This is a genomic window from Nonomuraea sp. NPDC003707 (assembly GCF_053587055.1).
On record NZ_JBSFNK010000020.1, the window covers coordinates 110,908 to 167,470 of the forward strand.

Genomic DNA, 56,563 nt, shown 5'->3' on the forward strand with positions numbered 1-56,563 from the left:
CCCGGATCATGGGCGCCCACCTGGGGAAACGCCTCGTGATCCATCCCGCGTATATCCCGCGACCAGCGACAAACGGCCGCTCACGGCGGCATCTGGCTGCATGACCCCTGAAACGCAGAAGAGGCCCCGAAGGGCCTCTGAGCTGCGCTAACTGCGTGTGGCAGGTGCAAGGTTCGAACTTGCGTAGGCTGAGCCGACGGTTTTACAGACCGCTCCCTTTGGCCACTCGGGCAACCTGCCGTGCCATCCGCTCTCGCGGCGACAGATAGAAGGATAGCGGACTTCCGAGGTGTACGTGACAACGGTTGGGTGTGCGCCGGATCTCCGCTGGGCACCGCGCCGAAACGGGTGGAGGGGAGCCGGAATCTGGACGGTTCTCCGTACGGGGAGCGGTGTCCTGCGCGGTGGGCCGATGCTGGCTAGGCTCGTGCGCTGGGTCCGCGCGTTTTCGCGTACGCCGGGGAAGCAGGATCCGGGTAGTGCTTTCGCCGCTGAGAGGATGAGTGTTTTGGCCGATTCGTCTTTCGACATCGTGAGCAAGATCGACCGTCAGGAGGTCGACAACGCTCTGAACCAGACGGTCAAGGAGATCGGGCACCGCTTCGACTTCAAGGGTACGGGGGCCGCGATCAGCTGGTCAGGGCAGGACAACATCGAGATCAAGGCGAACAGCGAGGAGCGGGCGAATGCCGCTCTCGACGTGTTCAAGGAGAAGGTGGTCAAGCGGGGCCTCTCGCTGAAGATCCTCGACGCGGGTGAGCCCAAGCTGTCGGGCAAGGAGTACCGGATGCTGGTCAGCCTGAAGGAGGGCATCGACCAGGAGAACGCGAAGAAGATCTCCAAGCTGATTCGCGACGAGGGGCCGAAGGGGATCAAGGCGCAGATTCAGGGCGAGGAGCTTCGGGTCAGCTCGAAGAAGAAGGACGACCTTCAGGACGTCATCTCCCTTCTGAAGGGCAAGGATCTGGACATCGCCCTCCAGTTCGTGAACTACCGCTAGCGGAGGCCTACTTCAGGCCTTTGAACTGGCGTTCCAGCGTTCCGCAGGGCTCGGAGGGCACATCCGGGGCACACGGTCGAGCGCGCTGTCCACGAGGGCACGCGTCTTCTCCTGTGCCTCGGGCCGCTCCCCCACATGTACGCATCCTCGGTGGAGTGGCTGAGAGCGGGCTACACAGCCTTGGTCGAGGTGCCCTTGCGGATCGGCCAAATGGCTCCGTGGGTGACGTAGGCCAGTCGGAGGCGGGGGCAGCCAACGCGGACCGCCAACGCCCATATGCACGGCCTAGAGGCCACATTTCGAGTTCATAGCGACTCATTGATTGTGGCGATGTGGGATGGCGACCTTGTAGCGGATGGCGAACGTGCCGAAGCGAGGTGGTCACAGCCCGATGAGGTTTGAGCCGGTTGATGCCGCGTCCCACAGGTGGCGCTGCTTGCATGATCGACCGGCTTCTTCCGCACGCCACCGGGCCCGGCGCTCGGCCCGTAGATCGCCTGCCAGCACCCATACCGCTCCGGGAAGTTCCACTAAAACGCTCCCACCCGCATCCGCACCGGAGCCTTCAATCAGCTGCCGTTTCGTCCAGATCGGCGAGCGCTCCGGCGCGCGGCCGGCGGGCAGGGACGGCTCCGGTACCGCCACCAATAAGGTGCTGGCGAAGTCTCCGCGTTCGATGGTCTTCTTGGCTCGTTGAACCATCTATCCGAGATCTCGTGCTCGTGTCGATCGTCGACGCGGGCACCCGGTTTTTCCGATCCGTCGCCTTGACCCGTTTTCGCTGGCGGAGTTCTTCGCCGACGCGCACCATGGGAGTTCGATCCTCCCCCCGGGGAAAAGAAATCTAGGCACCGGTGCGAAAGAACCACTGCCTGACTACGGGCGCCCATCGGCAGGTTGGGGAACTGTCCGTCACTGAGTCCTCACTCAATGAGACCATGGATGAAGTCAACCACAAGGGAGTACTCCCTCTGCCGCAAAGGTGGAACAGTGGACATAGAAGGACGCCTTCTCGACCTGATGTCACGGATGCGGGCACTCGAAGCGGGCGTGCCCAGCAGTGGCGCCGGCAAGGCCACAACGGCCGAAGTCGACCAGATAAAGGCCGACATCGCCGAGTTCCGTATTGAGGTCAGACAAGATCTCGCAGCTCTCGGCGACGAGATGGCCGGGCTTCGGCGGCACTTGAACGAGTACCTCAGTTCCATCCAATGCAAGGTTCAGCTCCAGCCGGGGTCCCTCTAACCCGAGCTCATCGATCCCTAGACAGCAGAGGGCTCTGCCGAAGCCGCCGATATGCCTGCGGCGGCTCAGGCTGAGCCCAGCATCCGCTTGATCTCTGACCTGTGTGGCATGGACATGAATGATCGGCCTCACAGTGCTTAGGTTGATCTGGTCCAGTCCCCAGGGTCTGGCTGGTTGTCCAGCCTGATCGCGCCCTCAGTCAGATTGCCCTAGAGGATGGTGGGTGGCGGCGGGCGGTATGTCGGGGCTCGATCGTAAGCTCGGTAAACGTGACGAAGATCCCCCTGCGCCGCTTTACGGCGCGTGCCCTGCCCATTGATGATCAAGATCGGGTCCTCCTTCTCCACGGCTTTGACCCGGCCAGGCCCGATGAGCCGTTCTGGTTCACGATCGGCGGGGCGGCGGAGGATGGCGAGACGTTGCAGGAGGCGGCGGCGCGGGAGTTGTTCGAGGAGGTCGGGATCCGGGCGAATGCGGACGAGCTCAGCGGGCCGTACGGGAACAGCGTGATCGAGTTCAACTGGTCCGAGTACGCCGTCACGCAGGATCAGACGTTCTTCGCGATCTGGGTGGGGGCCGGTGCGGTCGTGTCGTTCGATCACATGGAGCAAACCGAGAAGGACACGACGACGGCTTACCGGTGGTGGAGCGCGGAGGAGCTCGAGAGCACGGAGGAGACCTTCTTCCCGACGGATCTCGCGTCCATCCTGCGCCAGGTCACTGAGGGCGGAGGATCCGCGTAGCGCCGGCGATCAGCGCCGTGGCCAGGATCCAGCCGGAGACGATCAGTCCGTACGCGAGCCACTGCGTCCACCCACCCGGGTCGAACAGCTCTCGTTGCCCGAATGCGGGGATCGGGAGCAGGAGGTCGAAGGTGTAGGCGAAGGCGTTGAAATCGGGGCTCTCGGAGGGTTTGAGCGCTCTTGGGGGGCTGATGGCGAAGACGACCGTCCCGATCGCCAGCAGCAGGGCGAACCATATGCCCGCCAGCCAGAGGCGGTAGCCGTACCCGACCGCGACGTCGAGCAGCCGCCCCCACGCCCGGCTACCGAGGCCCTGGGTCTGCCGGCGGGCGCGGAGTTTGGCGAGTTGGGTGCGCCGGGCGAGCGCGTCGTTGCCGTCGCTGAGGAACCACGCGGCGAGTTGCTCATACGGCTGCGGCCTGAACCCCTCCGGATCCCGGGTCACCCAGTCGATTCGGCGGGTTACGCCGGAGCCGCGCAGGCGGTCGTAGGTCAGGCCGTTCAGGCGTAATTTCTCGGGCCAGGTGTCTGGATTGTCGTGCAGCGTGCCGACGGTGGTGTGTGCGAGGGTGACGACGCCTTCGATGGGCTTTGCGGGCTTCAGGTAGAGCTCGCGGAGCTCCATGTGGCTTGCGTGGAGGGCGTAGCGGGTGTCCGGGCTTCGGATGATCCCGTTGAGCGAGAGTGTCCCGTTGATTCGCGCTCCGCGTAATCGTACGCAGCCCAGTGCCAGGAATCCGTCGGTGCAGCGCATGGTGTCCTCGACGACCATGTTGTCGGCGATGAGGGCCTGGTTGCCGGGATTGCGGAGGGTGGCGCCGTCCAAGAAGAGTCCGCCGTTGAGGCGGGCGCCGACCAGACCGATTGCTCCGGTGAAGTCGGCATTGCGCAGGTACGTGCCGGAGTCCACGACGACGGCGTTCGCATAGAGCGCCCATCCCTCGTCGTCGGACGTCATCTTGGTCCCACCCAGCCACAGCCCGCTCTCGAACTGGGCCCGGTTCAGGCGGACGGTGCCGGTGATGTTCGAGCCGGACAGGCTGAGGTGCCCGGCCACCCGCAGGCCGCCGCCGCTGAGGCCCGGGAGGCGGCAGTCGGTCAGGCGTACGGTGCGGGTGTTGGAGTCGGTGAAACGGATGGGTTCATCCAGATGGCAGCCGATCAGGCTGAGTTCGTACGGGATCGTGCCGCCGATGATCGTGAGCCGGCCGGTGATCCGCGCGCCGCGCAGACGTACCGCCGGGACCGAGCCGGTGCCGGTGTCGCGGGCGCCGAGGAGCAACTGGGCGATCACTTCGGCTCTGATCGAGCGTTCGGGCCCCCACGTGTGGCCGTCCGTGGGGGCGTTCGCGCCGGCCGTACGGAACGGACCGATCTTGAACGGGCCCAGCTCGACGGTCTGGCCGGTGGGGAACGCGTTCCAGAGCCTCCGCTCCGCCTTGGTTAATCGGCGCATGGGTCAGCGGCGGTAGCCGGCCATCCGCTCGAGGCGGGCGACCCGCTCGGACGTGGGCGGATGCGTGGAGAACAGCCGGCCGAAGCCCGAGCCGCTGAACGGGTTCGCGATCATCATGTGGGAGGCCGAGGTGAGGCGGCTGTTCTCGGGGAGCGGAAGCCTGCGAGCACCCATCTCGATCTTGCGGAGCGCCGAGGCCAGGGCGAGCGGGTCGCCCGTGAGCCTGGCACCCGATTCGTCGGCCTGGAATTCTCTAGTCCGGGATATCGCCATCTGCACCATCCCTGCCGCCACCGGTCCGAGCACCATCATCAGCAGCGCGCCCACGAAGCCCGGCCCCTCGTCATCGTCCGAGCCACCGAAGAACACGGCCACGTAACTGATCCAGGTGATCATCGTGGCCAGCGCGCCGGCTACGGAGGAGATAAGGATGTCCCGGTTGTACACGTGTGACAGCTCGTGCCCGATCACTCCGCGCAGCTCGGCCTCGTCGAGCAGCTTGGTCAGGCCGTACGTCACGCACACCGCGGCCTGGCGAGGGCTTCTGCCGGTCGCGAACGCGTTCGGCTGCACCGTCGGTGAGATGTACAGGCGCGGCATCGGCTGGCGAGCCTCGGTGGAGAGCTCTCGCACGATCCGGTAGAGCGTGGGCTGCTCCACCTCGCTGACCGGCCTGGCACGCATGGCCGACAGGGCGATGCGATCGGAGAAGAAATAGGCGACTCCGTTGCTCGCCAGGGCGAGCACGAGCGCGATCTGCACCCCGGCGCCGCCGCCCAACCACGCGCCCACCGCGACAATCAGCGACGACAGGCCGCCCAGCAGGATGGCCGTGCGCAGACCGTTGTGGTGCAAGGTTTCCCCCCTTCGTGGTCTGGGTTCACCTCCTCCAACGACCACGACCCGGTGCTTCGTTCCCCAGCCGCTCCCCGGCGTGCTCAGCTGCGGGCGGAGCGCGACTTTCTTCTTACCCACGGCCCGTCTCTCAACCGAAGGCGGACAGTGCGGTCATGTCCAGGACCAGTTGGGGGGCGATCGAGAACAGCACGGCCACTGCCAGGGCCAGGCCGATGGCCAGCCACGTCGTGGGCGTCGGGCGGTGCCGGACGAGGACCGGTGCCGTGGGAGGGGTGAAGAGGCGCGCGGTCCAGACGGCGTAGTAGTAGAGGCCGATCACGGTGTTGACGGCCATGACCAGGGCAAGCCAGCCCGAGCCGCCCTCCACGATCTCGCGGAAGACGAACACCTTGGCGAAGAGCCCGGCCAGGCCCGGTGGCAGGCCGGCCAGGCAGACCAGGCAGAACGCCAGCGCGAGCCCCGCCGCGGGTCGCCGGAACGCCAGGCCCCGGTAGTCGTCGAGCTCGTTGCGGGTGGCGGTCCTGGAGACGAGCAGGACCACCGCGAACGCGCCGAGGTTCATGGCGGCGTAGATGACCAGGTACGCCATGGAAGTGCTGACTGCGCCGACCCCGGTTCCGGCTGGGTATGTGCCGGGTCCCCTGGCGGGCCGAGGGGTTATGCCCTGGGCCGCCACCGCCAGCGGCGCCAGGATGTAGCCGGACTGCGCGACGGAGGACCAGGCCAGCAGGCGTACGGCGGAGCGTTGGCGCATGGCGAGCAGGTTGCCCGCGGTCATGGTCAGCGCGGCGATGATCCCGACAATGGGTGCCCAGGTGGCGGCCTGCCCGGACAGTCCGGCGACCAGTACGAGGATCAACCCGGCGAACCCGGCCGCCTTGGAGATCACCGAGAGCAGCGCGGCCACGGGGACCGGGGCGCCCTGATAGACGTCGGCCGCCCAGGAGTGGAACGGCACCGCGGCGATCTTGAAGGCGAACCCCGCCACGACGAGCACGACTCCGACCGAGACGACGGCGGGCAGACTCTGGGCCGTCGCGAGGGTCGTGGTCTCCGCCAACCCCGGCGCCGGGGCCTGACCATTGAACACGGTCGCGAGGCGGGACAGGTAGACCGTGCCCGCGATGCCGTAGAGAAGCGAGACGCCGAACAGCATGACGGCCGTCGACACCACCGAAACCACGAAGAGCTTCACGGCGGCCTCGGAGGCTCGGCCGTCGTAGCGCTTCATGGCGGTGAGGGCGAAGACCGGGAGCGAGACCAGCTCGAGCGCCACCACGAGCATGATCAGGTCTCGGGAGGCGGGCAGGGTCACCGCGCCGACGAGGGTGCAAAGGAGGAGGAAGTACCACTCACCCACCGGGATGCCGCCGGCCGCCAGCTCGGTCATCGACATCAGCACGACCACCACGGCCGCGGCCAGCACCGTGCCCGCGAACACCAGCGTGAAGCCGTCCGCCACGAAGGAACACAGCCGGGTGGGACCGGCGAGGTCGGCCGGGACGCAGAAGGTCGATCGCGGTGGGCCGCCCCTGATCGCCTGGGCGACGACGAAGGCCAGCGCGACCAGGACGCCTGCCAGCGTGACGAGCCCCAGCACGGGCTTCGTACGGGGGCGGGCCGGGAGGAAGGCGTCCAGCAGCAGCACCAGACCGGCCACCAGGGCCAGCGCCAGCGGGGGCGCGATCACGAAGTAGTCGATCTGCTGGATCATGAGACGGCTCCCAGCAGGGTCTGCACGGCCGGTGTGGTGAGCGACAGGAGGAGGCCGGGCCAGAGCCCGAAGAGCAGGATCAGGGCCACCAGCGGTGTCCATGCCAGCAGCTCGTAACTCCTGATGTCATCTGGCGCCTGCTGCCGGGGCACGCCGGTAACCCGCTGAGCGCCGCCCGGGAGGGTGCCGCCGCTCACGGCTCCGGCATCTTCCAGGCGCGCGTCACCGCTGGACGGTCGGACGTGGTCTGAGGGCGTGCCGCCGCTCAAGGGTCCGGCATCTTCCAGGTACGCGTCGTCACCGGACGGCGCGGCATGGTCCGGAGGCGTGCTGGGTTCGGTGGCGCTTGGAGGCTTGTTCTGGCCGCTGTAGGGCTCCGGTGTCGGGGGTGGCTCCAGGGTGGCCGTCGCCGAGCGTCTTGCCGTCGAGCCGAGAGGCACGACGGGACGCTCGTCCGGTGTGACGCCTTCCCGCTCGTCCAAGCGGGGGCGACCGTGGGTCACGCGGGACAGCATGACCAGGAAGTACGCGGCCGTCAGAACCGCCCCCAGACCCCCGATCGCCATGTACGTCACGAACAGCGCGCGGGGCAGCCCGTTCGCCGGCTGGAAGGCCCCGAACAGCGCCAGCATCTCCCCCCAGAATCCGGCCAGCCCCGGCAGCCCCAGCGAGGCGATCGACGCGAAGGTGAGCACCGAGCCCAGCCGCGGCAGCGTCGCCAGCATGCCGCCGCCCAGGGAAGGCATGTCGGCGGTGTGGTAGCGATCCTTGATCGCCCCGGCCAGGAAGAACAGCAGGCCGGTGATGAGGCCGTGGGCGACGTTCGCGAAGAGGGCGCCGTTGATGCCGACCGGGGTCAGCGTGGCGAAACCCAGCAGGACGAAGCCCATGTGGCCGACGGAGGAGTAGGCGATCATGCGTTTGAGGTCACGCTGGGCGAGGCAGGCCAGAGCGCCATAAATGATGCCCACCACGGCGAACGCACCGAGCCACGGAGCCACCGCCATCGCGCCCTCGGGGAGAATGGGGATGGCGATCCTGGCGAAACCGTACGTGCCCATCTTCAGCAGCACCCCGGCGAGCAGCACCGAGCCGACGGTGGGAGCCTCGGTGTGGGCGTCGGGCAGCCAGGTGTGCAAAGGCCACATGGGGGTCTTCACCGCCAGGCCGATGCCGATCGCCACGAACGCCACGATCTGCACAGACCTCGCTATACCGGCACCGTGGGCCGCACTCAGGGCCTCGATGTCGAGCGTGCCGGTCTGCGCCCATACGAGCAGCAGGCCGAGCAGCATCACGACCGAGCCGAGCAGCGTGTACAGGATGAACTTGACCGACGCCGCCCGGCGGCCCTCTCCGCCCCAGATGCCGATCAAGAAGTACATCGGGATGAGGACGATCTCGAAGAACACGAAGAAGAGCAGCAGGTCGAGAGCGAGGAACGTACCGATCATGCCCACTTCGAGCACCAGCAGCGTGAACACCAGTGCCCTCGGCCGCGCCCCCACGAACCCCCTCCGCGCGGCGCCCCAGCACAGGTAGACGAAGCACAGGAACGTCAGCAGCGCCGTCAGCACGATCAGCGGCAGCGAGATCCCGTCGACGCCGAGGTGGAAGCGGAGTCCCAGCCCGGGGATCCACGCCTGATCGACCTCGAACTGCGGCCGCGCGCCCCGCGAGTAGTCGAACGTCGCGGCTATCAGCACGGCCAGTGCCAGCGTCAGGCCGGACAGGGTCAGTCCGTACGTGTGCAGCAGCGGCCGGAGCCGGTGCGGCGCGAGGAGAAGCAGGAGGGCGCCGAGCAGCGGCACGGCCAGCAGCGCGACGGAGAGCCAGGCCATCATGCGAGCACCTCCGCCTCTGCGCCGAGGCGATACCGGGCCGTCATGCGAACACCACCGCCCCCACCGCGATCAGCAGGACACCGGCCAGCACGCCGCTCACGTAGAGCTGGACATTGCCGTTCTGGGCCAGTCGCAGCAGCCCGGACAATCCGCGCGCCGACCTGCCGGACGCGCGCACCGCCCCGTCCACGACCACGTCGTCCGTCCGCACCACCAGCCTGGCCAGGGCCAGGACCGGGCGTACGAACAGCGCGGCGTAGAGGCCGTCCACGGAGAACGCCCGCTCGCATGGCCCCCGCAACGGCCCCAGCAGGCGGGCGGGGTCGGCGATGGGATCGATGCGCCAGAACGCGTACACCGTCCCGGCGCCGAGTGCGGCCAGCACGACGCTGACGGCGGCCATGCCGAGGTCCAGGTGCAGCTCCCCGGCGAACCCCAGTAGCAGGGCGGGGACGGCGAGGACGACGACAGGAACGAGCATCGTGCGGGGGGCCTCGGTGACGTCCACGACGTGGGCCGTGCCCGGCTCCGGCTCGGGGAGCGCCACGGCCCGCGCCTGGCCGAAGAACGTGCGTAGCCAGGCTCTGGTGGCGTACGCGCCGGTGACGGCCACGGTCGCGAGCGCGCAGCCGTACAGGAGGAGCGCGGCCGCGTCCGTCAGGCCACCGGTGGACACTGCGCGGTCCATGGCCAGCAGGATGCCGTCCTTGCTGAAGAAGCCGCTGGCCGGAGGGATGCCCATCAAGGCGGCGAAACCTATCGTCATCGTCACGAACGTCACCGGCAGTTCGCGCCGCAGACCGCCCATCTGGGTCATCAGGTTGGAGCCGACGTGGTGGATCACCGCACCCGCGCACAGGAACAGCAGGGCCTTGAACGCGCCGTGAGTCAGCAGGTGGAAGATGGCCGCCGTGTCGGAGCCCGCGGCCAGGCCGCCTGCCATGTACGCGAGCTGGCTGATCGTGGAGTAGGCGAGCACGCGTTTCAGGTCGTCCTGGGCCAACGCGGCCAGCGCGGAGCCCAGCATGCCCAGGGCCGCGACGACGGCCAGCACGTCGAGCGTGGGCCGGGCCGCGAGGAACGCGGGGAACAGCCTGGCCACGATGAAGATCCCGGCGGCGACCATGGTGGCGGCGTGGATCAGGGCGCTGATCGGCGTAGGGCCCGCCATGGCGTCAGGGAGCCACGTGTGCAGCGGGACCTGGGCGCTCTTGCCCGCCACACCGGCCAGCAGGAGCATCGTGGCGGTCACGAGCGTGGCCGCGGACATCTCCGGCACTTTGCCCAGCACGTCGCTGATGCGGAAACTTCCCGCCGCGAGACCGAGCACGAAGATGCCGAAGAGGAAGCCGACGTCGCCCAGACGGGTGACGAGGAACGCCTTGACCGCCGCGCGGGAATTGCTCCGGTCTTCCCACCAGTGGCCGATGAGGAGGTACGAGCAGAGGCCCATGATCTCCCAGCCCACGTAGAGGACCAGGAGGTCGCCCGCGTAGATCACCAGGAGCATGGCGCTGGTGAACAGGCTGATGAACGCGCTGTAGGAGGGGTAGCGCGGGTCGTCCTTGAGGTAGCCGACGGAGTAGACCTGTACGGCCAGGGCGACGAGGGTGACCAGGACGCCGAGGATGCTCGACAGGTGGTCGGCCTGGAGGGCGAGCGTGATCGGGACGCCGCCGGTGACGATGGTGCCGTACGTCTGGCCTGTGGGTGGGGAGGTGGTCGCGCCGTGCAGGTAGGCGACGCCCGGACCCCAGGCGAGCCAGCCCGCCAGGATCGCTGAGAGCGTGGTCGGGAGGATCGCGATCCAGGCTGCCCGGGTGTTGGCTCGCTGGGCCGCCCCGCTGGTTGCCGCAGCGGTCTCGGCTGTCTCGGCTTCGTGCTCGGGCGTTGTGGCCTCTATCGCGGAGGTCGCGGTCTCGAGGGCCGGGGTTGTGGCCTTTGGGGTGGATGTCGTGGTTTTGGAGGCGGGTGTCGTCGTCCCGAGGTTGCCGGCTGGGGCGCCTGGGCTGGGTGTCTTGGGCCCTCTTGTGCTGGAGGGGGCAGTGGGGCGCTGGTGGGGCCAGCGGGAGAGCAGGAGCCCTGCCGCGGCGGCGACGAAGGGCAGGAGCACGGCGATGAGCGGGAAAGTCGTCACAGCGTGCCACCTCGCTTGGCGGGCTGCTCGTCCCCACGACCGCCTTCGGCCTCCGCCTTGCCTGACCGATCCGCCTCGCTTGTCCCGTCCGAGTGGTCTGAGGCTGCTTGGGGTGCCTGAGCCGGCTGGGTGTGGTGGTGCTCGTTGGGCTCGGCGGTGGCGGGTGGACGGCCTTCGGTGGGCTCAACCGTGTTGGCGGGCGTGGCGGGATCGGAGGCGGTCGGATTGGACGCGGTCGGATCGGACGCGGCGCGGTCAGGTGTGTGTTCCGGGGCGATGGCGTGGCCTCGTACCGGTGTCGTTGCTGAGCGCGCGGCGGCGGCGGGCTGGTCGGGAGTGCCCGCGATCGCCGGCGTCTCTGTGGGCTCGTCGGTGGGTTCGGCGAGGTCGCGGAGGTGGTCGATGTCGACGGTGCGGCGGTTGCGGTACAGCGCCAGCACGATCGCGAGGCCCAGGCCCACCTCGGCGGCCGCAATGACGATGACGAACAGGGTGAGGACCTGGCCGCTGTGCAGGCGGTCGGCCAGCCACACGTCGAACGCCACCAGGTTGAGATTGACGGCGTTGAGCATCAGCTCGACCGACATCAGCACGAGGATCGTGTTGCGGCGGACGAGCACGCCATAGACGCCGATGGAGAACAGGAGCGCAGAGACCACGGCCGGGTAGACGATGTGCACTAATGACCCCCGGTCTGATCGGGCGGCTGATTACCCCCGGTCCGGTCGGGCACCGAGTTGTCCCGGGTGTCGGGGGGTGACGGGCGGGTCTCCGGCCGGGCGGGCGAGCTTTCCCCGCTCCGAGTGGATGGTGACCTATCCCCCGTATGCGCATCCTCTCCGGCTGAGTGGCCTCCGACCCGCCGAGGTGCCGAGTCCCTTTCCGTCGGCGAGCTTGCGGCGCTCGTCTCGTCGGGTGGGGTGTTGCTCCCGGTATGAGCGGACGGCGCGCCGCCGGGGATGTCCGTACGGGACAGGACGATGGCGCCGATCAGGGCGGCGAGCAGGAGCACGGACAGCGCCTCGAACGGCAGCACCCAGGTGGCGAACACACTGGCGCCCAGCTCCTTCGCGGCTCCCTGGCCTGGGGTCAACGGTGTGTAGGCGGTGTGGAATCCGTCGATCACCACCGTGACGAGAACGGCCGCGGTCGCCACCGCCACCAGGGCTGCGACCAGGCGGTTGCCGCTGTCCAGGTCTGTGGAGCGGCCGATGGGGGCCCGGGTGAGCATGATGCCGAACAGCAGCAGCACCACCACCGCGCCCACATAGATCAGCACCTGGACCCAGGCCACGAACTCGGCGGTCAGCACGAGATAACAGCCCGCCAGGGCGCCGAAGGACACCACGAGCCAGAGGGCGGCGTGGACGAGTTGTTTGGTCGTGACGACAAGCAGCGCCGATCCAACCGCTACCGCGCCCAGCAGCAAGAAGACGATCTCTTGCCCGGTGGGTGACAGGTAGGAGGGCACCGCTTCGGTCACGACTCCTCCTCGGACTCCCTTGTCTCGTCAGGGCCGAGCCGCCCGGGCGGTCGGATGGACCGTGGATCGGCCATCCTGCGCCTGCGAGGGCTCGCGGCAGAAGTTTGCTCCTCCGGCTCGGGCTTCGGTTGCGGGACGCCCGAGGCTGTGGACAACTTTTCTGAGGACGACTGCCCTGTGGATGAAGCCTGTCCCTGGGGTGGCTCCTTCGCGGAGGGACCAGTCTCGCCGTCTTCCGTGGGGGGCGAGGCGGTGGCCGCCGTTGGGGAGGGCGCGCTGGTCGTCGGGTCGTCGTCCTTCGTTGCGGGGGCTGCGGCCGTCTCGCCTTCTCCTGCGGGGCGGGATGCGGTCGTCTGGCCCTCTTCCGGGGGGAGGGCGGAGCGCGGCACGTCGGCATTCGGCTCAGAGGTGTCGTCCTGAGCGCGGGATGGGAGGGCGCCTGGAGGACGGATCCCCCGTACGTTCTGGATGGGTCGGCGTGGGCGTCCGCCTGGCGTGCGTGACGGAGCGGTCGCAGATCCTGATCCGGGCTTGCCCTCAGTGGGCTCCCCGTCCTGGGCGTCGGGCGTGGGCGTCGCTGAGGTGCCGGGGGCCGTGCCTGGGGTGCTGGATTGGGGAATCGTCCCGGATGCACCAGTTCCGGGCATCGTCCCGGATGGGACGATTTCAGGCGTTGCTCCGGAAAAGTCGGCTTCGGGCGTCGTTCTGGAGACGCTCGCCTCGGACGTTGTTCCGGGCAGGCTTGCTTCGGATGTTGTTCCGGGGGCGCCTGCTGAGCGCTCTGCTCTGGTTGTGGGCTGCGGGCTTTTTGCTGCGGTTGTGGGCCCTGCGTCCGGTGCTTCGGAGGTGGGGCGCGTCTCGCTTGTTCCCGCTGCCGGCCGGGTCTTCGGTGTGTCCGGGGAGGGGCTGGCTGCCGTACCTCTGCGCTGGGGTGGTTCCGCTGTGCGTGCCGTACGGGCGGCGGGGCGGCGAGGGGCGGCCGTGAGCTCCTTCGGGGGCTCGGCGCCCGGGTCGTGGGCCGGAGGCGCGGGGACGGTCTGGGTCCAGGCGGCCAGCTTGTCCTTCTCGTGGATGAGGTTGCGGATGTCGCCTTCCGCGTACTCGAACTCCGGAGACCAGAAGAGAGCGTCGAACGGGCACACCTCGATGCATATCCCGCAGTACATGCACAGGCTGAAGTCGATGGCGAAGCGGTCGAGGACGTTCCGCTGGCGGGGGCGGCCGCCCTCGGGGGCCGGGATCGTCTCCTTGTGGGAGTCGATGTAGATGCACCAGTCGGGGCACTCTCGGGCACAGAGCATGCAAGAGGTGCAGTTCTCCTCGACCAGGGCGATGACGCCGCGGCTGCGGGGCGGGAGGGCAGGCTTGACCTCGGGATACTGCTGCGTCACCGATTTGCGCAGCATGTGGCGAAGGGTGATGGACAGCCCCTTTGCCAGTCCGACTCCTGGTATCCGCCCCATGCTTCAATATCATGACGCAATTGGTCCCGCAGGCAAATGACTGGGGACAGGCTCCCCGGTTTTCCACAGCCGTCCACAGGTTGACGGCGAGTTATCCACAAGCTGTGTGCATGCCCGGTATGAACCGTGCCGGGGCGATAGTCTCTCGGCCATGCAGCAGAGCCATCAGGTCCGTCCCGGTGGCGGGGCGTGGGCGGCCGCCGTCGTCTGGGCCTGCCTGCCCCTGTTCACGTGCGGGCTGGCGACCCCGTTCACCATCGGGTTCGCCGCGTTCTGGCTGCGGAGCATCTGGCAGGTCTTCGCGGCGTCCGCCTATCTGGTCTGCATCGGGTCGTTCGTGATCTCGGCGCTGGCGTACGAAACCTTCGAAGACATTCCGCAGCCGCTGTCCGCGCTGGTCTCGTTGGGGCTGTTCGTCAGCTGGCTCGGCGGGGCCATTCACTCGGGAATCCTGGTGCCGACCATGGTGCGGGCGCGGCTCCGGGGGCCGGTGCATCCGACGCACACGAATCTGCACCAGAGGACGACCTCGCCCTCCCATCAGCATGGGCATCGGGAGCCCGGCCCCTATCAGCGGCGTCCCGGCCCTGCTGAGGCGCACCGGCCGCGTCCCGCCTCCGCCGAGACGCACCGGCCGCGTCCTGCCTCGGCCGAGACGTACCAGCGGCGTACCGACTCCGCCGACACCCATCCGCCACGTCCCGGACGTGGCGAGACCTACCGGCGGCGTACGACCGAGCCCGAGTCGCGCCCGCGGCGCCCCGGAGAGCCTGAGTGGATCGGGCACTATCGGGTGCTCCAGTCGCTCGGGCGCGGTGGGCAGGGGGCGGTTTACCTGGCCATGGCGCCCAACGGGACGCGGGTGGCCGTGAAGGTGCTGCACGATCTCGTCGATGAGACGGCGCGGGCCAGGTTCGCGCGGGAGGTCGACGCGGCGCGGCGGGTGGCGACGTTTTCCACAGCCCGTGTGCTCGACGTGAACATCTCCGGGCAGCACGCCTACATTGTCAGCGAATACGTGGAGGGGCCCTCGCTGGAGCAGCTCGTCAAGAAACACGGGCCGCGTGACGAGGACAGTCTGACCAGGCTGGCGTTATCCACAGCCGGAGCGTTGGCGGCTATCCACAAGGCGGGGATCGTGCATCGTGACTTCAAGCCGAGCAATGTGCTGATCGGGAACGACGGGCCTCGGGTGATCGACTTCGGGATCGCCCGGGCACTGGATCAGGTGACGATGACGTCGGGGAAGATGGTCGGGACGCCGCCGTACATGTCGCCTGAGCAGCTGACCGGGGAGGCTGTGGGGCCGGCTTCCGATGTGTTCAGCTGGGCTGTGACGATCATGTTCGCGGCTACGGGGCGGCCTGCCTTCGGGGAGGACACCGTGCCTGCTGTGTTCAACCGGGTGCTCACCTTGCATCCGGACCTGTCGCCGCTGTCGCCTGCTTTACGGGGAGTTGTGGGGTCTTGTCTTAACAAGCGGCCTGAGGATCGGCCTTCGGCGTCCGATGTGATGCTGGCGATCGTGCACTGAGTTGTTGCTGCCCAGGGCGGCCTCCTGGTCGTAGGAGGGATGGGTTGCCGTGTGACGCGCTTGGCGGCTTGGGCGGGCGTGCTGGGTGAGCAGTCGGGGTTGATCTGCCGGTGTTCTCGGCGCCGTTGGCCGCTGCCGCCTCTGGCCCGGGTGCGTTGGCGTCGTTGATCGCCCGGCGCGCCTTCGACATGGGCAGGCGCTGCTGGTCCGGGGGTGTTGGCGCTGTTGTTGACGTCGTTGATGGTGATTAGCACTCAGGCTGGTTGGGCGCCGCCGAAACCGGGCGGATCCTCAACCGCGGCAGGCCGTTCAACCGGTTGGGCTCCGGGCGTGTTGTCAGTATGGGTGTCTGATCGCGGGTGCCCGCCAACGGGAGTTGGTTCGGGCGTGCGGGTGGTCGCTGCTGTTCTTGTCGCGGCTGCTCCGGGGTTGTCAGGGGGTGGCTTCTTTGGTGGCTCTGGTGAGGTTGAGGTACTCCTCGCGTGAGATGCGGTGTACGGCGAGGGAGAGGTTGTGGCGCTTGGTGAAGGCGTGGGCGTGTTCGGGGAGCCAGCGGCCCGGGAGGTGGTGGAGGGGGCTGCCGGTTACGTCGAGGATGAAGAGGCCGGTGAGGCTGTCGTACTGATAGAGGAGCAGGCTGAAGGCTTCGCGCGGGGATGCGCCGATTCGCCGGGTGGCCGTGACCTCCGTGCCATGGAAGATCTGGAGCGTTCCGGAGGAGTTTGCTTTGAGGTCCGGTCCGCGGCCCGCTGAGGGCAGGAGGGTGCCTCTGCGCGCCCGCCAGCGGGTTATTCGTCCGAAGACGGGGCGTAACACCAGCAGCGCGGGGCTGAAGGCGACCATCAGCCATTTGGATTCGAACATTTCCAGGAGGAACCGGCCCATTGACGAGACAGCGCGCCAGGCGGCCCACATTCCCAGAGACGCGAGGTAAGCCATGACGGCCAAGCCTGCGATTCCCGCGCAAATGGCCACCGGCTTGTGCCATTTGCGCGGGAATAACGGTCGGAGGCCGCGTAAACGTTGCCAGCCGGGGGCGCGGCTTGCCAGGACCGCGCGTACACGGGCCGGAGGGTAGGAGCGGGCGTCCAGCAATGGAATGCCTGCCCTGTGCGCGAAAAGCTCCAGGTCGGGCTTGTGCCACTCGCCCGGCAAGTCGAGCAGGACCAGGCCGTCCGCGTCCAGGGCCGCTATGCCTTGCACGGGTTGGAGCTTGCCGGTTTTGGCGGTGACCTGCTCGCAGTTGTAGTGGTAGAGGCTTGCAGGTGTCACGCGTACGGAATGGTCTGAAGCAACGTCGGTGACGACCAAGGTTCGGTCGTGTGATGTCAGAACGGTTTCCGGGCGGAGTTCGCCCTTTGTCGCGCCTGAGATCGGGACGAGATGGTCCATAGTCATACCCCCAAAGGCCCCCTGCCCAGGTACGACGAATAAAGCGAACCTAAAGTTTCTGCTCTAGACGAGAACCTTGATGATGCCGGTCAGGGCCAGTTGGCCGAGGGCCAGGGGGACCAGGATGGCCCAGGCGAGCTTTTGCAGCTGGTCCTCGCGCAGCCGGGGGAACGTGACGCGGAACCAGATCACCACGAACGACAGCGCGAAGACCTTGATCAGAGTCCACAGCCAGCCGGGGAGGAACGGGCCGTGCCAGCCGCCCAGGAACAGAACGGTGGTCAGGAACGACAGGACCACGATCCCGACGTACTCGGAGAGCATGAACAGCGCGAAGCGCATGCCTGTGTACTCGGTCATCGGGCCCATGATGATCTCGGACTCGGCGATCGGCATGTCGAACGGAGGGCGGCGCAGTTCGGCGAGCCCCGCCAGGAAGAAGACGACACCGCCGACGGCCTGCCACGGCAGCCACCACCATTGCCACGCCTCGACGATGCCGGGGATCGACAGCGTGCCCGCGGCCATGGCGACGGAGGAGGCCGCCAGGACCAGCGGCAGCTCGTACGACATGAGCTGGGCGGCCGAACGCATCCCGCCGAGCACCGAGTATTTGTTGGCCGAGGCCCACCCGGCCATGATCGAGCCGAGGACGCCGACGCCCATGACGGCGAGGACGAAGAAGAGGCCGAGGTCGAGGTTCACGGCCACGCGGTCCCGGTCGATGGGGATGGCGATCAGTACGACGAGGTACGGGACGAGCGCCACGCCGGGGGCGATCATGAAAATGCGGCGGTCGGCCGCGGCCGGGATGACGTCCTCCTTCTGCGCGAACTTCACCCCGTCGGCGATGAGCTGCGCCCAACCGTGGAAACGACCCGCGTACATGGGGCCCAACCGCGACTGCATGTGAGCCATGACCTTGTGCTCGGTCTGGCCGACGATCAGCGGCAGAACCAGGAACACAATAAGGATGACGGCGAAGCTCAGCACCACTTCAAGCATCGGGCGGCCCCCAGTCGGCTGGAACTCCTGGCGGAAGTGTCTTGCGGCGGCTCGGTGCGCCATGTCCCGATTCGCCGGGCTCCTTGGCGCCGGGCCACGGCTTGGCCACGCGGGCGGCGAGAATGAAATCCTTGCGGAGCGGGTGGCCCTCGAACCCGTCGGGCAGGAGGAGCGGCACGAGGTAGGGGTGATCGTCGAAGATCACGCCGAACATCTCGTACGTCTCGCGCTCGTGCCAGTTCGCGCCCCGGTAGACGCCTACCGCGGTGGGGAGGTGGGGGTCTTCGCGGGGTATGCGGGTGCGGAGGAGCAGGCGTGCTCCGGCGGTCAGGTTGTAGACGTGGGCCACGACGAGGAAGGCCTCCGGCGGGTCGTCCACGCCGGTCAGCCAGTCGAAGAACGCGTAGCCGAGGTCGTCTCGGACGAACGTCAGGAGCTCGATCCAGTCGGCGGGGGTCACGTCGATCGTGGTGTCGCCGTAGGACTCGGAGATCTCGGCACGGTCCCCGAACCGGGCCTCCACCTGGGTGAGACCGCCAGGGAGGCCAGTGGCGTCGGGGGGGTGATGCGCCGTGGGCTGCTGGGTGCCGTCGTCCGTCGGTTGGGTGGACGGGCGGGTTTCGGGCTGCTCGGGTGGCTGCTGGTCGTGGGGGTTGGAGGCGTTCGAGGGGTTGGGGGTGTTGTCCGGTCGGTCCGGGGTTCCCTCGGTGGTCACGCGTCCTCCCCGTGGGAGCGGGACCATACGTACCGGTCGCTGAGCTTCTCGTCGGCGATCTTCTCTTGGAGCTTCATGATCCCGTACAGGAGAGCCTCAGGGCGGGGCGGGCAGCCGGGGACGTACACGTCGACGGGGATGATCTGGTCCACGCCGTTGGTCACGCAGTAGGAGTCCCAGTAGGGGCCGCCGGAGTTGGAGCAGGCGCCGAACGAGATCACGTATTTGGGGTCGGGCATCTGCTCGTAGAGCCGCTTGACGGCCGGGGCCATCTTGTCGGTGACCGTGCCGGAGACGATCATCAGGTCGGCCTGGCGCGGGCCGTTCGCGAACGGGATCACGCCGAACCTGATGAAGTCGTGCCTGCTCATCGAGGTCGCGATGAACTCGATGGCGCAGCAGGCCAGCCCGAAGTTGAACACCCACAGTGAGTAGCGCCGGCCCCAGTTGAGCACGAAGCGCATCGGCTTGGGCGCCAACCTGGAGATCGGGCCCACGGTGGGCATCGGGAGGTCTGTTGCTGCCATGTTGACCATTCTTGCGCGGATCGCAGGTCAGGCAAAGGAATCTTCGGTTGGGGGGTGGTTGGGGACTTCTTGGGATCGGCAAGCGGTGAGAGGAGGCGCGGCGAGCGGGACCGGGCGAGCATGGCGCAGGCAGGAACGCAGGCGCAGGTGGGAACTAAGCGGGGACAGAGGCGAAGCTGAGGGTGAGTGCGAAGGCGAGAGTGGAGGCGAAAGCGAGGTGCAGGCGAAGGCGTGGGGCGAAGACGAGTCGGGGGTGAAGGTGAGGGTGTGGCGAAGGCGAGAGTGGAGGCGAAGCTGAGGGTGCAGGTGAAGTCACGGTTCAGGTGAAGGCGTCAGGTGCAGGTGCAGGTGCGGGCGCAGACGAAGGTGCAGGTGAAGGTGTAGCTGGGGTGGGTTAGGTCCAGGTGAGTACGCGTTTGCGCCAGGCGTACAGGATGCCGAGGGCGATGAAGCCCAGGAAGACGAACATCTCCACGAGCGTCGTCAACCCATAGCCAGGCGTGTCGAAGATCGTGGCCCAGGGGAACAGGAAGACGGCGTCCACCGCGAACACCACATACAGGTAAGTGAAGACGTAGTAGCGGACCTGCGACTGCGCCCACCCCTCCCCGACCGGGTCGACCCCGCACTCATACGTGGTCAGTTTCTCCGGAGTCGGGCGGGTCGGGCGGAGGAGGCGGTTGGCCATCAGGGCGCCGGCCACGATGGCGACGCCGATGGCGAGCAGTGCGGCGACGAGCACGTAGGACCCGAAGTAGCCCTCCATGAGTGAGATCGTAACCCGGAATCCCCATCACGAACCTGGTCAAAGCTCAGGAATCCGCCACAAACCCCGGCCCAGAAGGCATCAGCGCCCGCCAGGTACCCGCGCCGGTCAAAGGCTCGGTGGTGATCACGTCAAGACGGGGTAAATAGTAAGATCAGCAACATACCCTGACATTCATGCACAAATTGCGATTCTTTTCCGGAATCGCTCTGCTGGCCCTCTCGGCGACCGCCTGCGATCTGGCGGCCGCCACCCCCGAGAGGGACGTCGTGGTCCCGGCAGAGCCGACGATGATCGACTTTGTCGACCCGGCGGCCGTTGCCGGCCTGTCCACCAGGACGCTCACCGACGACCACTACACCGGCAGCCGATATGTGCACATCAGCTACCCCGAGTTCCAGAACGCCCCCGCGCTCAACCGCGCTCTGCGCGCCGAGGCCGAGCGGAAGTGGCGGGACTTCGGCGGGCGGACCAAAAGCCGCGCTGCCTACTCGCGGCCCGAGCCCGAGCTGAACGTGGACTGGCAGCTCGCCGCCGCCTCCCCCCAGGCGATCGCGGTACGGCTGCGGACGGGCGAGTTCCAGGGCGCGGGCTGGGCCTACTCCACGCGGACGTACTGGTTCGACCGGCGCAGCGGCAAGGTGGCGGAGTCGGCCGGGCTGCTCGACGGCGAGCACGCCCTGCGGCAGCTCGCCCAGCTGGTGCGGGAGCAGTTCAAGGGGCGCGGGTCGCAGGTCGAGCGGGAAGAGGTCAGCGCCGGAGGCGACCGGTTCGACTCGATGGCGTTCAACCGGGGCGGGGACCTGGTGGTCGAGTTCGACGACTGCCAGATCGGGCCGTGCTCGCTGGGGCGGCTCGCCGTGGCGATCCCGGCGGAGCGGGTACGTCCGCTGCTGTCCGAGTTCGGGCGGCGGGCGCAGGACAGCGTGCGGGAGGCGGCCAGGAGGGCTCCGATCCGGCGGCCCGAAACGGCGCCCACGGAGAGCCCGCAGGCCGCCAGCAACCGGGCGGGGACCGTGGACTGCGCCAAGGCCAAGTGCGTGGCGCTGACGTTCGATGACGGCCCCGGGCCCTATACCGCCAAATTGCTGGACATCTTGCGGAAAGGCCAGGCGAGGGCGACGTTCTTCGTGGTCGGCTCCAACGCCGCCGCCCAGCCCGCGCTGGTCAAGAGGATGAGCGCCGAAGGGCACCTCGTCGGCAACCACACGTGGGACCACAAGGACCTCTCGAAACAGGCGACGAGCCGGATCACCGACTCGCTCGCGCGCACTGAAGATGCCGTCTCGACCGCCATCGGGCAGCGGCCGGCGCTCGTACGCACGCCGTACGGGACTACGAGCCAGACCGTGCGCGACGTCGCGGCCGAACTGGGGCTGGCCCTGGTCGACTGGGACATCGACGTCAAGGATCTGTTCGCAGATAAAGCGGGCGACATCGCGGACCTTGCCGTGCGCAAGGCGCATCCAGGTGCGATCATTCTCATGCACGACATCCACCGGGAAACGGTTGACGCGGTTCCGGACATCCTCAAACGGCTGCGCGGGAAGGGTTACAGCTTCGTCACCGTTCCTGAGTTGTACGGCTCGGCAGGGATGCAGGCCGGACACCTGTACCGGTCGGGGAGCGAGCTGCCGGGTAAGCGCCCCCTGACGTAGGACACGTATTGGGGGGACGTATAGTTGGCGCTCGTGACCCGAACCGTTCTGTACGCCCGCCTGCATGTGGACCTCTGCAGGCTCGCGTCCGGGCTGTGTCGTCGTTCTCCCACCTCACCCTGACTTCGACCGCGTTTACCCGCTATGCGCGGGATGCAAACGCGTGACCTTCCGAGGATCTAGCATGGATACAGAGAACGCGCCCCGGGCAACCGCGCCTCGGGCGTCGAGGAGGACTGAGCCGTGACCCAGCGCAGCGAGGGCACAAATGATGAGCACAGTCGAGTTTCGTTCACAGCACTGACGAGGGAGGCGCTGTGAACAAGCAGGTCCAGCAACTCGACCGCGTGATCATCAGATTCGCCGGAGACTCCGGCGACGGCATGCAGCTCACCGGCGACCGCTTCACCGCGGGCACGGCGGAGTTCGGCAACGACCTGTCGACGCTCCCCAACTTCCCCGCCGAGATCCGTGCACCCGCAGGCACCTTGCCGGGTGTGTCGAGCTTCCAGCTCCACTTCGCCGACCACGACATTCTCACGCCCGGCGACGCGCCGAACGTGCTCGTGGCCATGAACCCGGCCGCTCTCAAGGCCAACCTGGGCGACCTGCCCAGAGGCGCGGACATCATCGCCAACATCGACGAGTTCACCAAGCGCAACCTGCAGAAGGTCGGCTACGACGCCAACCCGCTGGAGGACGACTCGCTCAGCGAGTGGCGCGTGCACGCGGTGCCGCTGACCTCGCTCACCGTCAAGGCCCTCGAAGGCTTCGAGCTGTCCAAGAAGGACGCCGAGCGGTCGAAGAACATGTTCGCGCTGGGCCTGCTCAGCTGGCTCTACCACCGGCCGACCGAGCACACCATCAAGTTCCTCGAGCAGAAGTTCGCGAAGAAGCCGGACATCGCCAAGGCCAACATCGCCGCCTTCCAGGCGGGCTGGAACTACGGCGAGACCACCGAGTCCTTCTCCGTCTCGTACGAGGTCAAGCCGGCCCAGCTCGCCCCCGGCGTCTATCGCAACATCTCCGGCAACCAGGCCCTCGCGTACGGCCTGATCGCCGCCAGCGTGCAGTCCAAGCTCCCGCTGTTCCTGGGCTCCTACCCGATCACCCCGGCCAGCGACATCCTGCACGAGCTGAGCAAGCACAAGCGGTTCGGCATCCGCACCTTCCAGGCGGAGGACGAGATCGCGGGCGTCGGCGCGGCGCTCGGGGCCGCGTTCGGCGGGGCGCTCGGCGTGACCACCACGTCCGGTCCGGGTGTGGCGCTGAAGGCGGAAACCGTCGGCCTGGCGGTCACCACGGAGCTGCCGCTGATCATCGTGGACGTGCAGCGCGCGGGGCCGAGCACCGGCATGCCGACCAAGACCGAGCAGACCGACCTGCTCATGGCCATGTTCGGCCGCAACGGCGAGTCCCCGGTGCCGATCGTGGCGCCGATGTCGCCGAGCGACTGCTTCGACGCCGCGATCGAGGCCACCAGGATCGCGGTCAAGTACCGCACCCCGGTCATGCTGCTCTCGGACGGCTACCTGGCCAACGGCTCGGAGCCCTGGCGCCTGCCCGAAGTTTCCGACTTGCCGGACATTTCGCAGCCCTTCACCGAGGCCCCCAACGGCGCCGACGGCGAGTTCCTGCCATACAAGCGTGACACCGAGACGCTGGCCCGCCCGTGGGCCATCCCCGGCACGGCCGGCCTCGAGCACCGCATCGGCGGCATCGAGAAGGCCGACGGCACCGGCAACATCTCGTACGACCCGAACAACCACGACCTGATGGTCCGCACGCGTGCCGCGAAGATCGCCGGCATCGACGTGCCGGAGCTGGCGGTCGACGACCCCGACGGCGACGCGAAGGTGCTGGTCATCGGCTGGGGCTCGACGTACGGGCCGATCGCCGCGGCCGTCCGCCGGATCAGGAGGAACGGCGGCAAGGTCGCCCAGGCCCACCTGCGCCACCTCAACCCGCTGCCGGCCAACACCGGCGAGGTGCTCAAGAGCTACGACAAGGTGCTGCTGCCCGAGATCAACCTCGGCCAGCTCGCGCTGCTGCTGCGGGCCCGCTACCTCGTCGACGTGATCAGCTACAACCGTGTGCGCGGGCTCCCGTTCAAGGCCGAGGAGCTGGCCGGAGTCATCCAGGACGTGATCGACAGTGACTGAGCTCGTTAACGGGAAGGGCCTGTCGCTCATCCCCAAGACCGACGTCAAGCAGACCCTGAAGGACTTCAAGTCCGACCAGGAGGTCCGCTGGTGCCCCGGCTGCGGCGACTACGCCATCCTGGCCGCGGTGCAGAGCTTCCTGCCGGAGCTGGGGCTCAAGCGCGAGAACATCGTGTTCGTGTCGGGCATCGGCTGCTCGTCGCGGTTCCCGTACTACCTCAACACGTACGGTTTCCACTCGATCCACGGTCGCGCGCCCGCCATCGCGACGGGGCTGGCCGCCTCCCGGCCCGACCTGTCGGTATGGGTGATCACCGGTGACGGCGACGCGCTGTCGATCGGCGGCAACCACCTGATCCACGCGCTGCGCCGCAACGTCAACCTGAACATCCTGCTGTTCAACAACCGGATCTACGGGCTGACCAAGGGCCAGTACTCGCCCACCTCCGAGGTCGGCAAGATCACCAAGTCGACGCCGATGGGCTCGCTGGACAAGCCGTTCAACCCGATCTCGCTGGCCCTCGGCGCCGAGGCGTCGTTCGTGGCCCGCACCATCGACTCCGACCGCAAGCATCTGCAGTCGGTGCTGCGCGAGGCCACCGCGCACCGCGGCACGTCGCTGGTGGAGATCTACCAGAACTGCAACATCTTCAACGACAACGCCTTCGAGCAGCTCAAGGACCCCGAGGTCCGCGACGACATCACGCTGCGTCTGGAGCACGGTCAGCCGATCGTGAGCGCCTCCAAGGCCGTCGTGCGGGCGGCCAACGGCGGCATCGAGGTGGTGGCGCGCGACGGCGTGAGCGAGGACCAGATCCTCGTGCACGACGCGCACGCTCCCGACCCGTCGGTGGCCTTCGCGCTCAGCAGGCTGGACGAGCCGGCGTTCGAGCACGTGCCGATCGGCATCTTCCGGCAGATCGACCGGCCGGCGTACGACGTGCTGATGGCCGAGCAGCTCGAGGAGGCCGTGGCGCAGAAGGGCCCCGGCGACCTGAGCGACCTGCTCCTTGGTGGAGACACCTGGCGCATCGGCTAGTTGATGATTAGATGGAGCCGTCGGCCCGAACGGCTCCATCTTCCACGGAGGTCAATCCACGATGTCGTATTGGCCGGAGACCGTGGTGCTGGTGACAGGGGCGGCCGGATTCATCGGCTCACATCTGGTGACGCGCTTACGAGCGCTCGGCGCTCAGGTGCACGCCGTCAGCCGCCGCCCCCAGCAGGCTCGCCATGGCGAGACCTGGCACGTGGCGAGCCTGAGCGACGCCGACGCGACGACGCGGCTCTTCCGGTCGGTACGGCCGACGCTCCTGTTCCACCTCGCCGGTGAGGTCACCGGGTCGAGAGGTGACGAGGTCCTGCGCGCCACCCTGGAGAGCAACGTCATCGGCGGGGTCAACGTGCTGGCCGCCGCGCACGAACGCGGCATCAAGACCGTCTTCACCGGCTCCATCGAGGAGCCGCGCCCGGGCAACGACCAGGCTCCGCCGTCGTCGGCGTACGCGATGTCCAAATGGGCCGCCACCGGCTACGCGCAGCTCTACCACCGGCTCTGGGACCTGCCCGTCACCGTCCTGCGCCCCAGCATGGTCTACGGGCCCGCCCAGCCCGACACCACCAAGCTCGTGCCGTACGTGACGCTCTGCCTCCTGCGGGGCCAGCACCCCCGGCTCACCAAGGCCACCAAGCTCGCCGACTGGATCTATGTCGACGATGTCGTCGACGCGTTCGTCCTGGCGGGCGAATCAGACAAAGCCATCGGACACACGCTGGATATCGGCACCGGCGTCAAGACCCCGGCTCACGAGGTCGTCGAACGGATTTATCGGATCACCGGCACGAGCACGCGACCCGAATTCGGCGCCACCCCCGATCGCCCGCACGATATTACGCAGGTCGGCGACATAGCACCGGCCGCGGACCGGCTCGGCTGGCGTCCTGTCACGGAATTGGACGAAGGGTTGCGCCGAACTGTCGATTGGTATGCGTCGCAAGAATGTCACAAAGAATCACACGCTCAGCCGGGCCCGGGATAATTCTGGGAGCATAGAGGTACTTGTCTGGCCGGAGGAGCGCCTTTATGAGCCGTCTTAATGCCCTGCGCAGCCGTTTCGTGGACGCTCCGGACTCGCTGGGGGCCAAGGCACGGGCGCGACGGTGGCAGTGGTTCGCCGACCGGTTCCCCGACCTCGACCAGATGAACGTGCTCGACCTCGGCGGCACGGCCGGGGCCTGGATGCGCGCCCCGGTCAGGCCGGCCCACGTCCACATCGTCAACCTCGAGCAGCCGCCCGCCGACCTGCCGGGATGGCTGCGGGCCGATGTCGCCGACGCCTGCGACCTACCGGCGTCGATCCGTGGCACGCGCTACGACCTCGTCTTCTCCAACGCGGTCATCGAACACGTCGGCGGGCACCAGCGCCGGCAGCGGTTCGCCGACACCGTGCACGAGATGGCCGACCGGCACTGGGTGCAGACGCCCTACCGCTATTTCCCGGTCGAGCCGCACTTCCTGTTCCCGGGGTTCCAGTTCCTGCCGCTCGCCGCGCGGACGACGATCCTGCGCCGCTGGCCGCTCGTCCACACGCCGACCTCCGACCGCGACGCCGCCCGGATGATCGCCATGGAGGTCGAGCTGCTCAGCGTGACCGAGATGCGGCACTACTTCCCCAAGTCCCAGATCCGCTTCGAGCGGCTGGCCGGGCTGGTGAAGTCGGTCATCGCGATCCGCACCTAGTCCGCGGCCAGCACGCTCGCGCCGCCGCTCTCCCAGGTGTTGCCCTTCCAGACGTTGCCCGGCCCGTTGGAGTCCCAGTACGACACCGGGCCGGCGGAGCCGCCCTTCGGCCACACCTTGCGGCTGAAGACGTTGTCGATCACCTTGATGTTCGAGGACAGGCCCTTCCGGCCGGCGCCCGCGTAGAGCGACCAGCCGCCCCCGGCCAGCAGGTTGCCCTGCACGGTGACGTTGCGGGTCACGCCGAAGTCCTGGAAGAGCGCGATCGCGCCCGTCTGGTCGAGCGTGTTGATCACGGTGTTGCGCCGGATGATCAGCTCGGTCCCGGCGGCGGCGGTGCCCGTTGACATGATCATGTCGGTGTGGTCGCCGGAGTAGTACTTCGGGTCGTGCACGTACGAGTCCTCGACCAGGCCCTGGTCGGTGAGGATGCCGTTGGAGATCGTGTGGATGTCCACCCGGCGCACGGTGATCATCTTGCCCTGGTTGAGGATGCCGAACTGGGTCCGCTGCTTGCCGTTGCCGAAGATCTCGCTGTCCTCGACCTTGAGGCCCGAGAATCCCTCGCGCTGGAGGATGCCCCAATAGTCGGTCTGCCCGCGCACCCGGGTGTTGCGGATGGTCACGTTGTCGGCCTCGACCGTGATGTCACCGGTGATGTCCCAGCCGTCGATGACCTTGCCGTCCTCCTTGATGACGATCGAGCCGGTCTTGCGGACCAGCTCGGTGCCCTCGGGGACGCCCGTGTTCCCGGGCCCGGGCCAGCCACCGCTCGGCGGCGGTGCGGTCGTCGGCGTCTTCGTCGGAGTGGGAGTGGGAGTACTTGGGGGCGTCTGCGTGGGAGTGCCGGGAAGCGTCCTGGTGGGAGTCGCTGTCGGCGTCGGCGTCGGCGTCCTGGTGGGAGTCGGGGTCCGGGTCGGGGTGGGGGTCCGGGTCGGGGTCGGCGTCACCGTCGGAGTTGGGGTCGGCGTCTGGGTCGACGTCACCGTCGGAGTCGAAGTCGAAGTCGGCGTCGGCGTCGAGGTCGGCGTGGGCGTCACAGGAGGAGGAGTAGGCGTCCTCGTCGGCTGAGGCGTCGGTGAGGAGATCAGGGTCGGCGTCTTGATCGGCGTCGAGGTCGGAGTCGCGGAATCGCCGGGCTCCGGCGTCTCGGTCGGCCTGCGCGTCGGCCGCGAGGTCGGCTTCTTGGTAGGCCACCGGGGCCACCACCAATGGCCCTTGGTCTTCCGTGGCCGCGGGCTCTCCGTGGTGGGTCGTGGCCGGGACTTCTGACCGGCGGCAGCCCGCGGTGAGACCGAAGCCCGTGCTCCCCCGCTCGCGTCCGTCAGGGCCGCCTGAGGCTTCAGCACATCAGAGGCGATGACGCCGTATCCGCCCGCCAGCACCGCCACGGCGGAGACACCGGCCAGGGATAACCACCCGGTCCGCCTCTTACTTCGCGTACTCCGCCGATGCCTTGACACAGGCGACTCCTTCCGATCACGGCCATATCGAGTCCCCAAGGGGAGAGAGTAGCCATGCCGGAAGCACTAAGAGGGGCTTTTTGCCGAAAAAGGACTCCTTTACCCCTCAATTCCCAGAAAGCTCAGCTTTCTCAATGATGATCAAAAAACACGTTATCCCGGACTTACCGCCCCACCGTTTTCCCAGGTGTTACTGTGCCACGTATTTCCGGGCCCGTCCTTATCCCAATAAGAAACCGGCCCGGCAGACCCGCCCTTCGGCCACACCCTGCGGCTGAAGACGTTGCCGATCACCTTGATGTTCGACGAGGTGCCCTTGGCCCCGGCGCCCGCGTACAGCGACCAGCCACCCCCGGCCAGCAGGTTGCCCTCCACCGTCACGTTCTTGACCACGCCGAAGTCCTGGAACAGCGCGATCGCGCCGGTCTGGTCCAGCGTGTTGATCACCGTGTTGCGCCGGATGATCAGCTCGGTCCCGGCGGCGGGCGGCCCGGTCGACATGATCATGTCGGTGTGGTCGCCGGAGTAGTACTTCGGGTCGTGCACGTACGAGTCCTCGACCAGGCCCTGCTGGGTCAGGATGCCGTTGGAGATCGTGTGGATGTCCACCCGGCGCACCGTGATCATCTTGCCCTGGTTGAGGATGCCGAACTGGGTGCGTTCCTTGCCGTTGCCGAAGATCTCGCTGTCCTCGACCTTCAGCCCGGTGCGCCCCTCGCGCTGGAGGATCCCCCACCAGCCCTTGGTACCGCGGACGCGCGTGTTGCGGATGGTCACGTCGTCGGCCTCGACCGTGATGTAGCCGGTCACCTCGACGCCGTCGATGACCGTGCCGTTCTTGGTCACCCGGATGGACCCGGATTCGCGCAGCGGCACGCCGCTGGGCACACCCGTGTTGTCCGGTCCCGGCCAGCTCCGCTCGGCCGGGTTCAGCGGCGGGGCCGAGGCGGACGTGGTCGGGGTCGTGGCGAGCGACTGGCTGGCGAGCGGCTTGCTCTGGGCGCCGCCGTTCTGGCACCCGCTCAGCAGCACGACCAGGCCCAGGCCGAGACACCAGCCTATGGCGGACGACCTCACTAGGCGTTGGGCTTCCGGCCGCCGACGAGGTCGGCCAGCGCCGGTGGCGTCCAGCGCTTGGCGACCTGGCGCAGGTTGCTCTTCCACGCCTCGCCGGGCCGCTGCTTGAACAGCGTGGTGTGCTCGTCGGTGGCCTCTTCCTCGGGCCGGCCGTTGGAGTAGTAGTACAGCGCCATCGAGCGCCGCGCCCGGTCCGGCGGACAGGTCAGCGGGTCCGGGTGCCCGTGGTTGGCGTCGTCGGTCGTGGCGAACACCACGAACCGGTTGAAGAGCGGGAGGATCTTGCCCTCGCACTCGGTCATGTCCTTGTTCCACAGCTGCAGGTGTCCGCCGTAGCTCTCCTCCCAGTCCTTGTTGAGGTAGAGCAGGCCGTTGAGCCGGCGGTCGAGGTTGAGCTTCCGGCTCTTGTTGAAGTCGGCGTGCACCTTGAGGAAGCCACCCGGCCGGATCTGGTGCAGGCCGCCGCCCTCGAAATGCGGGTCGGAGACGAGTTGCGTGATGCCGGTCAGCCGCTCGAGGAACTGGACGAACACCCCACTGTTGAACTCCGCCAGCAGGTGCCGGGTGGCCGGCCCCATGCGCTCGGTGTCGGCCAGCGCCAGCTTCACCTCGCGCGCAGTGTCGAAGCGCTGCCAGGTGGCGTCCCGCGGCTCGGGGAACTCGTCGAGGACGGGCTCCAGCACCTCCGGCGGCAGGAAGTCGTCGATGACCACGTGGCGGAACGGCGAGGCCGTACGGAACTGCTCGGAATACTTGTCCGCCAGCGGGAAGAGGTCATCCCGGCGGAAGGTGAAAGCCTGCAGATCCTGCATGAAATGTGTCTCCGTCTCTACGACACCGCGGCCCCTACCTCGTCATCGCCTCAGCCGTGTCATCTGTTACCTGTAACGCTCCATTGCTGGGGTGCGATGGGGACATGTGAAGCCCGGCTGCCCCCGAGTCGCGATCGTGATCGTGACCTACAACAGCGCTCCGGTCCTCGGCGGTTGCCTGGCCTCTCTGCCCGAGGGCACCGATGGGGTGGATCTCGCCGCCGTCGTCGTGGCGGACAACGCCTCCAAGGACGACTCGCTCCGCATCGCCGAACAGGCCGTCGGCCTGCCCATGTGTCCCCTGCCAGTGGGCAGGAACGCCGGGTACGCGGCGGCGATCAACGCCGGGATCGCGGCGCTCGACCTCCACGAGCTCGACGCGATCTTCGTGATGAACCCCGACTGCCGCCTTCGCCCCGGTGCGCTGGCCGTGCTGAGCGAGGCCCTCGGGCGTCCGGGCACCGGCATCGCCGTCCCCCGGCTGATCAGCACCGAGGGCGTGCTCCACCACTCGCTCCGCCGCACGCCGGCCGTACGCCGCGCGCTGGCCGAGGCGGTGCTCGGCGGGCACCTGGCGGGCCGCGTCGGCGCGCTGGGCGAGATGATCGTCGACCCCGGCCGCTACGAGCGACCGGGCCCTGCCGACTGGGCCACCGGGGCCGCCATGCTCATCTCCGTCGCGGCGCTCACCGAGGTCGGCCCGTGGGACGAGTCGTTCCTGCTGTACAGCGAGGAGACCGAGTACGCGCTGCGGGCCGCGGACGGGGGCTGGAGCCTCTGGTACGAGCCCGCCGCCGTGGTCGAGCACATCGGCGGCGAGGCGAAGACGAGCCCGATGCTGGCCGCGCTGCTCACGGTCAACCGCGTGCGGCTGTTCCGGCAGCGCCGGGGCAGGATCGCGAGCGCGGGCTTCTATCTCGCGGTCCTGCTCGGCGAGGCCATGCGGGCCGCCGCGGGCCGCCACACGGCCAGAGCGTCGGTCGTGGCCCTCCTGCGGCCCTCCCGCCGGTTGCGGACCCTACCTGGATGAGTTGCGGACCCTACCTGGACGAGAGGAACACCATGAGAGTCGAGCACCTGGAGCTCGAAGGCGTGCTGCTGTTCGTGCCGGCGCCCAGCCACGACGATCGGGGCTTCTTCACCAGGACCTTCGACGCCGTGATCGCCGCCGAGCACGGGCTGGACCACACCGCGTTCGTCCAGGACAGCCAGTCGCGCTCGCGCCTGGGCACGATCAGGGGGATGCACGGCCGCTCGGGCCGGGGCGAGGCCAAGCTGGTACGGGCCGCGCACGGCGCGGTGCTCGACATCCTGGTGGACGCGCGGCCGGCGTCGCCGACGTTCGGCTCCCACATCACCGTCCGGCTCGACGACGTGTCGTTCGCGCACCTCTACGTGCCGCCGGGCATCCTGCACGGCTACCAGGCGCTGACCGAGCACGCCGACGTCTGCTACCGCATCGACAGGGAGCACGACCCCGCCGAGGACCTGGCCGTCCGCTACGACGACCCCGACCTCGCGCTGCCCTGGCCGTTGCCGGTCACCGCGATCAGCGAGCGCGACAGGTCGGCGGGCTCCTGGAAGGCGCTCAGGACCATCTTGTCCGCCTGATCCCGCCGCTCGAACCGCAGCAGCGCCCCCGCCGCGCCGACCAGCAGGAACATCACGCTGGTGATGCCGGGGAAGGAGAGCAGGTCGAAGGTGGCCGCCCCCAGCAGCGGGATCACCAGGCAGGCGGCGATGGTCAGGCCCAGGTTGCGTACGTTCGGATCGGAGCTCAACCGGCGGACCCAGAGGGCCACGACGATCCCGCACCCGATCACGCCGACGAACCCCAGCACGCCGAGCACCCCGGTCTCGACCAGTGACAGCAGGTACTGGTTGTCGAACACCTGATGCTTGAACGGGTACCAGGTGCCGAGCCCGCGGCCGAAGACCGGACTCTTGTCGAACTCCCGCATCGCGAACGGGTAGTCGTGGGTGCGGTAGATGATGCTGCTGTCCTCGCCGGCGCCGGCGAACAGGTTGTAGAACGTTCCGATCAGGCCCGGCGCCAGGACCTTCATGAAGCCCAGGAACACCACGAACGCGCCGATGGTGACGATCCGGCGCCGGTTGGACCAGCCGAGCAGGAGGATCAGCCCCGCCCCCGCCAGGCCGAGCACGGCGGTCCTGGAGACCGAGAACATCAGGCCGGCCGCGATGATGACGGCGCAGATCCACCAGCGGGTCGCGGCCTCGCCGCGGCTGCGCGCCTGGAAGCCGAGATGCGCGGCCAGCGGCAGCAGCATCGCCGACACCGCGCCGAACTCGATCGGGTGCCCGAGCGTGCCGGCGACGCGGCGCAGGTCCGATCGGGAGATCACGGTGGGCACCTCCTCGACGGAGGAGTGGCGCAGCCCGGGGATCTGCATGTACTTGGTGAGGTCGAAGTCGAGCCTGAACTGCAGCAGGGCGACGATCGCCGCGAACGTGCCGCCGATCACGACCGCCTTGAGCACGAAGTCGAGGCGCTCGCGGCTGTCGATGCCGTCGCAGACCATCAGCAGCAGGCTCACGTAGCCCGCGTAGAGCACGAACGTGTGGTCGGAGAGGTTGAGCTCGTCGGACGGCAGGTACAGGTAGGTCGTGTACCCGTAGATCGCCAGCAGGAGCATGCCGTACACGAAGATCGAGGTGCGGACCGGGTTGCCGCCCTTGGCCACGCCGGTCGTACTGATCATCTGGGCGCACACCCACACCACGCCCAGCACGAGAGCCATGATCTCGGCGGGCGTGAGCGACAGCGGAAGCCCGGCCACCGCCAGGCGGGCCGGCAGCATCAGCAGGACCACGACGAAGAAGCAGACCAGCGTGGCGCCGTCGGCGCGCCGGAGCGGCCGCTGGGCCAGGTTGGCCCCGGTCATCCTTCGCGTCCAGCCAGCGACCGCGTTCCGTTGCTCGCGACGGGCTCGTAGAGTCCGAGCTCGGGCGGCGTCGGGCGGCGGCGGGCCCGGCGATGGCGGGCGAAGCTCTCGGCCGCGAAGGCGGCGAACAGGCTCATGAAGAACGCCAGCGCCCCGGTGACCACCGCGCTGCGCATCCGGCTGCCCTTCTTCTCGTCGGGCTGGGTGGGCGGCACCACGACGGTGGCGCTCACGTAGGTGGTGGGCGGTGCCTTGACCTGCTGCTGCCGGGCGCGCAGCTCCTGCTGGGCCAGCTCGGTGACCTTCACGACGATGCCGTGGGCCAGCTCGGCGCTCGGCGCCTCGCAGGTGATGACGATGAAGGGGGTCGCCGGCATCATCTCGGGGTTGGTGCCACCGCTGGTGATCTTGAGCGTGACGTCGCCGCCGATCGGCGCGCCGACCTTGGCGACCGCCTCAGGGGTGTTCAGCGCCTGGATGAGGATCGACGAGGTCATGCTCAACCCCTGGTCGAAGGAGACGAGGGGGTTGGTGCGGGGGTTGGGGAACCTGGGGTCGGCCGGCACGCTGCCGCCGGTGACCGGCAGGGTGAGGACGAGCGCCGAGCTGGAGATGAAGGTCTTGGGCGCCACGGCGAAGATGCCGACGGCTCCCACGACCGTGAGGAGGAAGGCCGGAATCGTCACGTACCACCGCTTGAACAGAACGGTCGCCGTCGCCCAGAAGTCCATGCGCGGGCCTCATCCCTCGCCGTTGTCCTGGGCCGCCTTGCCGGGCCAGGGCACGGGCGAGAGAGGCTCCCCCCGGTAGATGGGGAACTCCATGGTGCTGGAGCTGTCCTCGTCGAGCTCCGCCAGTTCGACGGGCTCGTCCACCTGCGCTGCCACCGGCTCCGGCGCCGGCGCCGTCACGGGAGTGACCACCGGAACCGCCACCGGGACCGCCAAGGGTGCCGCCAGGGGTACCGCCGGGGGTAGCGGGGGCTCCGGCTGCTCCGGCTGCTTGGGCGCGCGCCTGGTCACCACGCCGTAGGCGATGCCGAGGCCCAGGAGCAGGCAGAGCACGGCGCCGCCGATCGCCCCCTGCCAGTTCACGCTGTGGTCGGCCTCGGGGGTGGACGGCGGCACGATGTCGGTGGAGGTGATGAAGGTGTTCGCCGGAGCGCCGAGCGCCTTCTGCCATTTGAACAACTCGGTCGCCACGCGCTCGCGCGCCGCCATCAGCACGGCCGTGGCCTGCCGAGGAGACTCGCTGTCGACCCTGATGTAGATGTAGGGCCCGTTGATGTCCAGGACGTTGGGGTTGGAGCGCCCGTCGTCGATCGTGATCTCCGTCGGGCCGTCCTTGGGCGCGCCGAGCTGCGTCCAGACGTCCTGCGTGTTCATCGACAGGATGACGATGCTCGCCCCGGTCTTCAGCGCGTCGTTGAAGGAGAGGAACGGGTTGGTGAGCCCCTGCTTGGTCTTGTCGGAGGGGACGGTGCCCCCGTTCACCGGCGTGGCCAGCACGAGGGAGACATCGGTCGTGTAGTGCGCCGGAATGACCGTGTACACCACAACGCCCACCAGGATCGAAAGACAGATCAGCGGCGGGCCAATGAGAACTCGGCGGAGAAGACCAAGGATCGTCTTCCAGAACTCCATTTTGGTACGTTCCCCCGCATCAGCAATGCTTGCTCTATAGCGGACCATCGCCCATTCGCGGCCAGACGTTACATCTCCGTAGAACGGTTACACCGCGCGTAGTCGCAGCGATAGACCTACCGACTACGGCGACGGGGGCTTCGGTGGGGATGACGGTAGAGCGTCCGGCGACGCGGCGCAGGCTGACCGGGCTCGACGGCTTACGGGGGCTGGCGGCGTTGTTCGTCGTCCTTCACCATTGCTGGCTCCTGTCCTTTCCCGGGTTCCCGGTCAACGACGCGCCCTGGTGGACGGGGTGGCTGCTCTACGGCCACTTCGCGGTCGTGGTGTTCATCGTCCTGTCCGGCTTCTCGCTGGCGATCTCGCCCGCCCGGTCCGGCTGGCAGCTCGGCGGCATCCCCACGTTCCTCAACCGCCGCGCCTGGCGCATCCTGCCGCCCTACTGGGCGGCGCTGGCGTTCAGCCTGGTGATCGCGTGGACGGTCATCCCGCAGCCCGGGCAGCAGACGCCCACCGGGCAGTCGGCCCTCATCTACGGGCTCCTCCTGCAGGACGTCTTCGGCTCCCCCAGCCCCAACGGGGCCCTGTGGTCGATCGCCGTCGAGGCGCAGCTCTACCTGGTGTTCCCGCTGATGCTGCTGGTCCTGCGCAAGATGGGCGCGGCGGTGATGCTCGGCGCGGTGACCCTGATCGTCGTGGCGGTGGGGGCGCTGGCGCCCTCCGTGCCGGCCGTGGACCTGCTGATGCGGCTGACGCCGCAGTTCGCCGTGCTGTTCGCCGTGGGCGCGGTCTGCGCCGGCGTCGTGCGCGCGCAGGAGCGTACGGAGCGCCTGCCCTGGCACTGGTTCGCGGCGGCCGCCGCGGTCCCGGTGCTCCTGCTGATCGTGGTCGCCGGGCCGGTCTGGGTGGTCGCGAACTTCTTCTGGGTGGATCTGGCGGTCGGCCCGGCCGCCGGGCTGTTGCTGACGGGTGTGGCGACGGGCAAGCCGGTCTGGCTCGTACGGCTGCTCGACACGCGTCCGCTCCGGCGGCTGGGCTCCTTCTCCTACAGCCTCTACCTGATCCATTCACCGCTCGTCGTCATGATCAACCGGCTGGTCGTCGCCCCGCACGTGCCGCCGGGCATGCCGACCTTTCTCCTCACGCTCGCCCTGGCAGTGCCGGTGAGCGTGGGGACGGCGTGGTTGTTCGCCTCGGTCTTCGAGTTGCCCTTCCAACGGCACCGGAGCTGGAGGGGCCTGCGCGACGCCGTACGCGCGCGGTTTGTCAGGTGAGCTTGGCCAGCGCCTCGGCCTCGGCCTCGTACTCCGCCGCGAGCTCCTCCGGGATGCGCGTCAGGTCGTCGGCCCGGTAGAAGTCGCGCAGGGTGGTGCCGCGGCAGGTGGCGTCCACGTTGGGCGCCGCCGCGCGGGAGCGGACGTCGTCGATGTGGACGGTGCGGAAGTCGATGCTGAACCGGGTCCTGCCGGAGGTGTTGGTGACGGTCGAGTGCAGGTGCGCCCCGGAGAAGAGCAGCATGCCGCCCGGCTCCGGCACCAGCCGGAGCTCGGTTTCGAGGTCGAGCGCCTCCTCCGGCTTGGGCTGCTCCCGGGTGTCGCTGTGGATGTGCTGGGCGGCCGTGGGCCGGCTGACGGCGGTCCACTCCGCGTAGTCGTAGCGGCCGCTGCCGTTGCGCACGGGGCGGTCGAAGTACTGCGGGTGCAGCGCGAAGACGTTCTCCGGGACCACCTCGTAGATCGGGATCCACCAGTTGACCTGGCAGAACGGCGCGGCGTACCAGCAGTCGCGATGAGCGTGGTAGGCGTAGGAGATGCCGGAGTCGAGGTAGTGATCGGCGGTGGAGGTGCGCAGCCTCGGCACGTCGAAGTAGGTCTTGTCCAGCGCCATGCCCAGCTCGTCGAGCAGGGTGACGAGGAGCTTCTTGCTGGTGGGGTGGTGGATGAAGCGCGGCTTGAGGTCCGCGAGCAGTGCCGCGAACTCCTCGACCGGCATCTCGTACTGGGCGGTCTGGGGGTCGCGGCCCTCGAACGCCTCCTCGATCAACTCGCGGGCGAACTCGATCAGCTTGGTCGAGGCAGGCGTCGCCGAGTAGAGGAAGAGGTCTCCCTGGAAGAGCATTTTGCGCCGGACATCATCGTTGATTCGGCTATTTGCCAATAAAACGGACATAGCGAGATTTTCCCCCTCGCGTGGTTCTTTTCCCTTCTCTCGCCTTAGCCCGCATCTTCGTTACAGGGGGTTGGAGGGGTCACAGAGGCAACTGCGTCTGCGTGTCCGGCCTGCCCACGTAGACCGAATAGTCCGGGTGGTCGAAGCGGTGCAGCGCCTGGATGTTGTCGTTCCAGGGGGCCGGAACCGGGCGCTTGTGCCGCAGCCCGTTGATCGGCGCCAGCTTCATCAGCTCGTTGTCCTCGTTGAACTCCCTGATCGCGCTGAGCTCGCCGACATACTCGTTGTGGATGATCTGGTCGTCGTCGCCGACGGTGTCGTCGAGGTAGCAGAACACGCGGGGCAGGAAGTACTTGTGGTCGCCCCCGAACAGCCGCAGCGCCGCCGCGGTCGAGGAGTAGAAGTCCACGTCGATGGAGACGAACCCGATCGGCGCCGGACGCTCGCCGTCCAGGAACTCGCCGACCGTGTCCTCGATGTTGCCCAGGATCAGGGTGGCCTCCCCCAGCCGGGCCCGCAGGGCGTCGACGTCCATGACGAAGTCGCCTTCGCGCCAGATGTAGGGCAGGTCCCGGAAGTCGGTGGGCTTGGGCAGCCCGGCGCCCGTGTCGAAGCCGTAGACGTCGATCTTCACGCCCGACGCGGCCGACGCCAGCGCCGCCATGCGGTTGAGCTCCACCATGCCCGCGCCGCCCGCGACACCGAACTCGACCACGCTGATCCGGCCGACGCCGAGGCGCCTGGCCAGCTCGGCCGCCTGCTGCACGCCGTAGGCGTAGTGCGGCCTCGGGTAGAGGTCGAGCGAGCAGCGCAGCTCGTACGAGCCGAACGGCAGGCGCCGCATGGCGGCCAGCAGGATCCGGCCCGGCTGCATGAGCAGCCGCACGATGCGAATCAACACGAGCAGATCACCCTTTCGAGGAGACGAGTCGGGCGGCCAACCCGGCGAGTTTGCGGCTGCGGTGCGTCAGCATCTGGTGCTGCCGGCGATAGTAGGTACGCAGCAGCACGGCGTGGGCGCGGTTGCGTTGCTCCGTGGACAGCTCCATGAGCCGCACGGCTCGGTACATCGCCCGGAACTGCAGCGTGGTGGCGAAATGCGCGGTCCAGGCCGGCACCCCGAGCGCCGCGGCGATCCCGGGCAGGCGCCGCTCGCGCAGGTTGCGGTGGGCGAGCGTCTCCGGCACGTGACCCCAGGGCGCGGTCAGCGCGAGCATGGTGGCGTAGACCTCGTCCTCGCGGATCATCAGCGGCCGGGGCACGGCGGCCACCTGCTCCCGCCGCATCAGGCCGTAGAGGGGGTCGAGTCCGTGGTGCTGGGTGGTGACGACGTCCCACAGCTCGTCCAGGCGGTCGATGGGGTCGTCGGAGAGCATCTGGGTGCCGCGATAGCGGGGCTGGTGGACCGTCCCGTCCGCCCCGGTGTAGCTGACGTCCGAGGTGACCAGGATGAGCCGCTCATCGGCCAGGAACGGCTCCAGGCTCCGGGAGACGTAGCGCGGTTCGAGCAGGTCGTCGTCGCCCATCCAGCGGAAGAACTCCCCCCGCGCCCGCCGCAGCACCTCCACGAAGTTCCCGACCACGTGCAGGTCACGCGGCTGCCGGTAGTAGGCGATGCGTCCGTCCTGCCTCGCCAGCTCGCGGCAGAGCTCCTCCGTGCCGTCGGTGGAGGCGTTGTCCGAGATCACCACCTCGATCTCGGCGTGGTCCTGGGCGAGCGCCGAGCGTACGGCCGCCTCCAGGCGGTCCGCACCGTTGCGGACCGGGATTCCGATGGACACCAGCATCGCTTCTCCTCGAGGTCATCGCGCGCGGGCGGGAAGCAGCCGCACCAGGCGATCGCTCACAATGTGGAACTGGTCGCGGGTCACCACGACCAGCACGTAGGCCAGCAGGCCGCCGCCGCCCGCCACGATGAGCTGGACCAGGGGGCTCCCCTGGGTCAGCAGCGCGAGGCCCAGCATGACGGCCGCGCACACCAGCGCTCCCGCCGCCGGGCGGGCGAGTCCCGGCAGGGCCGGGGCGAGCCGTACCCCGGCCCGCTGCACGGCGAGCACGGCGAGCGGAAGCGCGACGAGCACGGCGGCGGCCGCCTGCCCGATCGCGGCGCCGCGGATGCCGTCGAGATGCGTGCCGACGATGACCGCCGGGATCATCGCCGCCGCGTGCCCGAGGTTCATCCAGACCGTCGAGCGGGTGGCGCCCTGCCCGTTCAGGATGTCGAGGGCGAAGGAGGTGAGCATGCGCACCACCATCAGGACCGCCAGGAACCGCAGCACGCCGGCGGCCAGCTCCCACTTCGGGCCGTAGATGAAGATGATCAGCGGGTGCGCGAGCAGCGCCATGAAGACGGCCAGCGGCAGCACCATGGCGATGAGCAGCGGCACGGTTCGCTGCACGCCGAGCGACAGGGACTCCTCGTCGCGCTCGGCCAGCCGGGAGAAGCCGGCGATCGACACCATGCGGATGGCGCTGCCGATGATGCCGGGCACCCAGCTCGACACGTTGAAGGCCATCAGGTAGAAGCCCAGCCACGCGTCGCCCATGATGTTGCCGACGATGATGTAGCCCACGTTGAGCAGCATGATCTCCAGCGCGATCCCCGCCGCCGAGGGGATGCCGAACCGCAGCAGCTTGGCCGCGATCTGCCGGTCGAACCCGAACCGGTAGGGCAGGCGCGCGTAGAGCAGCATGAAGACGCCGGTGACCACGGCACCCGCGAGCTGCCCCCAGGCGAAGCTGTACGCGCCCGCCCCGTTGACCGCCAGGATGATCGCCGCCGGCGCGTTGACCAGGAAGCCGGCGAGGACCGCCTTGGCGTTCTTGCCCGTGCGGAACCAGCGCAACAGGGCCGCGCTGCGTACCGCGGTGACCGCCTCGACGAGGATGACCGCGGTGAGGATGCGCACCACGGACGTGGCCTCCGCGCTGCCCGCCAGCGCCGAGAAGTACGGCGCGCCGACCCAGAAGATCCCGTACAGACCCAGTGCGGAGATCATGGTCAGGGTCGTCGCCGTGGGCGCGATGTCCTCCAGCCGCCCGCGCCACTGCACGATGGCGGACATGACGCCGACGTCCTTGACCACCATGACGAACTGGGTGGCCGCGAGCGCGACGGCGTAGACGCCGAAATCCTCTGGCGCGAGGAGTCTGGCCAGAATCAGGCCGAGGATGAACGAGCCCGCGCGGGTGACCAGTGTGCCGAGAAAGCTCCACACGGCCCCTCGGCCCGCTTTGCGCCCGATGTCGCTGATATCCGGGCCCGATTGCTCTGCCATGCCGGCCTTCCCTAGCTAGGCTCGCTGATCCGCTCCAGCCAGATCTCCCGCCAGAACGGGACGAACGCGCGGGGGCAGTTGGACTTGTAGACGCCGTCGCAGATGATTCCTTCGAGCGCGATGCAGGGGTTCTTCATCTCCAGCATCTCGCCCGTCTTCTCGTCGATGCAGCGCTCGACGCGGGCGCTCACGCGGGCGACGCGGCCGCACGAACGCGCCATGTCCTCCTCGAAGCCCAGCCCGCGGTTGAACCCCTTGGCGTTCAGCGTGGCGATGATCTCGTCCCTGGACTTGATCCGCACCAGCTCACCCGGCTGGAGGTCGGTCGTTCCCGTCGGCGTGGGGCCGGCGTGCGGGCCCGGCCGTACGAAGCCCCAGGCCAGGCCGCCCTTGATGCGCAACCACTTCGGGAACTTCCTGGACAGGCGCTGGTAGCGGTTGAACATCCCGAAGAAGAGCGTGCGCAGGGTCGGTCCGACCCCGGCGTTGCCCACCTGGATGTCGGTGACGTACTGGCTCATGTCCCGGAACGGGAGCCGTTCAGGGGCGGCGCGCAGCAGCTCGGTGGCCTGGCAGCGGAAGCGTTCCTCGCCCTCCGGCCCCGGCTCCCTCCGGGTGTTGACCTCGAGGATCGGCAGCAGCGGCCGCTCGGGGCGGACGGCCAGCTCCGAGGTGGGCGGCCCGTCCACCCGCTTGAGCCAGGCGGTCTTCCAGTAGAGCAGGCAGGCGGTCTGGCAGCCGCCGTGGGCCGACCCGTCGCAGCGGGAGCCCGTCAGATGGACGGCGTCCTCCATGCGCCGCATCCCGGTTCTGGTCATCGTGTCGCAGAGCTTGTTGGCCACCTTGTGAACGGTGAGCCGCTGCCCGCAGAATCGCAGCATCTCCGGCATGAAAGGGAGGCTGTCCAGCTCCCCCTTGTCATCGAGCGTGGCAAGGATCTCTTCCGCACTGAGGACCTCGACCACGTCGCCGACTTTCAGCGCCAGGTTCAACCCATCCACTCCTTCACCAGGCCCGCGTTCTGCAGGGCATGTGCCGCGTCCGCTATTGCCTGGAACGGCAGGTTCGACCGTTCCGCGATGTCCAGGAGACTGTTCAGCCCGTCGGAAAGGCTCAACACCCACAACATCGCCATCTGCGCTTGTTTCGTGTCACTGCGCCCGCCGAGTGATCCGTACAGGCCCCGGGCCCCCAACTGCGGCTCGCCGTACGGGCTGAGATTCTGGTAGCGGCGGTTGCCCTCCAGAACCCGCACGGCCGTCCACAGCGTCTCAAGGGTGTCCTCCATCGCCTCGGGACGCACGAAGTCGGGATTGTCGGCCGAGGTGTGATATTCCGGGTATCCGCCGTACGGCGTCCTGGTCAACGAGCCGACGGCGAGGTTGAACCCCGGCGAGCAGTACTGCCGCTCGTCGTAGCCGTACGGGGAGAAGTCCAGGACGGTGTGCGGCCGGTCCTTCAGCACGTGCGCGAAGACCTGGTCGATCTCGGCGTCGCCGCGCCTGCTGCGCTTGTAGGTGATCGTGCCGCTGTCCCCCGCGCAGGCCAGGGTCACGCCGTGCCTGATCCGGTCGGTGCGCTCCCGGTTCAGGGCGAGCCAGGTGATCGCGCCGATGGTGCCGGGCGCGAAGATGAACCGGTAGGTGTACCAGGGGTCGGACAGCCGCTGCGCCAGGGCGACGGCCACCGCCACACCGGCCAGGTTGTCGTTTGCCAGCGAGGGATGGCAGACGTGGCAGGAGATCAGCACCTCCTGCGAGCTGCTGCCGGGGACCACGTACTCGCCGTAGGTCAGGTACCCGTCGGCCAGCGTGGAGTCGATCCTGACCTCGTACGGGCCGTCGGCCATCCCGTCCAGGGTGTTCTGGCTCAGGCAGAAGCCCCAGGTCTCGGCGTAGTAGCTGGTCCGGTACGGGATCAGGTCCGGCTGCTCGGGCAGGGTGTGCAGGTGCCCGCGCAGCTCTTCCAGGGACATCGTGGCCTCGACCGGCACGCTGTATCCCACGACGTGCAGGTTGGAGTCCTGGAAGTCGACCACCTTGTTCCCCGCGGCGTCCTTGATGGAGGCGTCGCGGATGTTCCACTCCCGGGGGATCGTCCAGTCGAGGACTTTGGTCCCGGTCGGCACCTGGGTGATCTCCAGCGGGATCGACTCGCCGATGATCTCCAGGGTCTGCCGCAGCCCGTCGCCGGTGATGCTCCGGCACAGCGGGTAGAGCCGCCGTACCAGGGCGTGCATTTCCGCGCCGGTCATGGGCGCAGGGTGTCGTCGACGGTGCCGGCCTCGCGCCGGTCGGCGAGCCGGGCCAGCCGGGTGAAGCGGCGCTCGAAGTCCTGCTTCGTCAGACCGTGCTCGCGATAGGCGTCGATCAGCTCCACCGCGCCCGCCTTGACCGTCCAGCGCGCCTCGTAGCCCAGCTCGGACCTGATCCGGGAGAAGTCGACGCGGTAGGAGCGCGGATCGGACCCCGTCTCGCCGGTGATGCTCAGCGTCGATCCGGGCACCGCGGCGACGACCTCGGCCGCGATCTCGGCGACGGTCACGTTGTTGACCTCGGTGCCGACGTTGAAGGCCGTCGTGTGCACGGCTTCGCGGGGCGCGACGAGAGCCGCCGCGAAGGCCTCGGCGATGTCCCTGGCGTGGACCAGCGGGCGCCACGGCGTGCCGTCGGACAGCACCCGGACCTCGCCGGTCAGGTGCGCGTGGCCCACCAGGTTGTTCAGCACGATGTCGGCGCGCAGCCTCGGGGAGAACCCGAAGGCGGTGGCGTTGCGCAGGAACACCGGCGCGAAGTCGTCGTCGGCCAGCGTGACCAGGTCGTCCTCGACCCGCACCTTGGACTCGGCGTACGGCGTCACCGGCCGCAGCGGCGCCTCCTCGTCCAGCAGCTCCTCGCCGCCGGACGCGCCGTAGACCGAGCAGGTGGAGGCGTACAGGAAGCGGCGCACGCCCGCCTCCTTGGCCAGCCTGGCCAGCCGGACCGAGGCGTGGTGGTTGATGTCGTAGGTCAGGTCGGGCGCGAGCGCGCCGAGCGGGTCGTTGGACAGCGCGGCCAGATGGATCACCGCGTCGAATCCCGCCACGTGTTCGGGACCCGCGTCACGCAGGTCCACCGCGTGCGCCTCGACCTGCTCGGGCGCGGGGCCGAGCAGGCAGTCGGCGAACAGGCCGGAGTCCAGGCCGACCACCTCGTGCCCGGCCTCGGCCAGCATGGGGGCCATCACGGTGCCCAGGTAGCCCTGGTGACCGGTGAGAAGTACCCGCATCAGTTCTCCAGATCGACGGTGAGCTTGGAAACGTGGAACGCCTCGGCATAGCGCGCGTGGCACTCGATGCCGCGGATGCGGGCCAGGCCCAGGAACGCCTCGCGGTCGTACCAGGGCCGATGTCGCTGGGAGGCGTAGTGGCGCTGGAGCAGATCGACCTTCAGCTCCGCCACCTCCTCCGTCAGCGGCTGGAAAACGGCGGGTGCGGCGAGGTCGCCGTCCCATTTGACGATCTCGTAGCCGAGCGTCAGGTGGTCGCGGAAGGCCGTGGGCACCAGCTTGGCCAGCCCGCGGTGGTCCTGGTGGGCGTCGCCCCGCCAGGGTGCGAAGATCAGGCCGGGGTCGGTACGGGCGCGCAGCTCCTCCACCGCGGCCTTGGCCTCCTCCCACCTGGCCGGAAGGTAGCCGTCGGGCAGCTTCAGCACGGTGACGCGTAGCTCGGCGCCCGGGCAGAAGTCCGCCAGCGCCGCGCGCTCCTCGTCCTCGCGCTCGGTGCCGCCGCCGGACAGCACCAGCGCGTCCACGCGGAGGCCGGGGCGGGCGGCGCAGACCGTCAGCAGGCTGCCGCCCGCCCCGATCGCCAGGTCGTCACAGTGCGCGGCGAGCGCCACGATGCCGTCGAGCCGCCCCGCGCGCAGACCGATCACCGGGACCGTTCCCAAAGGGCCCACGGGCGCTCGCCCCGGGAGTAGGCCTCGTCCAGCTCCATGCGCTGGTTCACGGTGTCGGTCGGCCGCCAGTAGCCGCGGTGCGGGTAGGCCAGCAGGCGTCCGCGCTTGGCCAGCTCCACGCAGCCGTCGGCGACCAGGTCGCCGTTCTCCGGGATGTGCTCGAAGACCTCCTGGGTCAGCACGAAATAGCCGCCGTTGACCCACACCGGCATCTCGCTGACCGGCGAGATGCCGCCGATCAGGCCGTTCTCGCCCACGTCCACGCAGTGGAAGGTCTGGGACGGCGGCACGACCATCATCGAGGCGGCCGCGCCCGACTCGGTGAAGCGGTCGATGATGTCGGGCAGCGGCGCGTCGGTGAGCACATCCGCGTAGTTCGCGAGGAACATCTCGTCGCCATCCAGGTGGTGGCGGACGCGGCGCAGCCGTTCGCCGATCGGGGAGTTGGTCCCGGTCTGCACGAACGAGATGGACCAGTCGGAGATGTCGCTCGACAGCAGCTCGACCTTGCCGCCGCGTAAGACGAAGTCGTTGGACGTGGCTTCCTGGTAGCCGAGGAAGAAGTCCTTGATGTGGTGGGCACCGTAGCCCAGGCACAGGATGAACTCCTTGTGCCCGAAGTGCGCGTAATAACGCATGACGTGCCAGAGCAGCGGCCGCGGGCCGACGAGCGCCATCGGCTTGGGCACCTCGCCCGGCACACCCGTACGCATGCGCGTGCCGAAGCCTCCACAGAACAGGACAACCTTCACACGACCTCCAGGTGTGGGATCGGGAAGACCAGACGGCCTCCCCATTCGTGCACATAGGAGAGCTGAGCGGTGAGCTCTTCGCGCAGGTTCCACGGCAGGACCAGCACATAGTCCGGGCGATCTTGAGCGATGCGCTCCGGAGCGGCGATGGGGATCCGGGTGCCCGGAGTGAATCTGCCGTGCTTGTAGGGGTTGCGGTCAACCGTGTAGGCCAGCAGGTCCTGACGGATGCCGCAGTGGTTGAGGAGCGTGTTGCCCTTTCCCGGCGCGCCGTAGCCGACGACCGTCTTGCCTTCCTCCGCGGCGTCGATCAGGAAGCGGAGCAGGTCGCGGCGGACACGTGCGACCCGGTCGGCGAACCCGGCGTAGCCGGACAGATCGTGAAGTCCGGCCGCCTTCTCCCGCGCGAGCACGTCGAGCACCCGATCGGACGGGCTCCCCGACGGCCGGGCCCACAGCCGGATGGATCCGCCGTGGGTGGGCAGCAGCTCGACGTCCACCAGCGTCAGCCCGCCGGAGGCCAGCGCCCGCTGCGCGGAGGCGACCGTGTAGTACTGGAAGTGCTCGTGGTAGATCGTGTCGTACTGGTTCAGCTCCATGAGCGTGAGCAGGTGCTGAACCTCGATCGACACCCACCCGTCGTCGGCCACCAGAGCCCGCAGGCCCTCGGTGAAGCCGACCACGTCGGGGATGTGCGCGTAGACGTTGTTGGCCACGACCAGGTCGGCCGGCCCGTGCTCGGCCCGCACCGCGGCGCCCGTCTCCGGCGTGAGGAACGCGGTGAGCGTCGGCACGCCCTTGTCCTTGGCCGCCTGTCCCACGTTGGCCGACGGCTCGATGCCCAGGCACCTGATGCCACGCTCGACGACGTGCTGCAACAGGTAGCCGTCGTTACTGGCCACCTCGGCCACGAACGACGGCTTCAAACGTTCCACAGCGGAGTCGACGAACTGCCGTGCGTGTTCCACCCATGAGGCGGAATAAGACGCGAAGTAGGCGTATTCGGTGAAAGTTTCTTCCGGTGTGATCAGCGGCGGTATCTGCGCCAGCCAACAGCTGGTGCAGACCCGCAGGTGAAGTGGATAAGTGAGCTCGGGCTCGTCGAGCTGTTCCGCGGTGAGGAAGAGCTCACAGGGCGGAGTCGCCCCGAGATCCACCACACCGACCAGGTCGGCCGAACCACACAGCCGGCACGATGTCCTCAACAATGGGCCCCACCCGAAAATGACAAGATTTCCCCCTATGGCAAACCCACAGCCGTACTTCGGGTGGGCGCCAAGGAGTGTTACAAGTATCTTCATGAAGCACCTGAGCATCAGTGGAGCATTTGTCTACACCCCCCGCATCCACAGCGATCCGCGGGGCGACTTCCTGGAAAGTTTCCGCGCCGCCGACCTGCGGGAGGCGCTGGGGCAATCGATGGACCTCGCGCAGGTGAACTGTTCGGTCTCCAGACGCGGCGTGCTGCGCGGCGTCCACTTCGCCGACGTCCCCCCTGGCCAGGCCAAATACGTCATGTGCGTCTCGGGCGAGGTGCTCGACGTCGTCGTGGACGTGCGCGTCGGCTCGCCCACCTTCGGCCGGTGGGAGGCGGTGCGGCTGAACGACGTGTCGCGCTGCGGGATCTACCTCTCCGAGGGCCTGGGGCACGCCTTCATGGCGCTCAGCGAGTCGGCCACCGTCCTCTACCTCTGCTCCACCACGTACGACCCGGCGCGTGAGCACGGCGTCCACCCGCTGGACCCGGATCTCGGCATCGAATGGCCGCTCGACGGGGAGCCGATCCTCTCGGCCAAGGACGGCGCGGCGCCCACGCTCAAGCAGGCTCAGGAAGCGGGGATACTCCCATCGTGGTAAGTGTCGTGATACCGGCCCACAACGAGGCCAAGGTGATCGGCCGCTTGCTGGACGGCCTGCTCCGGGAGGCCGCGCCCGGCGAGTTCGACGTCGTGGTGGTGGCCAACGGCTGCACCGACGGCACGGTGGCCGCGGCGCAGCCGTACGACGTCCGCGTCGTGACCACGCCGGTCCCCTCCAAGCGCGAGGCGCTGCGGCTGGGCGACGAGGCGGCACGCGGATATCCCCGGCTGTACGTGGACGCCGACATCGAGCTGAGCACCGCCTCCGTCCGCGCGCTGGCCGATGTGCTGGCCGCGCCGGACGGGCCGCTCGCCGCCGCGCCCGAGCGGGAGCTGGCGCTGGCCGATCGCCCGTGGCCGATCCGGGCCTACTACGCGATCTGGACGCGGCTGCCGCACGTGCGCGCCGGGCTGTTCGGCCGGGGCGTCATCGCGGTGAACGACGAGGGCAACGCGCGGATCCGCGCCCTGCCGCCGGCGATGGCCGACGATCTGGCCGCCTCGCTGGCGTTCACGCCGGACGAGCGCGTGATCGTGGCCGGCGCGCGTGCGGTGATCCAGACTCCGCGCACCGTCGCCGACCTGATGCGCCGCCGGGTGCGTGCCACGACCAGCGTGAGCGAGCTGGAGCAGGCCTCGGCCACGGCCGGGGAGCGTACGGGCATGCGGGATCTGCTGGCCATCGTGGCCGGAGACCCGCGCCTGGTGGGCGCGGCGGTCGTGTTCGTCATGGTGGCGGTGCTGGCCAGGCGGAGAGCCGCCCGCGCGATCCGCGCGGGCGACTACACCACCTGGCTGCGTGACGAGAGCAGCCGGGACTAACCGACCGGCGTGTTCATGTCGGTGGTGATCTCGGCCGCGGTGAGTGCCTTGTTGTAGACGCGGACCTCGTCGATGAGGCCGCTGAAGTACTCACCGGAGCCGCTGTTGCCGCCGATCCGCAACGGACTCGTCCCGGTACGCAGGTTGCCACCGGTCGGATTGGTGGCGACCTGCGTGCCGTTCACGAACATCCGCAACGTCGACCCGTCATACGTCGCCGCCACATGACTCCAGGTGTTCAACGGCAGGTTGCTCGCCGCCGGAGCATTGGCCCCCGACGACGTGTAGATGAACGCCCCGGGCCCACTGCCCCCGCTGCCCATGATCGCGTAGGCCAGATCGGCGCCGAACTCCTTCATCAGCACCGTCCGCCACCCCGAGACGCTCGTGGGCCGTACCCACGCCTCCAGGGTCATCCCGCCGGTCAGCCGCAGCGACGTGGAATCGGCCACCGTCACCCAGCTCGACGTGCCGTTGAACGACAGCGCCTGGCCGTACTTGCCGGCCGACCAGGTGGCCGCGGTGGCCGTGCCGTTGTTGCCGTTGCCGGAGGCGTCGGCGACGGCGGTGCCGTTGCCCGCGTTCATCCCGTAGGCGGCCACCAGCCCGCTGACCGTGGGCGGCTGGGTCACGACGGCCGACGCCTCGTTGGACGACGGGCTGGTGTTGCTGGACCCGTCGAAGGCCACGACGCGGTAGTAGTACGTGCCCGCCGCGACACCCGAGTCGGTGAACGAGGTGCTCGCGGTCGAGCCCACCTGGTTGGCGCCGGACGGGGTGAACCCGGCGGTGGCGGACCTGTGGACGGTGTACCCGGTCACCCCCACGTTGTCGGTCGAGGCCGTCCAGGTCAGCTGGGCGCTGCCCGGACCGCCGGTCGCCGCCAGGGATCCCGGTGCCGTGGGCGCCTGGGTGTCGGGGGGTCCCGGCTGGCCGACGGGGGTGTTCATGTCGGTGGTGATCTGTGCCGCGGTGAGTGCCTTGTTGTAGACGCGGACCTCGTCGATGAGGCCGCTGAAGTACTCACCGGAGCCGCTGTTGCCACCGATCCGCAACGGACTCGTCCCGGTACGCAGGTTGCCACCCGTCGGGTTCGTGGCCACCTGCGTGCCGTTCACGAACATCCGCAACGTCGACCCGTCATACGTCGCCGCCACATGACTCCAGGTGTTCAACGGCAGGTTGCTCGCCGCCGGAGCATTGGCCCCCGACGACGTGTAGATGAACGCCGCCGGGCCGCTGCTCCCGCTGCCCATGATCGCGTACGCCAGATCGGCGCCGAACTCCTTCATCAGCACCGTCCGCCACCCGGAGACGCTCGTGGGCCGTACCCACGCCTCCAGGGTCATCCCGCCGGTCAGCCGCAGCGACGCGGAGTCGGCCACCGTCACCCAGCTCGACGTGCCGTTGAACGACAGCGCCTGGCCGTACTTGCCGGTCACGTTCCACGCGGTGTTCGCGGCCGTGCCGTTGTTGCCCTTGCCGGAGGCGTCGGCGACGGCCGTGCCGCCGCCCTCGTCCATGGCGTAGGCGGCCACCAGGCCGTCCGGCGCCTGTGACCGCTGGTAGGTCGCGGTGTAGGTCGCCGCGGCGGCGGGCGCGGTGAGGTTGTGGCTGACCGCGCCGCCGTCGGACCAGGAGGTGAACGTGTGGCTGAAGCCGTCTGCGCTCTGCGGCGAGGGCGCGGAGACCGAGTTGTGGGAGCCCACGATCACCGTCCGGGTGAAGGGGGCGACGGTCTGCTCGCTGTTGAAGCCGAGCTGCAGCCCGGTGGGCGCGGTCTGGAAGGTCAGGTTCACCGTCTTCGGCTGGAGGGTCACGCTCTTGGTGTCGGTGAGGCCGTGCGCGTCCGTCACGGTCAGCCTGAGCTCCAGATGAGCGGGGTATTCGTGGTCCGGAGCGGCGAAGGACCCGCTCGCGCCGGTGAACGTGGTGATCTCGTGCTCGTGGCAGGTGCCGGGGCAGTGATGCATGATCAGCTTCCAGGACATCCGCGACCCCGGGATCGAGCCGTCCTGGGCGTCCGTGCCGGTGCCGGAGAACGCGATCGTGTCCCCGACCGCCCAGGTGAGGGCGGCCGACGGGGAGTTGATGGTCGCGGTCGGCGCCGTGTTGCCCACGTTGATCGTGACGGTGGCGTCTCCCAGGCCGCCGCGCCCGTCGTCGGCGCGCAGCTTCACCACGTAGGAGCCCGGCTGGGTGTAGGTGAAGGACGGGGCGGCCGAGGTGGAGTCGTCGAAGTCGCCGTCGCCGTCCAGGTCCCACCGGAAGGTGAGCGGGTCGCCGTCGGCGTCCGCGGATCCGGCGGAGGTGAAGTTCACCGCGAGCGGCGCGTTGCCCGACGTGGTGCTCGCGCCGATGACCGCGGTCGGCGGGGTGTTGTTGTAGAGGTAGCGGATGATCTGCCCGTTGGTGAAGTCGACCGCGAAGAGATCTCCGCCGGGGCCGGTCTGCAGCTCCACGGCGGGCATACCCGAGTCGAACGTGGTGATGGTGGCCGGGTCGGGCAGGCCGTTGGCCCCCTTCGTCATGACCCAGACGCACGACCGGCTGTAGTCGGAGAAGAACATCGCGCCGTCGTAGGCGTCGGGGTAGGGGCCGCCGTTGTAGAAGGCCACGCCGCTGGAGGAGGAGCCGCCGGACGGGCACGGGTCGTTCGGCGCGGGCTTGGAGCCGTGGTTCCAGGAGAAGTACGGCTGCGCGTGCGCCGCGGCGCCTTCCGCGTAGAGGTTCTCGCAGAGGGTCAGGTTGAGGTTGTCGTAGCCGCCCTGCCTGGCGGCGCCCTCGTAGCAGGGCCAGCCGAAGTTCTTCACCGGGCCGGTGGGGTCGGCGATCCGGTTGATCTCCTCCCACGTGTTCCAGCCGACTTCACCGGCCCAGACCTCGCCGGTGCCCGGCCGGATGGTGAAACGGAACGGGTTGCGCTGGCCGTAGGCGATGATCCTGGCCACGTTGGGGTCGCTGCTGCCGGCGTTCGGGTTGCCGGGGGCGGCCGCGCCGGTGTTCGGGTCGACCCTGATCACGGTGCCGTTGAGCGCCGCGGGGTCGCCGCCGGTGCGCGGGTCCTGCGAGCGCAGTGCGCCGCCCTCGGCGGCCGGTGGGGTGAGCGCCGTGCCGACCGGCGACGGCGGGTCGCCGCACGGGTTGTCCGGGGTGACGTCGGAGCTGGTCAGGTTGTCCTGACCGTAGTCGGCGAAGTTGAAGCTGGCACCGTCGCCGCCGCTGGCGTAGAGCATGCCGTCGGGTCCGAACTTGAGGTCGCCGACGGAGTGGCTGGGGTGCTGCTGGCACCAGTCGGTGATCAGCGGGGTCTCGGCGACCGAGCCGCCCGAGGGCGCCAGCGAGGATAAGCGCCCGGTGATGAGGCAGCCGTCGCCGGTGGCGCCGGGCGGGGTCGGGCAGGGGTCGGCGCTCACGCCCGCCGTTCCCCAGCGCGGCGCGGTGCCGCCGGGCACCGCGTCGTAGGCGTACAGGACGTAGATGCGCGGGTCGGCCGGGAAGTTCGGGTGCAGGGCCATGCCGAGCAGCCCGCGGTCCCAGAAGTTGTGCACCTGCGTGCGCAGGTCGGCGTAGATCGCCGGCGTGGTGTCGGTGATCGAGTCGAAGACCTTGATCAGGCCGCTCTTCTCGGCGACGAACACCCGGCCGTCCGAGGCGAACTCGATGTTGGTCGGGTTGGTCAGTCCGCTGAAGACGACCTGTCTCTGGAAGCTGCCCGGCAGCGCCTGCGCCGCGGACGGCGCGATGAGCGTCAGGCCGGTGGTGAGTAGCAGGACGGAAAGGAGCGCATGGCGAAGCCGCCTCAACACGAGAACCCCCTTGAGCCGAAACTCCCCCGAGCCCTGAACTCGATCTATCGCACCGAATCAGGCGGAAGTCACGAGGGCTGTCCACAAGTGGACAGCCACGCATAAAGCAACCACCCCAGCTCGTACGGCCGGCACTCCCGATCGACGGCGACCGGCGGATAGATCCGGTCCAGCACGCCGAGGCGCATCCCCTGATGCACTCCCGTCGCCACGGCCCGCACCCCGCGCACCAGTTTGCGGGGATCCGCCCTGGCCTCCTTGCGCCACGTCAGAGCGAGCTCTTCGAGCACGAAGGACGGCCGCTCGATCATCCAGTCGAGGCCCTTGGAGATCTCCGCCACGTAGGCGGTGCCCCCCGCGTCGGCCAGGTCGAGCAGTGCCATCGGCCCCATCGACAGCTGATGGACGCTGTAGACCGGATAGCCCTCGACCACCGACCCGGTACGGGCGTCGTAGTGCCACCACCACTCCCCCTGCGGGCCCTGCGCGTGGCAGATGCCCTCCGCCACCTGCTCGGCCGCGCGCAACGCCTCGGCGTCGCCGGTGGCGGCGTGCAGCCTGGCCAGCGCCTGCAGCGGGTAGACCTGGTCGGCGAAGCAGCCGACGTGGGCGCGGTACCGGGGGACCAGCGCCCCCTTGCCGAGCGCGTGCGGGTAGAGCCGGTTGCCCGCCAGCCCGGCCAGCAGCCGCTCACGGGCGCGCTCGGCCCGGCCGTCGGTCACGCCGGCCGCGACCAGGGCGGCCAGCGCCCACGCCGCCTCGACGGTGTAGATCGGGCCGCCCGCGTCCAGCTCCGCGAGCCGGCTCAGCGCCAGATCCAGATCGGTGTGCCCGGCCTCCGCGGCCGCCCAGCAGATCAGCGCGGCGTCGCCGACCCCCGTCACCTCCGGCAGCCGTTTGATCAGGTTGCCCACCAGGTCGAGGAGGCTGTCACCGGCCAGGGCCGCCCGCTGCCGCTGCTCCGTCAGGGTCCCCACGCCGAGCGCGACGATCGCCGAGTAACGGATGCTGCGCCCTTCCGGCACCGCAGTCCACGTCCCGTTGTCGTTCTGGCGGCCGCGGCGGGTGAACACGAACTCGCCGTCGGCGTAGCCCGGCGGCAGCCCGCGCACGGACAGGTCCACCATGCCCGTCACGAAGTCCTGATGTCCGGAGCTCAGCAGAGCGATCCGGTGATCCGTCACGTCGTCTCCTCGATCCTGCGTTTGACACCGGCCCGCTCCCGGAGCACCAGGAGCAGGAATCTGCCGTTGGTCCGCACGTAGCGCGGACCGAGCCGCAACGGCTCCTGCAGCATGCGGTAGAGCCATTCCAGGCCCAGGCGCTGCCAGCGCACCGGCGCCCTGCGGGTGTGCCCGGCCAGCACGTCGAACGAGCCGCCCACGCCGTGGATGATCCGCGCCCGGGTGCTCTCGCCCCACTCGCGGATGAAGATCTCCTTCTTCGGCGAGGTGATGCCGAGGAACAGCAGGTCGGCCTGGGATTCGGCGATCTCGGCGGCGACCTCGGCCGAGTCCTCCACCGGGAAATATCCGTTGCGCGACCCGGCGATGCCCAGCCCCGGATAGCGCAGCCGTACCTCTGCCAGCACCCGGGCCAGCACCTCGTCGGTCGCGCCGAGGAAATAGGCGCGGTAGCCGCGCCGGTGCCCCTCGGCCATCAGCTCGGTGAACAGGTCGATGCCCGCCACCCGCTCGGGAAGCCGGTGACCGAGCATCCGCGCCGCCCAGACCACCGCCTGCCCGTCGGCCAGCACGAGATCGCTGTCGACCACGGACTGCCGTAACGCGGCGTCCGTACGCATGTTGACCACCTTGGCGGCGTTCACCACGCCGATGGTGAGCCTCCTGTTCTCCGAGACCGCCGCCACGCACCGCGCGATCACCTGACGCATGGTGAGGGCGTCCAGTGTGGTGCCGAGTAGCGTCTTCCTGGAGGCCTGCTCCGGCAACCTCGTCATCCATCCCCCTGGGTGTCCATGACATATCGGTTCCGGCTCCGGAAACGTGACATCACGGGAGGACCAGCTCGGTGAGCGTCGCGCGATGGTCCGTCCGGGGCATCCGCAGGGTCTGAAAGCTCCGGATCGCGATCCGGGGGTCGGCCAGCACATGATCGATGGCCACCTTCGGGAACAACCGCGGCTGCTGGTAATAGGGCCAGGTCATGGCCAGCCCCTTGCCGGTGACGTCGGCGGCGTCCCGGTAGCCGGTGGCGATCAGGTCGCGCAGCACCGCGTGGTCCAGGGTGGAGTTGAAGTCTCCGGCCAGCACCCGCAGGCGTCCTCCGGCGGGTGGCAACGCCCGGATGCTCGACGCCCAGCACGCCGTACGCCAGCCCTCGGAGGGCGCGCACGCGTGGACCGCGACGAGGTCCACCTCCCGCCCGCCCGGCAGGGTGACGACGGCGGGAAGGTGGCGCGGGCTCTCCACGAAGGCGGGGGCCGCGATCGGCGCGTCCCCCGGCCGCAGCGGGTAACGCGAGTAGATCGCCGCTCCCTGGGAGTCCTCCCCCGGCAGGACGATCTTGTACGGCAGCAGCCGCCCCAGCCCGAGCTCCTCCACCCGTTCCCGCATCAGGTCGGTGAACTCCAGCAGGTGCAGCACGTCCGGCCGCTCGCGCTCGACCGCGTCGACCAGGTCGGGCGGCAGCACGGAAGAGTGCAGCAGGTTGACGGCCATCACCCGCAGCACCGGGCCGCCGGCGGGCGGGTTGCCCTCCGGGATCGCGCGCGGCAGCACGATGACCGCGAAGGCGACGGTCACGACGAGCGCGGCCGCCAGCAGCGCCCCGGAGCGTAAGAAGACCGCGAACCCCAGCGGCACCAGCGCGAGCACGGCCGCGTACGGAGTGAACGACACGAGCTGGGACCAGACGAACTTCGGCTCCCATCCGCACAGGCGCAGGCCCGCCCACCCGGCGAGGCCCGCGACCATGAGCCACAGCATCGAGTCCCTCAGACGACGCTGCACCGGCGTCCACGCATCAGCACCGGCCAGGCCGCGTGCAGCGCCGCCTGCCAGTGCCGGATCGGCTCCCCCCGGGTGTGCGCGAGCACGCTGTAGGCCGGCCGCTTGGCCGGGCGGGGGAAGGCCTCGCTGGTCACGGGGCGCACGCGGTCCGGGTCGGCGCCGAGCAGGCTGAAGATCTCCTTGGCGAACCCGCACCAGGTGGTCTCGCCCGCGCTGGTGCCGTGGTAGACGCCCGGCGGCAGGTCCGACCGGGCCAGCCGGACGAGATAGTCCGCCAGGTCGGCCGCCCAGGTCGGCTGGCCGTGCTGGTCGTCGACCACGTCGACCGTGGGCCGCTCGGCCGCCAGCCGGATCATGGTCGACACGAAGTTCGCGCCGCCCGCGCCGTAGAGCCAGGCGCTGCGCACCACGTAGTGCCCGTGCTCCAGCGCCGCGTACTCCCCGGCGAGCTTGGTCCGCCCGTACGCGTTGATCGGCCCTGTCGGCGCGTCCTCCGCGTACGGCACCACGCCGTCCCCGTCGAAGACGTAGTCGGTGGAGACGTGCACCAGCCGCGCCCCCGCCAGGTCGCAGGCCTCGGCCAGCCAGCGCACGGCATGACCGTTGACCGCCAGCGCCTCCGCCTCCCCGGCCTCGGCGTCGTCCACCGCGGTCCAGCCGGCGCAGTTGATCACGACTCTCGGCCGGTAGGCGGACACGAAGTCACGCACCGCGCGCCTGTCGCGCAGGTCCAGCTCGGCCCGGCCGAGCGCGAGCACCGGCTCCCCCGTCAATGCCGCCCTGTCCAGGACGTCGGCGGCGAGCATGCCGCCGGCGCCCGTGATGAGCCACCTCATGCCGCCTCCCGGCGCAACCGATCGATCACGAGGTCCACCGGTCCCGGTGCTCGGCGTACCAGCGGACGGTGTCCTTCAGCCCCTGCTCGAACGGGATCTCCGGCCGGTAGCCGAGCGCCCGCAGCTTCGCGTCGTCCATCGAGTACCTGCGGTCGTGGCCCTTGCGGTCCTCGACGTACTCGACCGCGTCCCAGCCCCTGCCGCAGGCCTGGAGCAGGCGGCCGGTCAGCTCCTTGTTGGTCAGCTCGGCCGTGCCCGCAATGTTGTAGACCTCGCCCGGCTCCCCCTTCTCGGCCACCAGCCGGATGCCGGCGCAGTGGTCCGCGACGTGGATCCAGTCGCGGACGTTGCCGCCGTCGCCGTACAGGGGGACCTTCCGGCCGCGCATCAGGTTCGTGAGGAACAGCGGGATGAGCTTCTCCGGGTACTGTCCCGGCCCGTAGTTGTTGCCGCACCTGGTGATCGAGACGTTCAGGCCGTAGGTGATCGAGTAGGCCCGGGCGATCAGGTCGCCGGCGGCCTTCGACGCCGCGTACGGCGAGCGCGGGCGCAGCGGCGCGTCCTCGTCCCACGAGCCGATGTCGATCGACCCGTACACCTCGTCGGTCGACACCTGGACCACCTTCGGCACCCCGGCCTCCAGGCACGCCTGGAGGAGGGTCTGAGTGCCCAGCGCGTTGGTGCGCATGAACTCGGCCGCGCCCTCGATCGAACGGTCCACGTGCGACTCGGCCGCGAAGTTCACCACGAGGTCGTGGCCGGGGACGACGCTCCTGAGCAGCTCGGCGTCGCAGATGTCCCCGTGCACGAACTCGTGCCGCACTCCCTCAAGGTTGGCCCGGTTGCCGGCATACGTGAGCTTGTCCAGCACCGTGACGTACACATCGTGCAGATTGCGGACGAAGTGCGAGCCGATGAAGCCCGCACCGCCCGTCACCAGGATCCGGGTCATGAACTGATCTGTACCTTGCTGTGATCGCCCAGCACGAGACGGTGGGCTCTGGGCGTGTTGGGTGCCGGGGTGACCTCGACGTCGTGGCCGATCAGCGACGACTCGATGCGGCCGACCCCGGCGATGGAGGCTCTGGGCAGCACGATCGAATACTCGATCTCGCTGCCGGTGACGGCGCAGTCGGCGCCGATGGAGGTGAAGGGGCCGACGTAGCTGTCACGGATCCGCGCGCCGTGGCCGATGATCACCGGGCCGACGATCCTGGACCGCTCGACCACGGCCCCCTCCGCGACGACCACCCGGCCCACCAGCTCGCTGGCGTCGTCCACCTGCCCGCGTACGCTCGGCTCGACCGACTCCAGGACCAGCCGGTTGACTTCCAGCATGTCGGTGACGTTGCCGGTGTCCTTCCAGTAGCCGGAGATCACCGAGGACTCGACGCGCAGGCCCGCCTCGATCAGCCACTGGATCGCGTCGGTGATCTCCAGCTCGCCCCGCCACGACGGCTTGAGCTCGGCCACCGCCTCATGGACGGCCGGGCTGAACAGGTAGACGCCGACCAGCGCCAGGTCGCTCTTGGGGCGGGCGGGCTTCTCCTCCAGGCCGACCACCCGGCCGGAGGCGTCGAGCTCGGCCACCCCGAACTGGCGCGGGTCTCCGACCCTGGTGAGCATGATCTGGGCGGCGGGCCGCTCGCGGGCGAACCTGTCCACCAGGTCGTTGATGCCGCCCACCACGAAGTTGTCACCCAGGTACATGACGAAGTCCTCGTCGCCCAGGAACTCCCTGGCGATCAGCACGCCGTGCGCGAGGCCGAGCGGGGCCTCCTGCCG

Annotated in this window: 52 protein-coding genes, 1 tRNA gene and 2 pseudogenes (1 of these 55 cut by a window edge); 15 read left to right on the top strand and 40 right to left on the bottom strand. The window is 68.9% G+C overall.

The window, feature by feature from the left end:
- Positions 1-158: 158 nt before the first annotated feature.
- Positions 159-240: transfer RNA gene (locus ACWDRB_RS40195), tRNA-Tyr, on the bottom strand.
- A gap of 259 nt (positions 241-499) precedes the next feature.
- Here ACWDRB_RS40195 and ACWDRB_RS40200 point away from each other — a divergent pair.
- Entirely contained in the window at positions 500-1,000 is a 501-nt protein-coding gene (locus ACWDRB_RS40200; protein WP_350733739.1) for a YajQ family cyclic di-GMP-binding protein, read from the top strand.
- 381 nt (positions 1,001-1,381) lie between these two features.
- Here ACWDRB_RS40200 and ACWDRB_RS40205 read toward each other — a convergent pair whose 3' ends face one another.
- Complete coding sequence (locus ACWDRB_RS40205) at positions 1,382-1,702, bottom strand: hypothetical protein (protein ID WP_449902874.1); 321 nt, start codon at positions 1,700-1,702, stop codon at positions 1,382-1,384.
- Positions 1,703-1,990: 288 nt separating this feature from the next.
- Here ACWDRB_RS40205 and ACWDRB_RS40210 point away from each other — a divergent pair, with 288 nt between their 5' ends.
- Both ACWDRB_RS40210 and ACWDRB_RS40215 read left to right on the top strand, forming a co-directional pair.
- Positions 1,991-2,245 (top strand): hypothetical protein, encoded by a 255-nt coding sequence (locus ACWDRB_RS40210; RefSeq protein ID WP_363981273.1) that lies wholly within the window; start codon positions 1,991-1,993, stop codon positions 2,243-2,245.
- 269 nt (positions 2,246-2,514) lie between these two features.
- A complete protein-coding gene (locus ACWDRB_RS40215) occupies positions 2,515-2,988 on the top strand; it encodes an NUDIX hydrolase (protein WP_355206734.1) in 474 nt (157 codons plus the stop codon).
- On the opposite strand, the gene ACWDRB_RS40220 is transcribed toward ACWDRB_RS40215, so the two are convergent.
- The 8 genes and pseudogenes from ACWDRB_RS40220 to ACWDRB_RS40255 form a co-directional block, all read right to left on the bottom strand.
- Positions 2,963-4,444 carry a hypothetical protein gene (locus ACWDRB_RS40220; protein ID WP_449902877.1) on the bottom strand — a complete coding sequence of 494 codons (1,482 nt, stop codon included), beginning with the start codon at positions 4,442-4,444 and terminating at the stop codon, positions 2,963-2,965. The genes ACWDRB_RS40215 and ACWDRB_RS40220 overlap by 26 nt on opposite strands.
- 3 nt (positions 4,445-4,447) lie before the next feature.
- On the bottom strand, positions 4,448-5,299 hold the full coding sequence (gene htpX, locus ACWDRB_RS40225; RefSeq protein WP_449902879.1) for a zinc metalloprotease HtpX: 852 nt from the start codon (positions 5,297-5,299) through the stop codon (positions 4,448-4,450).
- Between the two features lie 130 nt (positions 5,300-5,429).
- Positions 5,430-7,016: an NADH-quinone oxidoreductase subunit N gene (locus tag ACWDRB_RS40230; protein WP_449902881.1), complete on the bottom strand. Its 1,587-nt coding sequence runs from the start codon at positions 7,014-7,016 to the stop codon at positions 5,430-5,432.
- Positions 7,013-8,860 carry a complex I subunit 4 family protein gene (locus ACWDRB_RS40235; protein WP_449902883.1) on the bottom strand — a complete coding sequence of 616 codons (1,848 nt, stop codon included), beginning with the start codon at positions 8,858-8,860 and terminating at the stop codon, positions 7,013-7,015. Before ACWDRB_RS40235 ends, ACWDRB_RS40230 begins: the two co-directional genes overlap by 4 nt.
- Before the next feature lie 40 nt (positions 8,861-8,900).
- Entirely contained in the window at positions 8,901-10,997 is a 2,097-nt protein-coding gene (locus ACWDRB_RS40240; protein ID WP_449902886.1) for an NADH-quinone oxidoreductase subunit 5 family protein, read from the bottom strand.
- A 377-nt stretch (positions 10,998-11,374) separates the two neighbouring features.
- Positions 11,375-11,677, bottom strand: a pseudogene (nuoK, locus tag ACWDRB_RS40245) (NADH-quinone oxidoreductase subunit NuoK); the annotation flags it as partial.
- Positions 11,677-12,480 (bottom strand): NADH-quinone oxidoreductase subunit J family protein, encoded by an 804-nt coding sequence (locus tag ACWDRB_RS40250; protein ID WP_449902889.1) that lies wholly within the window; start codon positions 12,478-12,480, stop codon positions 11,677-11,679. The gene ACWDRB_RS40250 and the pseudogene nuoK, both read right to left, overlap by 1 nt.
- Complete coding sequence (locus ACWDRB_RS40255; protein WP_449902891.1) at positions 12,477-13,943, bottom strand: 4Fe-4S binding protein; 1,467 nt, start codon at positions 13,941-13,943, stop codon at positions 12,477-12,479. The genes ACWDRB_RS40250 and ACWDRB_RS40255 overlap by 4 nt, the downstream gene beginning before the upstream one ends.
- Before the next feature lie 151 nt (positions 13,944-14,094).
- Here ACWDRB_RS40255 and ACWDRB_RS40260 point away from each other — a divergent pair, with 151 nt between their 5' ends.
- Entirely contained in the window at positions 14,095-15,477 is a 1,383-nt protein-coding gene (locus ACWDRB_RS40260) for a protein kinase domain-containing protein (protein WP_449902893.1), read from the top strand.
- A 432-nt stretch (positions 15,478-15,909) separates the two neighbouring features.
- Here ACWDRB_RS40260 and ACWDRB_RS40265 read toward each other — a convergent pair whose 3' ends face one another.
- The 5 genes from ACWDRB_RS40265 to ACWDRB_RS40285 form a co-directional block, all read right to left on the bottom strand.
- Positions 15,910-16,869 (bottom strand): hypothetical protein, encoded by a 960-nt coding sequence (locus tag ACWDRB_RS40265; RefSeq protein ID WP_449902896.1) that lies wholly within the window; start codon positions 16,867-16,869, stop codon positions 15,910-15,912.
- A gap of 63 nt (positions 16,870-16,932) precedes the next feature.
- Positions 16,933-17,874: an NADH-quinone oxidoreductase subunit NuoH gene (gene nuoH, locus ACWDRB_RS40270; protein WP_449902898.1), complete on the bottom strand. Its 942-nt coding sequence runs from the start codon at positions 17,872-17,874 to the stop codon at positions 16,933-16,935.
- Positions 17,867-18,589, bottom strand: coding sequence for an NADH-quinone oxidoreductase subunit C (locus ACWDRB_RS40275; RefSeq protein WP_449902900.1), 723 nt, complete (start codon positions 18,587-18,589; stop codon positions 17,867-17,869). The genes nuoH and ACWDRB_RS40275 overlap by 8 nt, the downstream gene beginning before the upstream one ends.
- Positions 18,586-19,116 carry an NADH-quinone oxidoreductase subunit B gene (locus tag ACWDRB_RS40280; protein WP_192789552.1) on the bottom strand — a complete coding sequence of 177 codons (531 nt, stop codon included), beginning with the start codon at positions 19,114-19,116 and terminating at the stop codon, positions 18,586-18,588. Before ACWDRB_RS40280 ends, ACWDRB_RS40275 begins: the two co-directional genes overlap by 4 nt.
- A gap of 394 nt (positions 19,117-19,510) precedes the next feature.
- Positions 19,511-19,882, bottom strand: a complete 372-nt coding sequence (locus ACWDRB_RS40285) for an NADH-quinone oxidoreductase subunit A (RefSeq protein WP_350733559.1) — start codon at positions 19,880-19,882, stop codon at positions 19,511-19,513.
- A 176-nt stretch (positions 19,883-20,058) separates the two neighbouring features.
- Here ACWDRB_RS40285 and ACWDRB_RS40290 point away from each other — a divergent pair, with 176 nt between their 5' ends.
- The 6 genes from ACWDRB_RS40290 to ACWDRB_RS40315 all read left to right on the top strand — a co-directional run bounded on the left by ACWDRB_RS40290 (position 20,059) and on the right by ACWDRB_RS40315 (position 26,442).
- Positions 20,059-21,540: a polysaccharide deacetylase family protein gene (locus tag ACWDRB_RS40290; protein ID WP_449902903.1), complete on the top strand. Its 1,482-nt coding sequence runs from the start codon at positions 20,059-20,061 to the stop codon at positions 21,538-21,540.
- Positions 21,541-21,573: 33 nt separating this feature from the next.
- A complete protein-coding gene (locus tag ACWDRB_RS40295; protein WP_350733556.1) occupies positions 21,574-21,663 on the top strand; it encodes a putative leader peptide in 90 nt (29 codons plus the stop codon).
- Positions 21,664-21,857: 194 nt separating this feature from the next.
- On the top strand, positions 21,858-23,702 hold the full coding sequence (locus ACWDRB_RS40300) for a 2-oxoacid:acceptor oxidoreductase subunit alpha (protein ID WP_355206698.1): 1,845 nt from the start codon (positions 21,858-21,860) through the stop codon (positions 23,700-23,702).
- Positions 23,695-24,741, top strand: coding sequence for a 2-oxoacid:ferredoxin oxidoreductase subunit beta (locus ACWDRB_RS40305; protein ID WP_350733553.1), 1,047 nt, complete (start codon positions 23,695-23,697; stop codon positions 24,739-24,741). Before ACWDRB_RS40300 ends, ACWDRB_RS40305 begins: the two co-directional genes overlap by 8 nt.
- A gap of 61 nt (positions 24,742-24,802) precedes the next feature.
- On the top strand, positions 24,803-25,741 hold the full coding sequence (locus ACWDRB_RS40310; RefSeq protein ID WP_364264233.1) for an NAD-dependent epimerase/dehydratase family protein: 939 nt from the start codon (positions 24,803-24,805) through the stop codon (positions 25,739-25,741).
- Positions 25,742-25,785: 44 nt separating this feature from the next.
- A complete protein-coding gene (locus ACWDRB_RS40315) occupies positions 25,786-26,442 on the top strand; it encodes a hypothetical protein (protein ID WP_449902907.1) in 657 nt (218 codons plus the stop codon).
- Here ACWDRB_RS40315 and ACWDRB_RS40320 read toward each other — a convergent pair.
- From ACWDRB_RS40320 to ACWDRB_RS40335, 4 genes are all read right to left on the bottom strand, one after another.
- Complete coding sequence (locus ACWDRB_RS40320; RefSeq protein WP_350733548.1) at positions 26,439-27,068, bottom strand: hypothetical protein; 630 nt, start codon at positions 27,066-27,068, stop codon at positions 26,439-26,441. The two genes, ACWDRB_RS40315 and ACWDRB_RS40320, sit on opposite strands and share 4 nt — an antisense overlap.
- Before the next feature lie 22 nt (positions 27,069-27,090).
- Positions 27,091-27,639 carry a hypothetical protein gene (locus ACWDRB_RS40325; protein ID WP_449902909.1) on the bottom strand — a complete coding sequence of 183 codons (549 nt, stop codon included), beginning with the start codon at positions 27,637-27,639 and terminating at the stop codon, positions 27,091-27,093.
- A gap of 419 nt (positions 27,640-28,058) precedes the next feature.
- Positions 28,059-28,982: a hypothetical protein gene (locus ACWDRB_RS40330; RefSeq protein ID WP_449902911.1), complete on the bottom strand. Its 924-nt coding sequence runs from the start codon at positions 28,980-28,982 to the stop codon at positions 28,059-28,061.
- On the bottom strand, positions 28,982-29,794 hold the full coding sequence (locus ACWDRB_RS40335) for a 2OG-Fe(II) oxygenase (RefSeq protein WP_363981227.1): 813 nt from the start codon (positions 29,792-29,794) through the stop codon (positions 28,982-28,984). Before ACWDRB_RS40335 ends, ACWDRB_RS40330 begins: the two co-directional genes overlap by 1 nt.
- 106 nt (positions 29,795-29,900) lie before the next feature.
- Between ACWDRB_RS40335 and ACWDRB_RS40340 the strand changes: the two genes are divergently transcribed.
- On the top strand, positions 29,901-30,824 hold the full coding sequence (locus tag ACWDRB_RS40340) for a glycosyltransferase family 2 protein (protein WP_449903042.1): 924 nt from the start codon (positions 29,901-29,903) through the stop codon (positions 30,822-30,824).
- Between the two features lie 32 nt (positions 30,825-30,856).
- Positions 30,857-31,405: a dTDP-4-dehydrorhamnose 3,5-epimerase family protein gene (locus ACWDRB_RS40345; RefSeq protein WP_449902914.1), complete on the top strand. Its 549-nt coding sequence runs from the start codon at positions 30,857-30,859 to the stop codon at positions 31,403-31,405.
- Here the strand turns inward: ACWDRB_RS40345 and ACWDRB_RS40350 are convergent.
- From ACWDRB_RS40350 to ACWDRB_RS40360, 3 genes are read right to left on the bottom strand one after another with little or no spacing between them, the layout of a single operon-like run.
- Positions 31,294-32,700 (bottom strand): O-antigen ligase family protein, encoded by a 1,407-nt coding sequence (locus tag ACWDRB_RS40350; protein ID WP_449902916.1) that lies wholly within the window; start codon positions 32,698-32,700, stop codon positions 31,294-31,296. The two genes, ACWDRB_RS40345 and ACWDRB_RS40350, sit on opposite strands and share 112 nt — an antisense overlap.
- Positions 32,697-33,431, bottom strand: coding sequence for a hypothetical protein (locus tag ACWDRB_RS40355; RefSeq protein WP_449902918.1), 735 nt, complete (start codon positions 33,429-33,431; stop codon positions 32,697-32,699). Before ACWDRB_RS40355 ends, ACWDRB_RS40350 begins: the two co-directional genes overlap by 4 nt.
- Positions 33,432-33,440: 9 nt before the next feature.
- Positions 33,441-34,256, bottom strand: a complete 816-nt coding sequence (locus tag ACWDRB_RS40360) for a hypothetical protein (protein ID WP_449902920.1) — start codon at positions 34,254-34,256, stop codon at positions 33,441-33,443.
- 236 nt (positions 34,257-34,492) lie between these two features.
- Between ACWDRB_RS40360 and ACWDRB_RS40365 the strand changes: the two genes are divergently transcribed.
- Positions 34,493-35,617, top strand: coding sequence for an acyltransferase family protein (locus tag ACWDRB_RS40365; protein ID WP_364264206.1), 1,125 nt, complete (start codon positions 34,493-34,495; stop codon positions 35,615-35,617).
- On the opposite strand, the gene ACWDRB_RS40370 is transcribed toward ACWDRB_RS40365, so the two are convergent.
- From ACWDRB_RS40370 to ACWDRB_RS40420, 11 genes and pseudogenes are all read right to left on the bottom strand, one after another.
- The gene (locus tag ACWDRB_RS40370) at positions 35,610-36,461 is read right to left on the bottom strand and encodes a hypothetical protein (protein ID WP_350733534.1); all 852 of its coding nucleotides are present in this window, start codon (positions 36,459-36,461) and stop codon (positions 35,610-35,612) included. The genes ACWDRB_RS40365 and ACWDRB_RS40370 overlap by 8 nt on opposite strands.
- 130 nt (positions 36,462-36,591) lie before the next feature.
- Positions 36,592-37,413, bottom strand: a complete 822-nt coding sequence (locus ACWDRB_RS40375) for a hypothetical protein (protein WP_350733533.1) — start codon at positions 37,411-37,413, stop codon at positions 36,592-36,594.
- A gap of 7 nt (positions 37,414-37,420) precedes the next feature.
- The gene (locus tag ACWDRB_RS40380) at positions 37,421-38,299 is read right to left on the bottom strand and encodes a glycosyltransferase family 2 protein (RefSeq protein WP_449902923.1); all 879 of its coding nucleotides are present in this window, start codon (positions 38,297-38,299) and stop codon (positions 37,421-37,423) included.
- Positions 38,300-38,314: 15 nt separating this feature from the next.
- Positions 38,315-39,790, bottom strand: a complete 1,476-nt coding sequence (locus tag ACWDRB_RS40385) for an oligosaccharide flippase family protein (RefSeq protein ID WP_449902926.1) — start codon at positions 39,788-39,790, stop codon at positions 38,315-38,317.
- Positions 39,791-39,801: 11 nt separating this feature from the next.
- Positions 39,802-40,791: a hypothetical protein gene (locus ACWDRB_RS40390; protein WP_449902928.1), complete on the bottom strand. Its 990-nt coding sequence runs from the start codon at positions 40,789-40,791 to the stop codon at positions 39,802-39,804.
- Entirely contained in the window at positions 40,779-42,044 is a 1,266-nt protein-coding gene (locus tag ACWDRB_RS40395) for a DUF4910 domain-containing protein (RefSeq protein WP_449902930.1), read from the bottom strand. Before ACWDRB_RS40395 ends, ACWDRB_RS40390 begins: the two co-directional genes overlap by 13 nt.
- The gene (locus tag ACWDRB_RS40400) at positions 42,041-43,057 is read right to left on the bottom strand and encodes an NAD-dependent epimerase/dehydratase family protein (protein ID WP_449902933.1); all 1,017 of its coding nucleotides are present in this window, start codon (positions 43,055-43,057) and stop codon (positions 42,041-42,043) included. The genes ACWDRB_RS40395 and ACWDRB_RS40400 overlap by 4 nt, the downstream gene beginning before the upstream one ends.
- Positions 43,057-43,704 carry a PIG-L deacetylase family protein gene (locus ACWDRB_RS40405; protein WP_449902936.1) on the bottom strand — a complete coding sequence of 216 codons (648 nt, stop codon included), beginning with the start codon at positions 43,702-43,704 and terminating at the stop codon, positions 43,057-43,059. The genes ACWDRB_RS40400 and ACWDRB_RS40405 overlap by 1 nt, the downstream gene beginning before the upstream one ends.
- The gene (locus ACWDRB_RS40410; protein ID WP_355206657.1) at positions 43,701-44,480 is read right to left on the bottom strand and encodes a sugar phosphate nucleotidyltransferase; all 780 of its coding nucleotides are present in this window, start codon (positions 44,478-44,480) and stop codon (positions 43,701-43,703) included. Before ACWDRB_RS40410 ends, ACWDRB_RS40405 begins: the two co-directional genes overlap by 4 nt.
- Entirely contained in the window at positions 44,477-45,415 is a 939-nt protein-coding gene (locus ACWDRB_RS40415) for a class I SAM-dependent methyltransferase (RefSeq protein ID WP_449903045.1), read from the bottom strand. Before ACWDRB_RS40415 ends, ACWDRB_RS40410 begins: the two co-directional genes overlap by 4 nt.
- Positions 45,416-45,499: 84 nt before the next feature.
- A pseudogene (locus ACWDRB_RS40420) lies at positions 45,500-45,796 on the bottom strand (class I SAM-dependent methyltransferase); the annotation flags it as partial.
- Here ACWDRB_RS40420 and rfbC point away from each other — a divergent pair.
- Both rfbC and ACWDRB_RS40430 read left to right on the top strand, forming a co-directional pair.
- Positions 45,780-46,337: a dTDP-4-dehydrorhamnose 3,5-epimerase gene (gene rfbC, locus ACWDRB_RS40425; protein WP_350733516.1), complete on the top strand. Its 558-nt coding sequence runs from the start codon at positions 45,780-45,782 to the stop codon at positions 46,335-46,337. The pseudogene ACWDRB_RS40420 and the gene rfbC overlap by 17 nt on opposite strands.
- Positions 46,331-47,161, top strand: coding sequence for a glycosyltransferase (locus ACWDRB_RS40430; protein ID WP_350733515.1), 831 nt, complete (start codon positions 46,331-46,333; stop codon positions 47,159-47,161). The genes rfbC and ACWDRB_RS40430 overlap by 7 nt, the downstream gene beginning before the upstream one ends.
- Here the strand turns inward: ACWDRB_RS40430 and ACWDRB_RS40435 are convergent.
- From ACWDRB_RS40435 to ACWDRB_RS40465, 7 genes are all read right to left on the bottom strand, one after another.
- A complete protein-coding gene (locus ACWDRB_RS40435; RefSeq protein WP_449902939.1) occupies positions 47,158-50,970 on the bottom strand; it encodes a LamG-like jellyroll fold domain-containing protein in 3,813 nt (1,270 codons plus the stop codon). The genes ACWDRB_RS40430 and ACWDRB_RS40435 overlap by 4 nt on opposite strands.
- Before the next feature lie 68 nt (positions 50,971-51,038).
- Positions 51,039-52,154, bottom strand: a complete 1,116-nt coding sequence (locus ACWDRB_RS40440; RefSeq protein ID WP_449902941.1) for a hypothetical protein — start codon at positions 52,152-52,154, stop codon at positions 51,039-51,041.
- Positions 52,151-52,930: a WecB/TagA/CpsF family glycosyltransferase gene (locus ACWDRB_RS40445; RefSeq protein WP_449902944.1), complete on the bottom strand. Its 780-nt coding sequence runs from the start codon at positions 52,928-52,930 to the stop codon at positions 52,151-52,153. Before ACWDRB_RS40445 ends, ACWDRB_RS40440 begins: the two co-directional genes overlap by 4 nt.
- 52 nt (positions 52,931-52,982) lie before the next feature.
- The gene (locus ACWDRB_RS40450) at positions 52,983-53,942 is read right to left on the bottom strand and encodes an endonuclease/exonuclease/phosphatase family protein (protein ID WP_357751801.1); all 960 of its coding nucleotides are present in this window, start codon (positions 53,940-53,942) and stop codon (positions 52,983-52,985) included.
- Positions 53,927-54,778, bottom strand: a complete 852-nt coding sequence (gene rfbD, locus ACWDRB_RS40455) for a dTDP-4-dehydrorhamnose reductase (RefSeq protein WP_449902947.1) — start codon at positions 54,776-54,778, stop codon at positions 53,927-53,929. Before rfbD ends, ACWDRB_RS40450 begins: the two co-directional genes overlap by 16 nt.
- A 25-nt stretch (positions 54,779-54,803) precedes the next feature.
- Positions 54,804-55,730 carry a dTDP-glucose 4,6-dehydratase gene (gene rfbB / locus ACWDRB_RS40460; RefSeq protein WP_449902949.1) on the bottom strand — a complete coding sequence of 309 codons (927 nt, stop codon included), beginning with the start codon at positions 55,728-55,730 and terminating at the stop codon, positions 54,804-54,806.
- Positions 55,727-56,563, bottom strand: partial view of a glucose-1-phosphate thymidylyltransferase gene (locus ACWDRB_RS40465; RefSeq protein ID WP_350733503.1) — the 3' portion only. The gene runs 231 nt beyond the window's last position; 837 of the gene's 1,068 nt are visible here — the last part of the coding sequence; its start codon lies off the right edge, out of view; it ends in the stop codon at positions 55,727-55,729. The genes rfbB and ACWDRB_RS40465 overlap by 4 nt, the downstream gene beginning before the upstream one ends.

Bases quoted from the DNA above. Each gene is read 5' to 3' on its own strand.
- ACWDRB_RS40200 (WP_350733739.1), top strand. From the start codon at position 500: ATGAGTGTTTTGGCCGATTCGTCTTTCGACATCGTGAGCAAGATCGAC.
- ACWDRB_RS40205 (WP_449902874.1), bottom strand. From the start codon at position 1,702: ATGGTTCAACGAGCCAAGAAGACCATCGAACGCGGAGACTTCGCCAGC.
- ACWDRB_RS40220 (WP_449902877.1), bottom strand. From the start codon at position 4,444: ATGCGCCGATTAACCAAGGCGGAGCGGAGGCTCTGGAACGCGTTCCCC.
- ACWDRB_RS40230 (WP_449902881.1), bottom strand. From the start codon at position 7,016: ATGATCCAGCAGATCGACTACTTCGTGATCGCGCCCCCGCTGGCGCTG.
- ACWDRB_RS40235 (WP_449902883.1), bottom strand. From the start codon at position 8,860: ATGATGGCCTGGCTCTCCGTCGCGCTGCTGGCCGTGCCGCTGCTCGGC.
- ACWDRB_RS40255 (WP_449902891.1), bottom strand. From the start codon at position 13,943: ATGGGGCGGATACCAGGAGTCGGACTGGCAAAGGGGCTGTCCATCACC.
- ACWDRB_RS40260 (WP_449902893.1), top strand. From the start codon at position 14,095: ATGCAGCAGAGCCATCAGGTCCGTCCCGGTGGCGGGGCGTGGGCGGCC.
- ACWDRB_RS40265 (WP_449902896.1), bottom strand. From the start codon at position 16,869: ATGGACCATCTCGTCCCGATCTCAGGCGCGACAAAGGGCGAACTCCGC.
- nuoH (WP_449902898.1), bottom strand. From the start codon at position 17,874: ATGCTTGAAGTGGTGCTGAGCTTCGCCGTCATCCTTATTGTGTTCCTG.
- ACWDRB_RS40280 (WP_192789552.1), bottom strand. From the start codon at position 19,116: ATGGCAGCAACAGACCTCCCGATGCCCACCGTGGGCCCGATCTCCAGG.
- ACWDRB_RS40285 (WP_350733559.1), bottom strand. From the start codon at position 19,882: ATGGAGGGCTACTTCGGGTCCTACGTGCTCGTCGCCGCACTGCTCGCC.
- ACWDRB_RS40290 (WP_449902903.1), top strand. From the start codon at position 20,059: ATGCACAAATTGCGATTCTTTTCCGGAATCGCTCTGCTGGCCCTCTCG.
- ACWDRB_RS40310 (WP_364264233.1), top strand. From the start codon at position 24,803: ATGTCGTATTGGCCGGAGACCGTGGTGCTGGTGACAGGGGCGGCCGGA.
- ACWDRB_RS40315 (WP_449902907.1), top strand. From the start codon at position 25,786: ATGAGCCGTCTTAATGCCCTGCGCAGCCGTTTCGTGGACGCTCCGGAC.
- ACWDRB_RS40335 (WP_363981227.1), bottom strand. From the start codon at position 29,794: ATGCAGGATCTGCAGGCTTTCACCTTCCGCCGGGATGACCTCTTCCCG.
- ACWDRB_RS40345 (WP_449902914.1), top strand. From the start codon at position 30,857: ATGAGAGTCGAGCACCTGGAGCTCGAAGGCGTGCTGCTGTTCGTGCCG.
- ACWDRB_RS40350 (WP_449902916.1), bottom strand. From the start codon at position 32,700: ATGACCGGGGCCAACCTGGCCCAGCGGCCGCTCCGGCGCGCCGACGGC.
- ACWDRB_RS40355 (WP_449902918.1), bottom strand. From the start codon at position 33,431: ATGGACTTCTGGGCGACGGCGACCGTTCTGTTCAAGCGGTGGTACGTG.
- ACWDRB_RS40365 (WP_364264206.1), top strand. From the start codon at position 34,493: ATGACGGTAGAGCGTCCGGCGACGCGGCGCAGGCTGACCGGGCTCGAC.
- ACWDRB_RS40370 (WP_350733534.1), bottom strand. From the start codon at position 36,461: ATGCTCTTCCAGGGAGACCTCTTCCTCTACTCGGCGACGCCTGCCTCG.
- ACWDRB_RS40380 (WP_449902923.1), bottom strand. From the start codon at position 38,299: ATGCTGGTGTCCATCGGAATCCCGGTCCGCAACGGTGCGGACCGCCTG.
- ACWDRB_RS40385 (WP_449902926.1), bottom strand. From the start codon at position 39,790: ATGGCAGAGCAATCGGGCCCGGATATCAGCGACATCGGGCGCAAAGCG.
- ACWDRB_RS40395 (WP_449902930.1), bottom strand. From the start codon at position 42,044: ATGACCGGCGCGGAAATGCACGCCCTGGTACGGCGGCTCTACCCGCTG.
- ACWDRB_RS40400 (WP_449902933.1), bottom strand. From the start codon at position 43,057: ATGCGGGTACTTCTCACCGGTCACCAGGGCTACCTGGGCACCGTGATG.
- rfbC (WP_350733516.1), top strand. From the start codon at position 45,780: ATGAAGCACCTGAGCATCAGTGGAGCATTTGTCTACACCCCCCGCATC.
- ACWDRB_RS40445 (WP_449902944.1), bottom strand. From the start codon at position 52,930: ATGACGAGGTTGCCGGAGCAGGCCTCCAGGAAGACGCTACTCGGCACC.
- rfbD (WP_449902947.1), bottom strand. From the start codon at position 54,778: ATGAGGTGGCTCATCACGGGCGCCGGCGGCATGCTCGCCGCCGACGTC.
- rfbB (WP_449902949.1), bottom strand. From the start codon at position 55,730: ATGACCCGGATCCTGGTGACGGGCGGTGCGGGCTTCATCGGCTCGCAC.